The sequence below is a fragment of the Brevundimonas sp. genome, assembly GCF_003248455.1.
Classification (GTDB): domain Bacteria; phylum Pseudomonadota; class Alphaproteobacteria; order Caulobacterales; family Caulobacteraceae; genus Brevundimonas.
This window is the reverse complement of sequence record NZ_QFNM01000012.1, coordinates 1-57671: the sequence shown is the minus strand read 5'-3', so window position 1 is coordinate 57671 and position 57671 is coordinate 1. Positions and strand designations below refer to the sequence as shown.

General features: G+C 67.5%; 47 protein-coding genes, 1 tRNA gene, 1 pseudogene and 1 riboswitch (1 of these 50 running past the window's edge). Of the genes and pseudogenes, 27 read left to right on the top strand and 22 right to left on the bottom strand.

Annotated features, from left to right (window positions below; translation table 11 throughout):
• Nucleotides 1–2438, bottom strand: the 5' portion of a protein-coding gene (gene topA / locus DI624_RS06395; protein ID WP_291536782.1) for a type I DNA topoisomerase. It extends 181 nt beyond the left edge of the window; the window shows 2438 of its 2619 coding nt (coding positions 1–2438); its start codon is at nucleotides 2436–2438; its stop codon lies beyond the left edge, outside the window.
• A 137-nt stretch (nucleotides 2439–2575) separates the two neighbouring features.
• Here topA and DI624_RS06390 point away from each other — a divergent pair, with 137 nt between their 5' ends.
• Complete coding sequence (locus tag DI624_RS06390; protein ID WP_291536781.1) at nucleotides 2576–2773, top strand: hypothetical protein; 198 nt, start codon at nucleotides 2576–2578, stop codon at nucleotides 2771–2773.
• On the opposite strand, the gene dprA is transcribed toward DI624_RS06390, so the two are convergent.
• Both dprA and plsY read right to left on the bottom strand, forming a co-directional pair.
• On the bottom strand, nucleotides 2770–3840 hold the full coding sequence (gene dprA / locus DI624_RS06385) for a DNA-processing protein DprA (protein WP_291536780.1): 1071 nt from the start codon (nucleotides 3838–3840) through the stop codon (nucleotides 2770–2772). The genes DI624_RS06390 and dprA overlap by 4 nt on opposite strands.
• Nucleotides 3837–4475 carry a glycerol-3-phosphate 1-O-acyltransferase PlsY gene (plsY, locus tag DI624_RS06380; RefSeq protein ID WP_291536778.1) on the bottom strand — a complete coding sequence of 213 codons (639 nt, stop codon included), beginning with the start codon at nucleotides 4473–4475 and terminating at the stop codon, nucleotides 3837–3839. The genes dprA and plsY overlap by 4 nt, the downstream gene beginning before the upstream one ends.
• A gap of 126 nt (nucleotides 4476–4601) precedes the next feature.
• Between plsY and DI624_RS06375 the strand changes: the two genes are divergently transcribed.
• Complete coding sequence (locus tag DI624_RS06375) at nucleotides 4602–5534, top strand: glycerophosphodiester phosphodiesterase family protein (RefSeq protein WP_291536777.1); 933 nt, start codon at nucleotides 4602–4604, stop codon at nucleotides 5532–5534.
• Nucleotides 5535–5595: 61 nt separating this feature from the next.
• On the top strand, nucleotides 5596–6777 hold the full coding sequence (gene ubiM / locus DI624_RS06370) for a 5-demethoxyubiquinol-8 5-hydroxylase UbiM (protein WP_291536775.1): 1182 nt from the start codon (nucleotides 5596–5598) through the stop codon (nucleotides 6775–6777).
• 10 nt (nucleotides 6778–6787) lie between these two features.
• Here the strand turns inward: ubiM and pyrC are convergent, their stop codons facing one another.
• From pyrC to ruvX, 5 genes are all read right to left on the bottom strand, one after another.
• Complete coding sequence (gene pyrC / locus DI624_RS06365) at nucleotides 6788–8065, bottom strand: dihydroorotase (protein WP_291536773.1); 1278 nt, start codon at nucleotides 8063–8065, stop codon at nucleotides 6788–6790.
• A gap of 202 nt (nucleotides 8066–8267) precedes the next feature.
• Nucleotides 8268–9248: an aspartate carbamoyltransferase catalytic subunit gene (locus tag DI624_RS06360; RefSeq protein ID WP_291536771.1), complete on the bottom strand. Its 981-nt coding sequence runs from the start codon at nucleotides 9246–9248 to the stop codon at nucleotides 8268–8270.
• A gap of 167 nt (nucleotides 9249–9415) precedes the next feature.
• Nucleotides 9416–9997, bottom strand: a complete 582-nt coding sequence (locus DI624_RS06355; protein ID WP_291536769.1) for an AEC family transporter — start codon at nucleotides 9995–9997, stop codon at nucleotides 9416–9418.
• Between the two features lie 2 nt (nucleotides 9998–9999).
• The gene (locus DI624_RS06350) at nucleotides 10000–10221 is read right to left on the bottom strand and encodes an AEC family transporter (protein WP_291536767.1); all 222 of its coding nucleotides are present in this window, start codon (nucleotides 10219–10221) and stop codon (nucleotides 10000–10002) included.
• On the bottom strand, nucleotides 10218–10697 hold the full coding sequence (ruvX, locus tag DI624_RS06345; RefSeq protein WP_291536765.1) for a Holliday junction resolvase RuvX: 480 nt from the start codon (nucleotides 10695–10697) through the stop codon (nucleotides 10218–10220). The genes DI624_RS06350 and ruvX overlap by 4 nt, the downstream gene beginning before the upstream one ends.
• Nucleotides 10698–10810: 113 nt before the next feature.
• Between ruvX and gatC the strand changes: the two genes are divergently transcribed.
• The 5 genes from gatC (at nucleotide 10811) to adhP (ending at nucleotide 16477) form a co-directional block, all read left to right on the top strand.
• On the top strand, nucleotides 10811–11098 hold the full coding sequence (gene gatC / locus DI624_RS06340; protein WP_291536763.1) for an Asp-tRNA(Asn)/Glu-tRNA(Gln) amidotransferase subunit GatC: 288 nt from the start codon (nucleotides 10811–10813) through the stop codon (nucleotides 11096–11098).
• Nucleotides 11099–11100: 2 nt separating this feature from the next.
• Complete coding sequence (gene gatA / locus DI624_RS06335; RefSeq protein WP_291536762.1) at nucleotides 11101–12579, top strand: Asp-tRNA(Asn)/Glu-tRNA(Gln) amidotransferase subunit GatA; 1479 nt, start codon at nucleotides 11101–11103, stop codon at nucleotides 12577–12579.
• Between the two features lie 86 nt (nucleotides 12580–12665).
• Complete coding sequence (locus DI624_RS06330; RefSeq protein ID WP_291536760.1) at nucleotides 12666–13640, top strand: GAF domain-containing protein; 975 nt, start codon at nucleotides 12666–12668, stop codon at nucleotides 13638–13640.
• A gap of 138 nt (nucleotides 13641–13778) precedes the next feature.
• On the top strand, nucleotides 13779–15296 hold the full coding sequence (locus tag DI624_RS06325) for an aldehyde dehydrogenase family protein (protein ID WP_291536757.1): 1518 nt from the start codon (nucleotides 13779–13781) through the stop codon (nucleotides 15294–15296).
• A gap of 149 nt (nucleotides 15297–15445) precedes the next feature.
• Nucleotides 15446–16477, top strand: a complete 1032-nt coding sequence (adhP, locus tag DI624_RS06320) for an alcohol dehydrogenase AdhP (RefSeq protein ID WP_291536756.1) — start codon at nucleotides 15446–15448, stop codon at nucleotides 16475–16477.
• 68 nt (nucleotides 16478–16545) lie between these two features.
• Here the strand turns inward: adhP and DI624_RS06315 are convergent, their stop codons facing one another.
• Nucleotides 16546–16887: a hypothetical protein gene (locus DI624_RS06315; protein WP_291536755.1), complete on the bottom strand. Its 342-nt coding sequence runs from the start codon at nucleotides 16885–16887 to the stop codon at nucleotides 16546–16548.
• A gap of 96 nt (nucleotides 16888–16983) precedes the next feature.
• On the opposite strand from DI624_RS06315, the gene gatB reads away from it, so the two are divergent.
• The gene (gatB, locus tag DI624_RS06310; RefSeq protein ID WP_291536754.1) at nucleotides 16984–18486 is read left to right on the top strand and encodes an Asp-tRNA(Asn)/Glu-tRNA(Gln) amidotransferase subunit GatB; all 1503 of its coding nucleotides are present in this window, start codon (nucleotides 16984–16986) and stop codon (nucleotides 18484–18486) included.
• Nucleotides 18487–18620: 134 nt separating this feature from the next.
• On the opposite strand, the gene DI624_RS06305 is transcribed toward gatB, so the two are convergent.
• Together DI624_RS06305 and DI624_RS06300 are read right to left on the bottom strand one after the other, a co-directional pair.
• Complete coding sequence (locus DI624_RS06305; RefSeq protein WP_291536752.1) at nucleotides 18621–19634, bottom strand: RcnB family protein; 1014 nt, start codon at nucleotides 19632–19634, stop codon at nucleotides 18621–18623.
• A 159-nt stretch (nucleotides 19635–19793) separates the two neighbouring features.
• Nucleotides 19794–20369, bottom strand: a complete 576-nt coding sequence (locus DI624_RS06300) for an RcnB family protein (RefSeq protein WP_291536750.1) — start codon at nucleotides 20367–20369, stop codon at nucleotides 19794–19796.
• Between the two features lie 284 nt (nucleotides 20370–20653).
• On the opposite strand from DI624_RS06300, the gene DI624_RS06295 reads away from it, so the two are divergent.
• Complete coding sequence (locus tag DI624_RS06295) at nucleotides 20654–20959, top strand: sel1 repeat family protein (RefSeq protein ID WP_291536748.1); 306 nt, start codon at nucleotides 20654–20656, stop codon at nucleotides 20957–20959.
• Nucleotides 20960–20962: 3 nt separating this feature from the next.
• On the opposite strand, the gene DI624_RS06290 is transcribed toward DI624_RS06295, so the two are convergent.
• The gene (locus tag DI624_RS06290; RefSeq protein ID WP_291536746.1) at nucleotides 20963–21721 is read right to left on the bottom strand and encodes a polysaccharide biosynthesis/export family protein; all 759 of its coding nucleotides are present in this window, start codon (nucleotides 21719–21721) and stop codon (nucleotides 20963–20965) included.
• A 144-nt stretch (nucleotides 21722–21865) separates the two neighbouring features.
• On the opposite strand from DI624_RS06290, the gene DI624_RS06285 reads away from it, so the two are divergent.
• On the top strand, nucleotides 21866–23284 hold the full coding sequence (locus DI624_RS06285; protein WP_291536745.1) for a chain-length determining protein: 1419 nt from the start codon (nucleotides 21866–21868) through the stop codon (nucleotides 23282–23284).
• A gap of 47 nt (nucleotides 23285–23331) precedes the next feature.
• Nucleotides 23332–24033 (top strand): hfsB, encoded by a 702-nt coding sequence (locus DI624_RS06280; RefSeq protein ID WP_291536744.1) that lies wholly within the window; start codon nucleotides 23332–23334, stop codon nucleotides 24031–24033.
• A 6-nt stretch (nucleotides 24034–24039) separates the two neighbouring features.
• Here the strand turns inward: DI624_RS06280 and DI624_RS06275 are convergent, their stop codons facing one another.
• From DI624_RS06275 to DI624_RS06260, 4 genes are read right to left on the bottom strand one after another with little or no spacing between them, the layout of a single operon-like run.
• Nucleotides 24040–24969, bottom strand: a complete 930-nt coding sequence (locus DI624_RS06275) for a glycosyltransferase family 2 protein (protein ID WP_291536743.1) — start codon at nucleotides 24967–24969, stop codon at nucleotides 24040–24042.
• Nucleotides 24969–25901 (bottom strand): glycosyltransferase family 2 protein, encoded by a 933-nt coding sequence (locus DI624_RS06270; RefSeq protein WP_291536741.1) that lies wholly within the window; start codon nucleotides 25899–25901, stop codon nucleotides 24969–24971. Before DI624_RS06270 ends, DI624_RS06275 begins: the two co-directional genes overlap by 1 nt.
• Nucleotides 25898–27358, bottom strand: a complete 1461-nt coding sequence (locus DI624_RS06265) for a lipopolysaccharide biosynthesis protein (protein WP_367142092.1) — start codon at nucleotides 27356–27358, stop codon at nucleotides 25898–25900. Before DI624_RS06265 ends, DI624_RS06270 begins: the two co-directional genes overlap by 4 nt.
• Nucleotides 27355–28866: an exopolysaccharide biosynthesis polyprenyl glycosylphosphotransferase gene (locus DI624_RS06260; RefSeq protein ID WP_291536740.1), complete on the bottom strand. Its 1512-nt coding sequence runs from the start codon at nucleotides 28864–28866 to the stop codon at nucleotides 27355–27357. Before DI624_RS06260 ends, DI624_RS06265 begins: the two co-directional genes overlap by 4 nt.
• 125 nt (nucleotides 28867–28991) lie before the next feature.
• Between DI624_RS06260 and DI624_RS06255 the strand changes: the two genes are divergently transcribed.
• Nucleotides 28992–29083, top strand: a tRNA-Ser gene (locus DI624_RS06255).
• 377 nt (nucleotides 29084–29460) lie between these two features.
• Here the strand turns inward: DI624_RS06255 and DI624_RS06250 are convergent.
• Both DI624_RS06250 and DI624_RS06245 read right to left on the bottom strand, forming a co-directional pair.
• Nucleotides 29461–31077, bottom strand: a complete 1617-nt coding sequence (locus DI624_RS06250; RefSeq protein WP_291536792.1) for a recombinase family protein — start codon at nucleotides 31075–31077, stop codon at nucleotides 29461–29463.
• A pseudogene (locus DI624_RS06245) lies at nucleotides 31077–31220 on the bottom strand (DUF2924 domain-containing protein); the annotation flags it as partial. The gene DI624_RS06250 and the pseudogene DI624_RS06245, both read right to left, overlap by 1 nt.
• 49 nt (nucleotides 31221–31269) lie before the next feature.
• Here DI624_RS06245 and DI624_RS06240 point away from each other — a divergent pair.
• Nucleotides 31270–31977, top strand: coding sequence for an IS6 family transposase (locus DI624_RS06240; protein ID WP_291536739.1), 708 nt, complete (start codon nucleotides 31270–31272; stop codon nucleotides 31975–31977).
• Between the two features lie 198 nt (nucleotides 31978–32175).
• On the opposite strand, the gene DI624_RS06235 is transcribed toward DI624_RS06240, so the two are convergent.
• Nucleotides 32176–33558, bottom strand: a complete 1383-nt coding sequence (locus DI624_RS06235) for a sensor histidine kinase (RefSeq protein WP_291536738.1) — start codon at nucleotides 33556–33558, stop codon at nucleotides 32176–32178.
• Complete coding sequence (locus DI624_RS06230; RefSeq protein ID WP_291536737.1) at nucleotides 33555–34217, bottom strand: response regulator transcription factor; 663 nt, start codon at nucleotides 34215–34217, stop codon at nucleotides 33555–33557. Before DI624_RS06230 ends, DI624_RS06235 begins: the two co-directional genes overlap by 4 nt.
• A gap of 80 nt (nucleotides 34218–34297) precedes the next feature.
• Here DI624_RS06230 and DI624_RS06225 point away from each other — a divergent pair, with 80 nt between their 5' ends.
• From DI624_RS06225 to DI624_RS06190, 8 genes are all read left to right on the top strand, one after another.
• The gene (locus DI624_RS06225) at nucleotides 34298–35362 is read left to right on the top strand and encodes an ABC transporter substrate-binding protein (RefSeq protein WP_291536736.1); all 1065 of its coding nucleotides are present in this window, start codon (nucleotides 34298–34300) and stop codon (nucleotides 35360–35362) included.
• A gap of 209 nt (nucleotides 35363–35571) precedes the next feature.
• A riboswitch (glycine riboswitch) is annotated at nucleotides 35572–35660 on the top strand.
• Between the two features lie 309 nt (nucleotides 35661–35969).
• A complete protein-coding gene (locus DI624_RS06220) occupies nucleotides 35970–38543 on the top strand; it encodes a TonB-dependent receptor (RefSeq protein ID WP_291536735.1) in 2574 nt (857 codons plus the stop codon).
• A 92-nt stretch (nucleotides 38544–38635) separates the two neighbouring features.
• On the top strand, nucleotides 38636–40588 hold the full coding sequence (locus DI624_RS06215; RefSeq protein WP_291536733.1) for a prolyl oligopeptidase family serine peptidase: 1953 nt from the start codon (nucleotides 38636–38638) through the stop codon (nucleotides 40586–40588).
• A 51-nt stretch (nucleotides 40589–40639) separates the two neighbouring features.
• Complete coding sequence (locus DI624_RS06210; RefSeq protein WP_291536731.1) at nucleotides 40640–41653, top strand: amidohydrolase family protein; 1014 nt, start codon at nucleotides 40640–40642, stop codon at nucleotides 41651–41653.
• Nucleotides 41654–42118: 465 nt separating this feature from the next.
• On the top strand, nucleotides 42119–42703 hold the full coding sequence (locus DI624_RS06205; RefSeq protein WP_291536729.1) for an RNA polymerase sigma factor: 585 nt from the start codon (nucleotides 42119–42121) through the stop codon (nucleotides 42701–42703).
• A 56-nt stretch (nucleotides 42704–42759) separates the two neighbouring features.
• Entirely contained in the window at nucleotides 42760–43713 is a 954-nt protein-coding gene (locus DI624_RS06200) for a DUF4880 domain-containing protein (protein WP_291536728.1), read from the top strand.
• A gap of 91 nt (nucleotides 43714–43804) precedes the next feature.
• On the top strand, nucleotides 43805–46585 hold the full coding sequence (locus DI624_RS06195) for a TonB-dependent receptor (protein WP_291536726.1): 2781 nt from the start codon (nucleotides 43805–43807) through the stop codon (nucleotides 46583–46585).
• Nucleotides 46586–46603: 18 nt separating this feature from the next.
• Complete coding sequence (locus DI624_RS06190) at nucleotides 46604–47704, top strand: glycerophosphodiester phosphodiesterase family protein (protein ID WP_291536725.1); 1101 nt, start codon at nucleotides 46604–46606, stop codon at nucleotides 47702–47704.
• Nucleotides 47705–47864: 160 nt separating this feature from the next.
• Here the strand turns inward: DI624_RS06190 and DI624_RS06185 are convergent, their stop codons facing one another.
• Nucleotides 47865–48557 carry an IS6 family transposase gene (locus DI624_RS06185; protein ID WP_291536724.1) on the bottom strand — a complete coding sequence of 231 codons (693 nt, stop codon included), beginning with the start codon at nucleotides 48555–48557 and terminating at the stop codon, nucleotides 47865–47867.
• 328 nt (nucleotides 48558–48885) lie between these two features.
• On the opposite strand from DI624_RS06185, the gene DI624_RS06180 reads away from it, so the two are divergent.
• The 3 genes from DI624_RS06180 to DI624_RS06170 all read left to right on the top strand — a co-directional run bounded on the left by DI624_RS06180 (nucleotide 48886) and on the right by DI624_RS06170 (nucleotide 54065).
• Nucleotides 48886–49359 (top strand): hypothetical protein, encoded by a 474-nt coding sequence (locus DI624_RS06180; protein WP_291536722.1) that lies wholly within the window; start codon nucleotides 48886–48888, stop codon nucleotides 49357–49359.
• Between the two features lie 397 nt (nucleotides 49360–49756).
• Nucleotides 49757–52384: a TonB-dependent receptor gene (locus DI624_RS06175; RefSeq protein WP_291536721.1), complete on the top strand. Its 2628-nt coding sequence runs from the start codon at nucleotides 49757–49759 to the stop codon at nucleotides 52382–52384.
• Between the two features lie 10 nt (nucleotides 52385–52394).
• Nucleotides 52395–54065, top strand: coding sequence for an alkaline phosphatase D family protein (locus DI624_RS06170; protein ID WP_291536720.1), 1671 nt, complete (start codon nucleotides 52395–52397; stop codon nucleotides 54063–54065).
• Between the two features lie 80 nt (nucleotides 54066–54145).
• Here the strand turns inward: DI624_RS06170 and DI624_RS06165 are convergent, their stop codons facing one another.
• Nucleotides 54146–55498: an MFS transporter gene (locus DI624_RS06165; RefSeq protein WP_291536719.1), complete on the bottom strand. Its 1353-nt coding sequence runs from the start codon at nucleotides 55496–55498 to the stop codon at nucleotides 54146–54148.
• Nucleotides 55499–55708: 210 nt separating this feature from the next.
• Between DI624_RS06165 and cyoA the strand changes: the two genes are divergently transcribed.
• Together cyoA and DI624_RS06155 are read left to right on the top strand one after the other, a co-directional pair.
• Nucleotides 55709–56926 (top strand): ubiquinol oxidase subunit II, encoded by a 1218-nt coding sequence (cyoA, locus tag DI624_RS06160; protein ID WP_291536718.1) that lies wholly within the window; start codon nucleotides 55709–55711, stop codon nucleotides 56924–56926.
• Between the two features lie 13 nt (nucleotides 56927–56939).
• Nucleotides 56940–57671: cbb3-type cytochrome c oxidase subunit I (locus tag DI624_RS06155; protein WP_291536717.1), on the top strand; the 732-nt coding region annotated here is incomplete at its 3' end.

The window sequence follows — 57671 nt, the reverse complement described above, 5'->3', positions numbered from 1 at the left end:
GGCAGGGTGGCGTTGATCTTGCCGGACTTGACGTAGGGGCCGAAGCGGCCGGCCATGACGTGGATCGGCTCGCCCGTTTCCGGGTGGGCGCCCAGGTCCTTCAGCGGGGCGGCCGCGGCGCCGCGACCGGGACGACCGGCGCGCTTCTCGGCCAGCAGGGCCACGGCGCGGTTCAGGCCGACCTCGAACACCTCGTCGATGTCGGAGACGTTCGCATAGGTGCCGGCGTGAAGGACGAAGGGTCCATAGCGGCCCAGGCCCGCCGTGATCGGCTTGCCGTCTTCGGGGTGGAGCCCCACCTCGCGCGGCAGGGCCAAAAGGCGCAGCGCCTGGTCCAGCGTCAGCGACGCCGGCGACCAGCCCTTGGGCAGGGACGAGCGTTTCGGCTTCTCCCCGTCGGGCGGCGCGATCTCGACATAGGGGCCGAAGCGGCCGATCTTCAACTGGACAGGCTGGCCGGTGGCCGGATCGATTCCCAGTTCGCGGTCGCCGCTCTCGGCCGACCCGTCCTCGGCCGAGGGGCTGGCGACGGGGCGGGTGTATTTGCAGTCGGGATAGCGCGAACAGCCGATGAAGGCGCCGAACCGGCTGGTCTTCAGGCTGAGCTGGCCCTGGTGGCACAGGGGGCATTCACGCGGATCGGACCCGTCGCCCTTGTCCGGGAAGATGTGGGCGCCCAGGCTTTCATTCAGGGCGTCCAGGATGGCCGTGGTGCGCAGTTCGCCGGCGGCCTGGGTCGCGGCGTGGAAGTCCTGCCAGAACTGGCGCAGCAGCACCTTCCAGTCCAACTGGCCGGCCGAAACCTCGTCCAGCTGGGTCTCCAGGGCGGCGGTGAAGTCGTATTCGACCCACTTCCTGAAGAACTGCTCCAGGAAAGCCGTGACCAGCCGCCCCTTGTCCTCGGGGTAGAAGCGGTTCTTGTCGACGCGGACATATTCGCGGTCGCGCAGGGTCGACAGGGTCGAGGCGTAGGTCGAGGGGCGGCCGATGCCCAGTTCCTCCAGCTTCTTGACCAGTGTGGCTTCCGAATAGCGCGGGGGCGGTTCGGTGAAATGCTGGTCGGCGCGCACGGCGTCGACCTTGGCCTTGGCGCCTTCCTTCAGGACGGGCAGGCGGCTCGTATCGTCGTCGCCCTCTTCGCCTTCGGCGCCCTTCTGCCTTTCGTCGCGGCCCTCTTCATAGACGGCCAGGAAGCCGTCGAAGGTGACGACCTGGCCGGTGGCGCGCAGGCCGGTCTGGCCGTCGGGCGTCTCGATCTCGACCGTGGTGCGGTCCAGACGCGCAGCCTCCATCTGGGAGGCGACCATCCGTTTCCAGATCAGTTCGTACAGCCGCTGGAGGTCGCTATCCAGGCGCACGCTGTCGGGATGGCGGGCGATGTTGGTCGGCCGGATCGCTTCGTGCGCTTCCTGAGCGTTCTTGGCCTTCACCTTGTAAAAGCGAGGTTCCGAAGGGACGTAGGCCGGGCCGTATTCCTTGCCGATGACCTCGCGGGCCTGGGCCAGGCCCTCGGGGCTGACCGAGACGCCGTCGGTCCGCATATAGGTGATCAGGCCGCCGGTCTCGTCGACGCCCTCGTACAGTTTCTGCGCCGCCTGCATCGTGCGCTGGGCGGTGAAGCCCAGTTTGCGCGCCGCCTCCTGCTGTAGGGTCGAGGTGGTGAAGGGCGGGGCGGGATTGCGGCGGACCGGCTTCTTCTCGACCGAGCGGATGGTGAAGTCGCCGGCCTGGATGGCGGCGCGGGCCGCCGAGGCGGTGGCCTCGTCCTTGATGTCCAGGCGCTGGACCCGCTTGCCCGCGTGCTTGACCAGGCGGGCGGTGAAGGGGGGGCTGTCTGCCGTCAGGTCGGCCTCGATGGACCAATACTCCTGGGGTCTGAACTTCTCGATCTCCATCTCGCGATCAACGACGATGCGCAGGGCGACCGACTGGACGCGCCCGGCCGAACGCGCGCCCGGCAGCTTGCGCCACAGGACCGGGGACAGGGTGAAGCCGACCAGATAGTCAAGGGCGCGGCGGGCCAGATAGGCCTCGACCAACTCCATATCCAGCTGGCGCGGATTGGCCATGGCCTCCAGCACGGCGGACCTGGTGATGGCGTTGAAGGTGACGCGCTGGACATCCTTGTCCTTCAGCGCCTTCTTCTTGTTCAGCACTTCCAGCACGTGCCAGCTGATCGCTTCCCCTTCGCGGTCGGGGTCGGTGGCCAGGATGACGCGGTCGGCGCGCTTGGCGGCCTCGGCGATTTCCGACAGGCGTTTGGCGCCCTTGGCGTCGGCCTCCCAGTGCATGGAGAAGTCGTCGTCGGGCAGGACCGAGCCGTCCTTGGACGGCAGGTCGCGGACGTGGCCGTAGGAGGCCAGGACCTCGTAGTCCGAGCCGAGATATTTGTTGATGGTCTTGGCCTTTGCGGGGCTCTCGACGATGACGAGGTTCATATCGGTCCGGTCTCGGGAAGGGGCGCGAACGTGGTTGGAGCGGAGCCGGGAGTCAATCGGGCCCGTCGTCTTACAGCCATAGGTAGTTGTATTTCACCGAAACGCGGCTAGATTGCGCGGCGACAACGGAGACGATCATGGCCAGCTCAAGGACACCGGCGGCCGCGTCGGACCATCAGGACGACATCGAGGCGGAGGACTTTCCGACGCGGGAGTATATCGGTGCGATGGCGCTGGAAATGGCGCGGATGGCGCGCGAGGGGGGCGATGGCCGGTTGGCCGGGCTGCTGGAGGACGCGGCCAGGGCGGCGGCCCTGGACCGGCCGGACGACTAAAGCGACGCCAGTCCGCCGGGTAGGAGTTCGGCGCGGCCGGTCAGGCTGAGCTCCAGCAGGGCGGCGGCGACCTGGGCGACCGGAACGTTCAGCGCACGGGCGATCTCGTCGCGCGGCGCGGGCGTCGGCGACAGCAGGGCGGCGACCCGGTCCAGGAAGGCGTCGTCCAGATCGTCGTCGAAGCGCAGCGGCGCCGACGGCGGCTCGCGCAGGGTGCGCAGGCCGTCGAAGGCGCGTTCGATGTCCTCGATTCCCTCGCACAGGACGGCGCCCTGGCGCAGCAGTTCGTTGGGACCGCGCGCCCGGGGGTCCAGCGGCGAGCCGGGCACGGCGAAGACGTCGCGGCCCTGTTCGGCGGCGAGGCGGGCGGTGATCAGAGAGCCGGAGCGAATCTCGGCCTCGACCACCACGACGCCCCGCGACAGCCCCGAGATGATGCGGTTGCGGCGGGGAAAGTCGCGCGCCTGGGCGCGGGCGCCGACCGGGCTTTCGGAGACCACGCAGCCCTGGTCCACCAGCCGGGCGTAGAGGCCGGCGTGTTCGGGCGGATAGATGTCGTCGACCCCGCCGCCCAGGACGGCGACGGTTCCGGTCTCCAGGGCGCCTTCGTGGGCGGCGGCGTCGATGCCGCGCGCCATGCCGGAGACGACGACATGGCCCGCCTGGCCCAGTTGTCCGGCTAGGCCACGCGCGATCCGCTGACCGCCCGCAGACGCGATGCGGGCGCCGACGATGGCGACGGACGGGCGGTTCAACAGGCCGATGTCGCCGCGCGCCCACAGGATCGGCGGCGGGGGATCCAGCGCGGCCAGCATTTGCGGATAGTCGGGATCGCCCAGCACCAAGAGGCGCGCGCCGAAAGCGTCGCCGGCGGCCTGTTCGCGCTCGACTGCTTCGACGGACGGGGGCGGGGCGGCGGCGGACTTGCGGACCAGGCCGTGCAGGGCCTCCAGAGCGGCGACGGCCGAGCCGTAGCGGGTCACAAGCTGGGCGAAGGCCACGGGGCCGATGCGGTCGATGCGGGCCAGCCGCAGCCGGGCGAACCGTTCGGCCGGGGCCAGGCTCACGCCTTCTTGGCCCCGATACGCGGCTCCTCGCCCTTGAGCAGGCGGGCGATGTTCTGATGGTGGCGCACCCAGATCAGCACGGCGGCGAAGACGGTCAGGATCAGGATCGGCGCGCCGACCGGCAGGCCCAAGGCCGCCAGGGGCGCCAGCGCCAGGAGCGGCGCCGTCGCCGACGAGATCAGGGCCGCCAGCGACGAATAGCGGAACAGGAAGGCTGACAGCAGCCAGACGCCCGCCGCCATCAGGCCCAGCGGCCAGGCGGCCGCGAGGAGCAGGCCGTAGAAGGTGGCCACCCCCTTGCCGCCCTTGAAGCCCAGCCAGACGGGGAACAGATGGCCCAGGAAGGCCGCGCCGCCGGCGATGGCGCCGGCGGTCTCGCCGCCGAACAGATGGCGCGCGATCAACAGGGCGGCCGCGCCCTTGCCCGCGTCCAGCAACAGGGTGGCCAGTGCCAAGTCCTTGCGTCCGGTGCGCAGCACATTGGTCGCGCCGATATTGCCCGAACCGATGTTGCGCACGTCGCCGGCGCCCGCCGCGCGGGTGATGACCACGCCGAACGGAATCGAACCGAGCAGATAGCCGCCGAGCGCGACCAGCGCCAAGGTCCCGATCGCGGGGCCTGTCAGATCCTGCACCTTGATTCGCTCCCCGCGTGTCGTTGCGGCAAAATGCGTCGGCGGAGGACCGGGAGCAAGGGCGATCCGACCTCTTGACCCAGCGATCCGCGCGGCGTCTGGTCCGGCCGCCTGCCGGAGAGAACGATGAGCCCAAGTCCTACTGTCGCCGCCATCGCCCTGATGTTGTCCACGGCCGCCTGCGTGGGCGCGCCGGCGCCCGCCGCGCCGCCCGCCGGCGGACCGGCGATGGCCGCCTATTTCGACTGCGTGCGCGACGGCGGCGTGGCCGTTTCGGCGCACCGGGCGGTGTCGGCGCCGGACCAGCCGGAAAACTCCATCGCCGCCATCGAGGCGACGGGTCGGGCCATCCCCGACGCCATCGTGGAGCTGGATGCGGCGCTGACCCGCGACGGCCATCTGGTGCTGATGCATGACGAGACGATGGACCGAACCACGACGGGCCGTGGGCGGGTCGCGGACCTGACCCTGGCCCAGGTGAAGCGGGCGCGGCTGAAGGCGTCGAACGGCGGCCTGACGCGCGCGGCGCCGCCGACCCTGGGCGAGGCCCTGGACGCCGCCGGGCGGGTGGGGGCCATCGCCAGCATCGACCTGAAGCCCGCCGAGGGAGAGACGACCGTCGACCTGGCGCGAGCGGTGATCGATCAGGTGCGACGGGCTGGCGCCGGCGACCGGGTGATCCTGATCACCTATGACGACGCCGATGCGCGGGCGGTGGCGGCGATGGCGCCCGAGATGATGATTTCGGCCGGATTGGGCGGCACGGACGATCTGCGGGGACTGAACGCGCCGCAAATCCTGGCCTGGACCGGAACGCGCGAGGAGCGACCGGCGCTGTGGCGGGCGCTGCGCCAGGCGGGGGTGGAGGTGCAATTCGGCACGCTGGGCGCGCAAGGGGTGCGCCGTGACGACCGCTACGCGGCCGACGGGGACGTGTCGGAATACCGCGACCTGGTCCGCCAGGGGGTGACGGTGATCGCCACCGATACGCCGCTGGCCGTCAAGTCGGTGCTGGGCGCCGAGGTGGCCAAGGCGGCGGCCTGTCCTCGCCCGCGTTGATCGCCCCGCCGATTTGCGCTCGATCAAGGGCGGCGGCGCTCGACTGGGGCAGAAACCGGCCATGAGCCAGAATTCGGACTTCGATATCGCCGTAGTCGGCGCCGGGCCGGCGGGCCTGGCCTTCGTCCGGTCGCTGGCGGGCGCGGGATTGTCGGTCGCCGTGATCGAGGGACAGGACGAGGCGGCGCTGCGCGCGCCGGCCTTCGACGGGCGGGAGATCGCCCTGACCCATCATTCGATGCGTCTGTTGAAGACGATGGGCGTTTGGGACCGGATCCCGGCGGACGACATCTCCGACCTTCGCCAGGCGCGGGTGCTAGACGGCGGCTCGCCCTTCGCCCTGACATTCGGCGCGGCGGACGCGGACCGACTGGGCGTGCTGATCCCCAACCACCTGATCCGGCGCGCCCTGTTCGAAATCGTCGAGAGCCAAGCGGGCGTGACTCTGATGGCGGGTCGGCGGGTGGCGGCCTGCCGCATCCAGACCGCCGCTCCACGCGGGCGGTTGACGCTGGACGACGGGACGACCATCCGCGCCAGCCTGGTGGTCGCGGCGGATTCGCGCTTTTCCTTCATGCGCGACCAGTTGGGCGTGGGGGCCGAGATCAACCGGCTGGGCCGGTCGATGATGGTGTGCCGGATGCGACACGACCAGGCGCACGGCCATGTGGCGACCGAATGGTTCGACCACGGTCAGACCGTCGCCCTGCTGCCGGTCGCTGACCCGGATCAAAGGCTGTCGTCGGTGGTCCTGACCCTGGCGACGCCGGCCATAGACGACCTGACGGCCCTGAGGCCCGAGGCCTTCGCGGTCGCGATGGAACGGCGGCTGAAGGGGCGGCTGAGCGGGCTGGAACTGGTCGGGACGCGTCACGCCTACCCGCTGGCCACGACCTGGAGCCATCGGTTCGCGGGCCAGGGGTTCGCCCTGATCGGCGACGCGGCGGTGGGAATGCACCCCGTGACGGCCCACGGCTTCAACCTGGGTCTGCGGGGGCAGGAGACCCTGGCCAAGGTCGTGCGGTCGGCGCGCGGCGGCGACGTCGGCGCGGAGCGGCTTCTGGCCCGCTATCAGCACGAACACCGGCTGGCCAGCTGGCCCCTGTATCAGGGGACCAACGCCCTGGTGCGTCTGTTCACCGAAGAGACGCCGCCCGCTCGGCTGGCGCGCGGCATGGCGCTCAGGGCCGGGCAGGCGACGGCGCCGTTCAAGGCGGCGGTGAAACGGATGCTGACGGCATAGGCCGCCGTTCTCAGTGAACCTTCCGTCCGCCCACCCAGGTTGCGACCGCCTTGCCCTGAAGCCGGCGGCCGTCGAAGGGCGAGTTCTTGGATTTGGAATGCAGGGCGTCGGCGTCCACGACGATCGGGGCGCCGGGGTCGAACAGGATCAGATCGGCGGGCGCGCCCTCGGCCAGGACGCCGGCGTCGAGGCCCAGCAGGGCGGCGGGGCCGTGGGTTAGGGGGCGCAGGACGTCCAGCAGGTCCAGGCCGTCCTCGTGGTGCAGCGTCAGGGCGGCGGGCAGCAGGGTCTCCAGGCCGACGGCGCCAGGGGCGGCTTCGCTGAACGGGCGGCGCTTGTCTTCGGCCGGGGCGGGGGCGTGGGCGGAGGTGATCACGTCGATCAGGCCGTCGCGCACGGCCTCGATCAACGCCTGGCGATCCGCCTGGGAGCGCAGGGGCGGGTCCAGCCGGTAGAAGGTGCGGTAGTCGCCGATGTCCACCTCGTTGAAGCACAGGTGGTTGATCGAGACGCTGACGGCGACCTCCAGCCCCCTGGCGCGAGCGCGGGCCAGGGTCTCCAGCGCGCCCTCGGTCGAGATCTGGTCGACCAGGAAACGGGCGCCGGTCTGTTCGACCAGGGCCAGATCGCGCTCCAGACCGATCCGTTCGGCGATGGCGGGACTGCCCGACAGGCCCAGGCGCGTGGCCAGTTCGCCGGAGGCGGCGACCGACCCTTCCGTCAACCAGGGATCGGACGGGCGGCAGGCGATCAGGGCGTTGAAGGCGGCGGCGTAGCTCATCACCCGTTGCAGGGTGCGGCTGTTGACGATGACCTTGTCGCCGTCGGTGAAGTATAGCGCGCCGGCTTCGTCCATCAGGCCGATCTCGGCCATGCGTTCGCCGCCCAGGGTCTTGGTCGCGGCGCCGGCCGCGCGGACATTGACCAGGTTCAGGGCCGCGCCGCGACGTTGGATGAAGTCGATCATCGCCGGGTCGTCGACGGCGGGGTCGGTGTCGGGCTGGACGACGATGGTGGTCACGCCCCCGGCCGCGGCGGCCAGGCTGGCGGACTTCAGCGTCTCCTTGGGCTCGGCGCCCGGTTCGCCGGTCTTGACCCGGATGTCGATCAGGCCGGGCGCGAGGCACAGGCCGTCGGCGTCGACGGTCTCTATGTCGGCTAGGAAGTCCGCTGTTGAGCCTCTGATGACTTCGACAATTTTTCCGTCATGAACGAGCACGCCGCCAGGACCATCATAGTCGCTCGCGGGGTCGAGCAGCCTGGCATTGAGGATGGCGAAACGAGTCATCGAAAATCCTCCACCGTGAAGCGAAGCGGAACGGGGGAGGGGGACCGCGAAGCGGTGGAGGGGGCGAAGGCGCGTGTGGTGTCGAACGGTTGTGATAGATCGGAAGACTGGCGGCAGATGCGGAGTCCGCTTTCGCCCCCTCCACCACGCTGCGCGCGGTCCCCCTCCCCCGCGATGCGGGGGAGGATCTGAAGCGTTGTCATCATTTGTCTCCCCAACGGGCGGAGAGGGAGGCCAGGACGGCCATGCGGGCGGCGACGCCCATCTCGACCTGATCCTGGATCAGGGAGACGTCCAGATCGTCGGCCACGTCGGAATCGATCTCGACGCCGCGGTTCATCGGGCCGGGGTGCATGACCTTGGCGCCCGGCTTGGCCCAGGCCAGCTTCTCGCGGTCCAGGCCCCAGAAGCGGAAGTATTCGCGGGTGGAAGGCACCAGGGCGCCGGCCATCCGCTCCAACTGGAGGCGCAGCATCATCACCACGTCGCAGCCCTGCAAGCCTTCGCGCATGTCGTGGAAGACCTCGCAGCCCCAGCGATCCGCGTCGCCGGGCACCAGGGTCGGCGGCCCGATCAGGCGCACGCGCGTGCCCATCATCTGCAACAGGGCGACGTTGGAGCGAGCGACGCGGCTGTGGGTGATGTCGCCGCAGATGGCGACGGTCAGGCTGGTCACGTCGCCGAAGGCGCGGTGCAGGGACAGAAGGTCCAAGAGGGCCTGTGTCGGGTGTTCGTGGCGGCCGTCCCCGGCGTTGACCACGGCGCAGCCGACCTTCTGGCTGAGCAGCTCGGCGGCGCCCGAGGCCGAGTGGCGCACGACCAGGATGTCGGGCTTCATGGCGTTCAGGGTGACGGCCGTGTCGATCAGGGTCTCGCCCTTCTTCACCGAGGAGGCGGCGACCGGCATGGTCACGACGTCGGCGCCCAGCCGTTTGGCGGCGATCTCGAACGAGGAGGCGGTGCGGGTCGAGTTCTCGAAGAACAGGTTCACGACCGTCCGGCCATGCAGCACGTCCAGCGCCTTGGACGACTGGCGATTGAAGTCCACGAAGGCGTCGCCCAGGTCCAGCAGTTGCGGGACGACGAACGGATTCAGGTCCGACGCGGCCAGGAAATGCGGCCTTGGAAAGGGAACCAGCCGCTGCTGGATGGTCTGATCGGTGACTTGAACGGGCTGGGTCATCGAGACGCCGCTATAGGCGCGACTCGGGCCTAACGCCAGTCAGGTGAAGTGGAACAGGGTCAGCAGGACGGGAATGACCAGGGCGCTGCCCGCGGTGGTCAGGGCGATGACGCCGGCGATCAGGGGCGCGTCGCCGCCCATCTGGCGCGCCAGCATATAGGAGGCGGCTAGGAGGCGGCCGAGCCGGGGGCCGCGCCGCAGATCAGGGCGACTCCCTGGGCCAGGGCGTCGCCGCCCAGCGCCCAGGCGACGAACCACATCAGCGGCGGCATGACGCCCAGCTTGACCAGGGCGACGGCGGCGATGGTCGTGCGGCGGCGCTTGACCTCGGCGAAGGACAGACCCGCCCCGGCGACAATCAGGCCCAGCGGCAGGGCGGCGGCGCCCAGCAGGTCCATCGCATCCGACAGGCCGGGGATCAGGGGCGCGCGCAGAAGGTTCAGCGCCAGGCCGATCAGGCAGGCCAGCAGAATGGGGTTGGCCAGCATGGACTTGACCAGGCCGACGACCGACGGCTCGCGATGCAGCGACCCCCATCTGGCCAGCACGGCGACGCAGGCGATGTTGGTGACGGGGATGATGAAGGCGATGGCCACGGCGGCCAGAGCGGTGCCTTCCGAACCGTAGACCGACTGGATCACCGGCACGAAGACGAAGCTGTTCCAGCGGATCACGCCCTGGAAGACGCTTGTGTAGGCCGGGCCGTCCAGGGTGATCAGGGGCCTGGCCGCAAAGGTTCCCGCCGCCACGATCAGGGCGCCGCGACCGCCGCGGCCCCCACCACCGTCGCCCCGCCGCCCGCAAGGTCTGCATGCCAGATCGCGGGAATCAGAAAGCTGGGATAGAAGATGTTGATCGACAGCTTCTCGATCGGCCGCCAGGCCGCGTCCGGCAGGAAGCCGGATTTCCTCAGGCCATAGCCCAGGGCGATCATCAGGAAGACCGGCAGGACGCCGGCGATCAGGGCCGTCAAATCCAGTTGGCCTGGTCGCGCACCCGATCCAGCGCCCCTTGCAGGATCCAGGCGGCGGCGGTGCGGTCGACGACCTGGGCGCGGCGCTTGCGGTTCAGGTCCAGGTCCTCGATCAGGAAACGTTCGACGGCGCTGGTGGACAGCCGCTCGTCCCAGAAGGCGACGTTGACGGGGCGCAGCCGCTCCAGATTACGGGCGAAGGCGCGGCATGACTGGGCGCGCGGCCCCTCCGAGCCGTCCATGTTGACCGGCAGGCCGACGATCAGGGCCGAGACCTGGCGATGGGCCATCAGCTTGAACAGCTGTTCGGCCTCATGCGTGAACTTGGACTTGCGGATCAGCTCAAGCGGCGAGGCGATCAGGCGGGTGGCGTCCGACACCGCGACGCCGATGGTCTTCTCGCCCAGGTCCAGCCCCATCCACGGCGTGTCGGGCGGGCAGGCGGCAGGCAGGTCGAGGAGGTCGAGGACGGGCACGGCCGGGCGGTAGGCCGCAAACCGCAGGAAGTCAAAGGCGTCGCCTTGTGAATCCGGGGTCGGAAGGCTAATCCCGCCGATACAGTCCCTATCGACGTGCATTGGAGGGCCGCATGGCCATCGACGCTGCGACGGTGCGCAAGGTCGCGCATCTCGCCCGCATCAAGACCCCCGAGGATCGGCTGGAGCCGCTGGCCCAGGAGCTGAACGGCATCCTGGCCTGGATCGAGCAGCTGGATCAGGTGGATGTCGACGGCGTCGAGCCCATGACATCGAACGTGGCCCAGCCCCTGCGCCTGCGCGAGGATGTGGTGACGGACGGCGACCGGATCGCCGACGTCCTGTCCAACGCCCCGAAATCGGCCGACGGTTTCTTCGTCGTGCCCAAGGTGGTCGACTGATCATGAGCGACCTGACCAAACTGACCCTGAAGGCGGCCGTCAACGGGCTGAAGGCCAAGGAATTCTCGTCCGCCGAAATCACCCAGGCCTTCTTGACCAATATCGGAGCCTCGAACCCGACGCTGAACGCCTATGTGGAAGTGACGACGGACAAGGCGCTGGAGATGGCCAAGGCGTCCGACGCCCGTCTGGCGGCAGGCGCGGGCGGCGTGTTGGAAGGCGCGCCCCTGGGCATCAAGGACCTGTTCTGCACCGAGGGGGTGCAGACGACGGCCGGATCGAACATGCTGCGCGGCTTCGTCCCGCCCTATGAATCGACCGTGACCGCCAATCTGTGGCGCGACGGGGCGGTCATGCTGGGCAAGCTGAACATGGACGAGTTCGCCATGGGCTCTTCCAATGAGACCTCGGCCTTCGGTCCGGTCAAGAACCCGTGGAAGTCGACCGACTCGAACGCCGAGCTGACGCCGGGCGGTTCGTCGGGCGGTTCGGCTTCGGCCGTGGCGGCGGACCTGTGCCTGGCCGCCACCGCATCGGACACCGGCGGCTCGATACGTCAGCCCGCCGCCTTCACCGGCACGGTCGGGATCAAGCCGACCTATGGCCGCGCCAGCCGTTTCGGCATGGTGGCCTTCGCCAGTTCGCTGGACCAGGCCGGACCGATCACCAAGACGGTCGAGGACGCGGCCCTTTTGCTGCGCTCCATGTGCTCGTTTGACGCCAAGGATTCGACCAGCCTGGACATCGAGACGCCCGACTGGACGAAATCGGTGGGTCAGTCGGTCAAGGGACTGCGGATCGGCGTGCCGCGCGAATATGTCGTGGACGGCATGCCTGCCGAGATCCAGGCCCTATGGGATCGGGGCGTGGCTTGGCTGAAGGACGCGGGTTGCGAGATCGTCGAGATCAGCCTGCCGCACACCAAATACGCTCTGCCGACCTATTATATCGTGGCGCCGGCCGAGGCCTCGTCCAACCTGGCCCGCTATGACGGGATGCGGTTCGGGCACCGTGCGGAGACGTTCACGTCGCTGGACGACCTGTACGCCGCCTCTCGCGCGGAAGGGTTCGGCAAGGAGGTCCAGCGTCGCCTGACCATCGGCGCCTATGTGCTGTCGGCCGGTTTCTACGACGCCTATTACGTCAAGGCGCTGAAGGTGCGTCGTCGCATCGCCGAGGACTTCGACAATGTCTGGGGTCAGGTGGACGCCATTCTGACGCCGTCGACGCCTTCGGCCGCCTTCGCGCTGGGCGACAAGCAGATCGACCCGCTGACCATGTATCTGAACGACGTTTTCACGGTGACGACCAATCTGGCCGGCCTTCCGGGCATTTCGGTGCCGGCGGGCGTGGATTCCGGCGGCCTGCCGCTGGGTCTTCAGGTCATCGGCAAGGCGCTGGACGAGGCGACGGTGTTCCAGGTCGGCGCGGCCCTGGAGCGCGCCGCAGGATTTACGGCCAAGCCGGGCAAATGGTGGTAGGCCGCCCCGTCGCGTAGGAAGGTCGCATTGACGCCTGCCCCTGGCGGGCGTCTGATGGCCCCAGTTGCAAGACCTGGGAGCCAACCATGGGCGCGCGAACGGGAAACGACCACGGCAGCCTGATCAAACAGGCGCTGGACGACGGAACGGGGCCGGCGCGATCGGCGCTGGCCGCGTCGTGGCGCCGGTCGATGATGCTGTACGGCCTGGACCCCGAAAGCCGGGACCAGGTCGCCACCCTGACCGAGAGCCAGCTTCGGGCCGCGCGCGAGGCGATGGAGCCGGTGACGCAGGCGGCGCAAGGCGTGCTGGACCGGCTGTTCCTGGCCGTCGGGGACGCAGGCTGTTGCGTCCTGTTGTCCGACGCCTCGGGCGTGCCGGTCGAGCGACGCGGCATGGCCAGCGACGACGAGATCTTCCACCGCTGGGGCCTGTGGCCCGGCGCCGTGTGGTCCGAGGCGGTGGAGGGCACCAATGGCATCGGCACGGCCCTGGCCGAAAAGCGGCCCGTGACGATCCACCGCGACCAGCATTTCCATGCGCGCAACATCGGCCTGAGTTGCTCCAGCCATCCGATCTACGATCACCTGGGGCGGCTGGCGGGGGCGCTGGACGTGTCGTCGTGCCGGGCGGACCAGACCGAAGCCATGCTGGGGCTGATCAACGCGGCCGTGGCCGATGCCGCGCGGGCCATCGAGGCCCAGGCCTTTCGTCAGGCGTTCTCGACCGCGCGGATCGTGCTGGCGGGCGATGCGGTCGAGCGCAACGCGGCGGCGCTGCTGGCGGTGGATCGCGACGACCTGGTGGTCGGGGCGACGCGGGCGGCGCGGCTGGCCCTGTCGATCACCGACGAGCGGATCGCGGGACAATTGGCGGCGGCCGAGGTGCTGGGCGGCGGCTCCATCGAGGCGGACCTGCTGGAGGCCGAGCGCGGGGCGGTCCGGCGCGCGCTGGCGCTGAACAACGGCAATGTGTCGGCGGCGGCGCGGGTGCTGGGCGTCAGCCGCGCCACCCTGCATAGGAAGCTGCATCGGCTGGGCCTGGCCGGGGCGCCCCACTGATCCGACCTGTCGCAAACCTGCGACAGGTTTGCAGCGCACCATGAGCCGCCGGTCTGGCGCGCGCGCCGGCTGAAGACGAGCTTCCGGTCCCAACGACGTCGATAAGCGACGCCCGAGGAACACGTCAGGAGGCCATGCATGACCAAACCCGAATTCGTCCGCGCCGCGACCCCCAAGTTCAAGGCGCGCTATGACAACTTCATCGGCGGACAGTGGGTCCCGCCGGTCAACGGCCGCTATTTCGAGAACACCTCCCCGGTGAACGGCCGCGTCCTGTGCGAGGTGGCTCGCTCGGACGCGGCCGACGTCGAAAAGGCGCTGGACGCCGCCCATGCCGCCAAGGACGCCTGGGGCCAGACCAGCGTGGCGGAACGCGCCCTGCTGCTGAACCGGATCGCCGATCGCATCGAGCAGAACCTGCAAGCCGTCGCCGAGGCCGAGACCTGGGACAACGGCAAGCCGGTGCGTGAGACCCTGGCGGCCGACATCCCGCTGGCCATCGACCACTTCCGCTATTTCGCCGGCTGCATCCGCGCGCAGGAAGGCGGGATTTCGGAACTGGACCACAATACGGTCGCCTATCATTTCCACGAACCGCTGGGTGTGGTCGGTCAGATCATCCCCTGGAACTTCCCGATCCTGATGGCCGCCTGGAAGATCGCCCCGGCCCTGGCGGCGGGCAACTGCATCGTGCTGAAGCCGGCGGAACAGACGCCGGCGTCCATCCTGGTGGTGATCGAACTGATCCAGGACCTGCTGCCGGCCGGCGTGCTGAACATCGTGTCGGGCACCGGCGTCGAGGTCGGCGAGCCCCTGGCCACCAATCCGCGCATCGCTAAGATCGCCTTCACCGGCTCGACCGCCGTAGGCCAGAAGATCATGGAATATGCGACCAAGAACATCATTCCGGTGACGCTGGAGCTGGGCGGCAAGTCGCCCAACATCTTCTTCAAGGATGTGATGGATCACGACGACGCCTTCCTGGACAAGGCGCTGGAAGGGTTCGCCATGTTCGCCCTGAACCAGGGCGAGGTCTGCACCTGCCCCAGCCGGGCGCTGGTCCATGAAGACATCTACGACGCCTTCATCGAGAAGGCGATCGCCCGGGTGAAGGCGATCAAACAGGGCGATCCGCTGGACCCCGAAACCCAGGTCGGCGCTCAGGCGTCGGACCAGCAACTGAAGAAGATCCTGGGCTATCTGAAGATCGGCGCGGACGAAGGCGCCGAGGTCCTGACCGGCGGTCATCAGGCGGTGCTGAAGGACGATCTGTCCGGCGGCTTCTATGTCGAGCCGACCGTGTTCAAGGGCGCCAACAACATGCGGATCTTCCAGGAGGAGATCTTTGGTCCCGTCCTGGCCGTGACCACTTTCAAGACGCTGGAGGAGGCCATCGCCATCGCCAACGACACCGAATACGGCCTGGGCGCCGGGGTGTGGTCGCGCGACATGAACACCGCCTATCGCGCCGGACGGGCCATCCAGGCCGGCCGGGTCTGGACCAACTGCTATCACCAGTATCCGGCCCATGCGGCGTTCGGCGGCTACAAGAAGTCGGGCATCGGGCGTGAGAACCACCGGATGATGCTGGACCACTATCAGCAGACCAAGAACCTGCTGGTCAGCTACAGTCCCGACAAACTGGGCTTCTTCTGACCTAGATCAAGGATGGCCGGTCGTCGGCCGGCCATCCTGCGACTGCGCGCCGAAACCACTCCCACAGCGCGCGAGACTGAGCGGCGGACAGGCCGATTTCCTGCTTTCGATCTGTCCGCCGCCTTCCCCAGAACCGAGGAGGACGTCCGATGCCCAAGACCATGAAGGCCGCCGTCGTGCGCGAATTCGGCAAGCCGCTGACCATCGAGGAAGTCGCCGTGCCCGAGCCCGGACCCGGCCAGGTTCAGGTCAAGATCGAGGCCTCCGGCGTCTGTCACACCGACCTGCACGCCGCCGAGGGCGACTGGCCCGTAAAGCCCAACCCGCCCTTCATTCCGGGCCACGAAGGCGTCGGCTATGTCTCGGCGGTGGGCGCCGGGGTCAAGCTGGTCAAAGAAGGGGATCGCGTCGGCATCCCCTGGCTGTATTCGTCCTGTGGCCACTGCAAACATTGTCTGGGCGGTTGGGAGACCCTGTGCCACGAGCAGGAGAACACTGGCTATTCGGTCAATGGCGGCTTCGCCGAATACGCCATCGCCGATCCGAACTATGTCGGCCATCTGCCGGCCAACGTCAGCTTCAACGACATCGCCCCGATCCTGTGCGCGGGGGTGACGGTCTACAAGGGGCTAAAGATGACCGAGACCAAGCCCGGCGACTGGGTGGTGATCTCGGGCATCGGCGGCCTGGGCCATGTGGCGGTGCAATACGCCAAGGCCATGGGGATGAATGTCGCCGCCGTGGACGTGGACGACGCCAAGCTGGACCTGGCCCGGCGGCTGGGCGCGACCGTGACGGTCAACGCCAAGACCTCCAATGACCCCGCCGCCGAAATCAAGGCCCAGACGGACGGCGGCGCGCAAGGGGTTCTGGTCACGGCTGTTTCGCCCAAGGCGTTCGAACAGGCGGTCAACATGACGGCGCGCGGGGCGACCGTCGCCCTGAACGGCCTGCCGCCCGGCGACTTCCCGCTGTCGATCTTCGACATGGTCCTTAACGGAACGACGGTGCGCGGCTCCATCGTCGGCACGCGGCTGGATCTGCAGGAGGCGCTGCAGTTCGCCGCCGACGAGAAGGTACGGGCGACCGTCTCGGTCGAGCCGCTGGAGAACATCAACGACATCTTTCAGCGGATGCACAAGGGTCAGATCGAGGGCCGGATCGTGATGAACATCAACTGATCGACGCCCGGCGATGAGAGGGGGCGGCCGGGTGATCAGGCCGCCCCTTTCCCCTGTCCGATGCGGGATCAGGCGGCCGGTATGGCCTTCAGGTCGGTGTCGATGGCGGCGATCTTGGCGTCGGTGATGTGGCCCTGAGAAAAGGGGGCGACCTGACGCAGGGTCATGCCCTTAAACTGGGCGTAGGCGGGGTGACGGTCGAGGCCGGGCAGGTGCTTGTCCAGCACCGCCTTGGTCGCGGGATCGGCAACCAGCGCCTCGATGGTGCTGTCGATCGTCGGGCGGGCGTCGTGATGGGCGTGGTCAGGCGCGGGAGCCTGAGTCGGGGCGGGGGCCGGCGCGGTCTGGGCCGAGGCGACGCCGGCCAACAGCAGGGAGGCCGCAGCGGCGGCGAACAGGGTCTTGGTCATCGAAATCTCCATTGGGAAGCGCAAGTTGAGCGGCTTTCGCGACATCATCAAGACAGCCCCCTTTCTCGCCGCCGACGAGGGCGCTAGGACGGGCGCATGACCGACACTGTTTCGAACGCCAAAACGATCAAGGGCCGCACCGGCGATTGGGAAATCGTCATGGGGCTGGAAATCCACGCCCAGGTGGCTTCCAAGGCCAAGCTGTTTTCCGGGGCCGCCGTCGGCTTCGGCGCGGGGCCGAACGAGCAGGTGTCGCTGGTGGATGCGGGCTTCCCCGGCATGTTGCCGACGCTGAACAAGCATTGCGTCGAACAGGCGGTGAAGACGGGCCTGGGACTGCGCGCGCAGATCAACCGCCGCAGCCAGTTCGACCGCAAGAATTACTTCTATCCGGACCTGCCGACCGGCTATCAGATCAGCCAGCTCTACTACCCCATCGTGGGCGAGGGCGTGGTCGAGGTGGAGGCCGACGACGGCGGGTTCTTCAACGTGGGCATCGAGCGGCTGCACCTGGAACAGGATGCGGGCAAGCTGATCCACGACCTGTCGCCGACGGAGTCCTATGTCGATCTGAACCGGGCTGGCACGGCGCTGATGGAGATCGTCTCGCGCCCCGACCTTCGCACCCCGGAAGAGGCGGTGGCCTATGTGAAGAAGATCAGGACCATCCTGATCTATCTGGGCACCTGCGACGGCGACATGGAGAAGGGCAATCTGCGCGCCGATGTGAACGTGTCGGTCTGCCGCGCCGGGAACTACGACAAGTTCAAGCAGTCGGGCGACTTCGGCTATCTGGGCACGCGCTGCGAGATCAAGAACGTCAACAGCTTCCGCTTCATTTCTCAAGCGATCCAGTATGAGGCGCGCCGCCAGATCGAGATTCTGGAGGACGGCGGTTCGATCGTGCAGGAGACCCGCCTGTTCGATCCGACCAAAGGCGAGACGCGCTCGATGCGCTCCAAGGAAGAGGCGCAAGACTATCGCTACTTCCCCGACCCCGACCTACTGCCGCTGGACCTGGAAGAGGCCTGGATCGCCGAGATCAGGGCGTCTCTGCCTGAACTGCCGGACGACAAGCGCAAGCGGCTGATGGCCGACTATGGCCTGTCGCAATACGACGCCATCGTGCTGATCTCCGAACAAGCAAAGGCGGACTATTTCGAGGCGGCCGCGAAGGGCCGGGACGCCAAGCTGGTGTCGAACTGGGTCACGAACGAGGTTTCCGCCCGTCTGGCTGCGGATCACAAGGACTTCAGCGAGAACCCGCTGCCCGCCGCCCATCTGGCGCAGCTGGTCGAACTGATCGAGACGAACGTCATCTCGTCCAAGATCGCCAAGCAAGTGTTCGATCATGTCTGGAACGGCGAAGGATCGCCGGCCGAAGTGGTCGAGAAGCACGGCCTGAAACAGGTCACGGACACCGGCGCCATCGAGAAGGCGGTGGACGAGATCATCGCCGCCAACCCGGACAAGGCCGCTGCGGTCGCCGAAAAGCCCCAGGCCATCGGCTGGTTCGTCGGCCAGGTCATGAAGGCCACGGGCGGCAAGGCCAATCCCGCCGCCGTCAACGACATTCTGAGATCAAAGCTGGGGCTTTGATCTCAGGCTTGCACTTGGGCCGCGGCCCCCGGCGGGGTCGCTAACGCTCGCGACGCGGTCGCTCGCTGCTTGAGCGACACGTCTCAATGAACAAAGGCCCCGGAGAGCGTTCTCCGGGACCTTCGCGTTCTTGGCTACCAGCGCCAGGCGTCGCGGACGACATCGATGATATAGCCGTCGTATTCGTCGATCAGATAGAGGTTGTTGTCGACCGACACCCAGCGCGTGCCCTCAGGCGGATAGCCCAGGCCATAGGTGCGCCAGTCGTTCAGCTGATAACGCCAGAAGACGTCGGGCAGATACTGGCCGACCGACCAGGTGCGGCCCCAGTAGGAGCGGGGGACGCTATAGTAGCCCCAGCCCGGCGCGAAGTAGAAGCCGATGCGGACGCCGGAATAGCCCCGGAAGCGATTGTCGTTCCTCCACCAGTCGGCGCGGTGGCTGCGATAGAAGTCGCGCCGCCATTGGTCGGCGTTGAAGCGCCGGCGGAACTCCTGCCGCTGCCGATCGCGGTCGCGGCCGTTGTTCCACCCCGAACCGGGACGATCCGGGCGATTCCAACCACTGCCGGGGCGGTCGGGTCTCTGGCCGCCGGCGCCAGGCCGGTCTGGACGGTTCCAGCTATTGCCGGGACGGTCGGGCCGTTGGCCGCCGTCGGGGCGGTCCGGGCGGTTCCAGCCGGCGCCGGGGCGGTCGGGTCTCTGGCCGCCGGCGTCCGGTCGGTCGGGGCGGTTCCAGCTATTGCCGGGCCGGTCGGGCCGTTGGCCGCCGTTGGGGCGGTCCGGGCGGTTCCAGCCGCCTTCCGGCCGGTCCGGTCGCTGGCCGGCGTTCGGACGGTCGGGCCGGTTCGATCCGCCTTCGGGCCGCTGGGGACGCGGGCCGTCCGCCCCGGGCTGGTCGGGCCGGCTCCAGCCGCCGGATGGACGTTCGGGGCGTTGCGCGCCGCCGTCCGGTCGGGCGGGGCGTTCGAAGCGAGGCTGGGTGTCGCGCGTCATGGCCGGACGTTCAGGACGGTCGGCGCCGCGGGACGGCCGCTCGCGACGCGGGGCGGGCTGTTCCGCCGCGTCCTGAGCCAGGGCTTGCAGCGGGGCGGCCAGGGGGGCGGATAGGGCGGCGATGGCGGTGAAAGCCGTCAAAAGGCGTTTCATGTCTTACGGTTCCTGCACGCCGGTTCTCCGGCGGCTTGAGACGACGATGCGTTCGTGGCGATGAACCCAGGCTGAACATCGTTTTCAATCAAGAGCCTGCGCAAAACGACACGACCCCGCAGGCGAAGCTGCGGAGTCGGCGAGCGCGATTCCTGCGACTCAATAGACGCCGGAAAGCACGCTGGCGATGAGGCCGGTGGCGACCGCGATCAGCAGGATATCGCCGCCGGCGTGGACGTAGCGATAGCCGCGCGGGGCGGGGCGCAGGCCGTACACATAGGGGTCGCGCACATAGTAGCTGCGATACTGGCTCGGCAGATAGCCGCCGGTCCGCCAGCGATAGCCGGCGTAGCGCGGCTCCACGCGATAGTAGCCATAGCTGGGCGCGTACCAGTAGCCGGCGCGCGGTCCGTTGTAGCCACGGAAGTCCGCCCGCCCACGCCACCAGTCGCGATTGCTGCGGTCCCAGCGATAGTCGCGGCGGTCATCCCGGCGCTCGGCGCGGAAATCGCGGCGGTCGTCGCGGCGATCCTGACGATAGCTCTGACGATCGTCATAGCGGCCGTTGCGCCAGTCGGTGCGATCATCCCGACGCTCCTGACGGAAGTCGCGGCGATCGTCGCGACGATCTTGGCGGTATTCGCGACGGTCGCGATCCTGGGCCTGGGCGAACATCGGCGCAGCCGTGGTCGACAGGGCGAGGGCGACGACGGCGGCCTTGGCGAGGCGGTTCATCTTCGTGCTCCATTCATGGGCGGCCGACGAGGCGCCGGATCGACCCGTTAATGACGATCACGTTCAGTCCCAGCGGCTGAACGCCCGCTGAATGGCGCCGTCAGGATTTCACAAAGCCCTGCGGGCGGGTTTCCAGAAGGTGAATCGCGCCCGCAGTATTCATTTTCGCTTTACTGAAAACACCGCCGATCGCCGTTCGACGTTAACTCTAACTTCAAACCGCCGGTATTTGATGTCGTCTCGCAAGGCGGGCCCAGAAGGGCGCCCGTTCAGGAGATACGGTGATGAACGCGCAAGAAATGGCGCAAGATCTGCAGGCCCAGGACAAGGGGCTGCCGCTGCCGACGCCGGACATGTCCGGCGACGACCTGTTCAAACTGGGCATGATGTATTCGGCCGGATCGGGCGGTTGTCCGATGGACCGGGTGTCGGCCCATATGATCTTCAACCTGGCGGCCATGAAGGGTTCCATCGAAGCGCGCGTCTATCGCCGCGAGATGAGCATGGAGATGGAGCGCGAGGAGATCGCCGAGGCCCAGAAGGCCGCGCGCCGCTACATCGACCAGGGCGTGGTCCAGCTGGTCGCCTGACCCTCAGAACTGGGCGTAGCCGTTTCCGTTCGATCCGTTGATCGAATAGCTGAAGCCGATGGGCATGGCGGCGCGGACCTGGGTGAAGAAGGCCGCCAGTTCGCCCAGCGTCGAGCGTGGGACGAACAGGATGTCGCCCCGCCGCAGAGCCACCACCTCGCCTCGGCGCGGCCGGAGGTCGACGACGCGCATCATGCGCGATCCGCCCGGCCCGCGTCGGATCAGGGCCACGCTGTCCGGCCTGGATGTCGGGGCGAAACCGCCCGCCTGGATGATCGCCTGATAGGCGTCCAGATCGCCGACCATTTCGAACACGCCGGGGGTGCGGACCTCGCCGTCCACCCAGACGCGGATCGGTCCGGCTTGGCGCAGCGTCACCTCGACGACTGGCCGGATCAGCTGGGAGGCGTAGGCTGCGGCGAGATCCTGCTGCAACTGGGGCAGGGTCCGGTCCGCCGCCATGACCGAGCCGATCAGGGGCAGGGCGATGCGGCCGTCTGGGCCGATCCTGACCGTCCGCGTCAATTCCGCCGCTGTCGGCGTGGCGACCTCGATCTCGTCGCTCGGGTAAAGCAGATATTCCGGCTGCCGGTCCGTCCAGTCGGCGAAGCCGATGCCGGGAAAACCGCCCTGGATCGTATGCGGGCCGCCGGCGATCCCGCCGGGAGCGCGCATGGCGCCGGCGCCGCCGCAGCCCGACAGCGAAGCCGCGAGGGAGGCCGAGCCCAGGCCGAGAAGAAACAGGCGGCGATCGGACAGCATGGGAATCGGTCGGCCCTCGGATATCGGTCGATCGAAACTGGCCGATTATGGGTAATCATCGGTTAACGCCGGTGGGCGAAGGGTGACGACAACACGCCTTTCCAAGGGATTCGGCCCGCTTCCATGCGTCCTTCGGCCTATGTCATGACCCGACCGCGCTACGGCGTGCTGGACGTCATCGGCCTGTTGCTGCGCGAGCTGCTGCTGATGGTCCTGGTGTTCGCGGTCATCCTGGCGATCGGCGTGGCGGCGGCCATGACCCTGAAGAAGAGCTACACCGCCACGGGTTCGGTCTTCGCCGGCGTGGGCCAGGAATATGTCTATCAGCCGCGCGTCGGCACGGCCGAGCGGGGACAGGCCCCCCAGGGCGACGAGGTCGCAAACTCCGAAGCCGCGATCCTGGGATCGGGCGCCGTGCGCCAGAAGGTGGTCGAGGCCTTGGGGCCCGCCGCCATCCTGGGCGAGGCGCCCAAGGGCGGTCCCGAAAAGGCCGAGGCGTCGGCGCGGCGTGTGATCGGGACCAGTCTGACCGTGGCCACCGCGCCCGGCAGCGCCGTCATCCATCTCAGCTACAAGGCCGACGATCCGGAACGGGCGGCGCGCGTGCTGAACGCCGTGATCGAACAGTATCTGGCCTATCGCCGCGAGGTTTTCCGCGACAAGACGCCCGCCATCGCCAGCCAGCGCGTCGCCTTCGAGGACGAGCTGGGCGATGCGGACCGGGCCTACGAGACCTTTCTGGCGTCCAACCAGATCGGCGACTTCGCCGCCGCCAAGGCCACCCTGGCGGCGACCTATCAGAGCGTCTTCGCCGACCGGATGTCGACCCAGAGCCAGTTGAACCAGACCAGCCAGCGGCTGAACACCCTGACGGCGCAGCAGGCGGGCACGCCGGCCGAAGTGGCGCTGCAGCAGGATCTGAATATTTCGGCCCAGGACCAGGTGCTGCAACTGCGCACCGAGCGCGAGCAACTGCTGTCACGCTATCAGCCTGACGCCCAGCCGGTGAAGGACATAGAGGCGCGGATCAACCAGCTTCAAGCCTATGTCGCGACCGGGACGGCGGTGGGGGCCAAGGAGGTGCGCACCGGTCCGAACCCCGTCTGGACCGAGCTGGAGACCAACCGCATCAACACCCGGGCCGAACGCGATTCGCTGGCGGCGCGGCTGGCGGTGCTGGATCGCCAACTGGGGGACATCCGCGCGCGCCAGGCTCGGCTGACGGCGCTGGAATCCGAAAACACCACCCTGGCCGGCAATCGCGAGGTGCTGAGCGCCTCGATCCGCGAATTTCAGCAACGCGAGACCCAGAGCCGGGCCGACAACGCCTTGGTCGCCGCCGGGGCCGACAATGTCACCGTCATCGAGCGCGCCCAGCCGCCGTCGACGGGCAAGAGCCTGAAGATCCCGCTGCTGGCGGCCGTCTTCCTGTTCGCGGCCTTCACCGCCCTGTGCGTGGGTCTTTTGCGGGTGTTCACGCGGCGGGGCTTTTCCACCCCGGCCTCGGTCGGCCGGACGCTGGACATGCCGGTTCTCGCGGTCGCGCCAGCCAAGCCGGGATAGGGACAGTCGTGCTAGATTGAGACCTTAGGGAGCGCCTTGGCGATTCGATGGTCGATCTGACTTCTGAAATGGCGGGTCTGTGGGCCGCGTTGGGGCTGGCGCCGGCGCACCGCGCACGCGTCGTCCAGTTCGCCGCCGCCGCGACCGGAGAGGGGGCCTCCACCGTCGCGCGCGAGTTCGCACGGCTGGCCGCCGTGCGGGCGCGCAAGCCCGTCTGGCTGATCGACGGCGACCTGGCCCAGCAGGGGCAGCTCGAGGCCGTCGCGGCCGAGCCGGATCGTTTCGGACAGATCGGCAAGGCGGCCCAGGCGTCGCCCGACGGGTCCAGCTTCTACGCCGTGACGCCGCGCGTGACCGGCCGCGACGGCAAGCCCGTGCCCGATTCGCGCCTCCTGACCGCGCGGCCCTGCCTGGGCGGGCGTCTGTGGGTGACGCATTTCCACATGGAGGCGCTGCGGTCCGGCCACCGGGTCGAGGCGCTGGGCGATGCCCGCTACTGGGAGGCGTTGCGGCCCCATGCCGACACCATCGTCATCGACGCGCCCGCCGCAGATCGCAACGACATGGCCATCACCCTGGCCCCCTTCGTCGACACCACGGTCCTGGTGGTGGCCGCAGAAAGCACGGCCGCCAGCGCGCCGGTCATCCTGCGCGACGAGATCGAGGCGGTGGGCGGCAGGATCGCCGGCGTGGTGATGAACCGCTCGACCTATCGCGCGCCTGGCTTCCTGCAGCGGTTGACGGGCTGAGGCGCTTCAGCCGCCGCGCGACAGCATCGCCGCCCCATAAAGTTTCGGCTCGAAGCGGCGGGTCCAGAGCAGCTTGCCCAGACCGCGCGCGCAACGGTCATAGACTTGGGCGCGGCCGGGATGGCGCAGCATGGCGAACACCAGAGACGCCGCACCCCAGATTGCAGCCTGCGCCGCGCCGACCAACATCCATTTGATCACCCCCGGCCAGTCGCCCCGGTCGGCGGCCATCTGGCTGGGGCTCTGCCCATAGGCGAAGGCGCGGGTCAGGGCGTAGGCCAGGGTGGCGCGGTGGGGCGGAGCGAACTCGTCCACCCAGGCGTCGGCGGCCCAGCCGAACCGGCCGCCGCGCTTCATCAGGGCGGTGAACAGGCGATCGTCCTCGCCCCCAGTCTCGTTCATGGCCACGTCGAACGGGGCCGGGCCGGGCAGGGCGGTTTGACGCACCATGAGGGTGTTGCCGCAGCCGTGAAGGTCGTCGGTCAGGCCGTTCCGAAGCGGCCCTTGGCGGCCGAAGAACCGCTCAAGATAGGCGGTGGTCCAGCCGGCGTCATCCGGCACGCGGCCGCGAATGGGACCGAACAGGACGTCGGCGCCGGTCTGGACCTGGGCCTCCAGCAGGGCGGCGAGCCAGCGGGGCGAGGCGGCCTCGTCGTCGTCGAGGAAGGCGATCAGGGGGGCGTCGGTCGCGGCCAGGCCGGCGTTTCGCGCGGTGGCCACGCCGGGTATCGGGGCGTGGACATAGGCCAGGGGGACGGGCCCCTGGGATCGCAGCCGCTCCGCCAGAGGCGCGGCCGAGCCGTCCGGGTCGTTGTCGACGACGACGACGGCGGCGATCCGCTCCAGCGCCTCGGCCTGGGCGAAGACCGAACGCACGGCGCGCTCCAGCCCCTCGGGCCGCCGCAGGGTGGGGATGACGACGGCGACGTCGCGCATCAGATCGCATCCGCATAGACGGCCGCGCGATAAAGACGCAGGGCGAAGGCGCGCGCCTTGACCGGCAGGAACGTGACGCTCGCCGCCCGTCGCATGGCCCGGCGGGCCAGGGGCAGGAAGGGCAGGCGTTTCAGCGCGCGCGCGGCGCGATAGCTGGGATAGGTCTGGACGATATCGGGGTGCAGGGCCACGACCCGGGCGAAGTTGGCCGCGCCCTGGTCGAACTTGCGCGCCAGATCCTGGACGGTGTCCAGCCCCATGTGGGTGGCGGGATTGTCGACATGGATGACGGGAAAGCGGCGGGACACGCGCATGGCCCATTCCACGTCCTCCCAGCCCCAGCCGGTGAAGCCGGGATCGAAGGACTCGGCGGCGAAGACGTCGCGCCGCACCAGCAGGTTGGAGGTGTAGACGTATTTCTCGGGCGTCAGGGCGCGGGTCGCGGCCGGCATGCATTCGGACGCGGACGACAGGGCGCGGTGGACGGCGAAGCGCGCCTCGGCCGGGGCCTGATCCAGCGAAAAGCCGCCGAAGGCCGCAGCCGGGGCGGTCTCTGCGACCAGATCGCGCCAGGTCTGCAGGAAGTGCGGCGTATCGGGCCGCATGTCGCTGTCCAGAAACAGGTAGGTGTCGCCTCGCGCGGCGGTCGTGAGGCGGTTTCGGCCCTTGGCGCGCCCCTCGTTGGCCGACAGGGTGATCAGGCGGGCCGGCAGTTTCAAGCCATCCGCCGCCGCCCGGAGCCGGGTCGTCAAGTCGGCGTCGCCCGTACCGTCGTCCAGCAGGATCAACTCGACCGCGCCTCCGAGGGCCTCCGCTTCCCTGTCCAGCATCGTCATCAGCATTTCGGGATCATCGCGCAGGAAGGGCGTCAGAACCGAAATCCGGGGCGCGGCCCTAGCCCAGGCCGCATTGTCGTGAATCTGGGCGGTCATGCGATGGCGCCCCGTCTCGCGCGGATCAGGCGCATGGTTACGTCCCGCACCCCGGCGGCGTTCAGGATCAGGGCGGCGGCGGCGTAGACCAGGCCGCCGATCCCGGCGTCCATGACCAGTTCGGGCAATCCGCCGATCGACGGCAGGAACCAGACCGCCGCGGCCATTACGGCGGACGCCAGACCGCAGCGGACCAGCGCTTCCCACGGCACCGGCAGGGCGATGGCGCGGCGGCTGAGCGCCAGGCAGGCGATCAGGCCGATGGCGAAGCTGGCGGCTGTGGAGACGGCGGCCCCGACCACGCCCAGGCGCGGAATCAGCAACAGGTTCAGCCCGATGTTGCTAAGGGCCGGGATCGCCATCGTCACGAGCAACAGCCCGGTCCTGCGCCCCAGGGTGAAGCCAAAGCCGAAGTAATAGGCGATCATGCCCGACAGGAAGGACGAGGCCGCGATCCACGGCGTGACGAGGGCGGCGGCGTCCCTAAGCTCGCGCCCGATCATCAGCTCCGCCATCGGCCGCGCGACCAGCGACAGGCCCACCGCCGCGGGCAGGCCGATCAGGATCAGGGTCGAGCCCTGTTCGAGCGCCGTCCGGCGCAGGGCCTCGCGCCCGCCACGTTCCAGCGCCATGACCATGGCCGGCGCGCCCGCCGCCCCCAGCCAGATAAAGATGACGTCCAGCGTCCGGTTCGCCAGGCTGTAGCTGGCGTGATAGGCGCCGACCGCCGCCGCATCCATGAAGGCCGCCAGCAGGAACCGATCCGTGGAGGCCAGAACCAGGGCCAGGGTCAGGGACGCCGCGATCGGATAGCCATAGGCCGCATAGGCCCGCAGCCGCGCCCGATCCACCGTCCCGCCGGTCGTCTGGCGAAGCTCTCCCGGCAGGATGAAGGGCAGGGCGAACAAGGGCGCGATGGCCAGGCCCAGCAGGGGAGAGGCCGCGCCCGCGCCCGCCACGGCGAAGCCGGCGCCGACCAGGAAGCCCAGTATGGCCACGAAGATGTCCAGGCCGGCGGCCTTGGACACCTCGCCGGCCGCGCGGAACCGCTCCTGCGCCAGCTTGGCCAGGTTGCGCACCGGCGCGCCCGCCAGGCCGAAGGCGACGGCGACCTTGAAGGCCGGCGTCAGCGGCGCCAGCCAAACCGCCACGGCGGCGACCGGGATGAAGACGGCGATGATGGTGAATGATGTGCGATACAGGCTGGCGAAATGGGCGGCCAGGCCGTCCGGCGTGCGCTCCGCCGCCCAGAAGCGCGCCATCGACGCCTCCAGCCAGCTGAAGGTCACGGTATGGGCCAGGGTCGTCACCGAGAACGCCAGGGCGTAATGGCCGAAATCGGTCGGGCTGAGCAGGCGCGTGAAGACATAGATGGTCAGGAAGCCGACCACGCCCTGGACGATCTGGGCCGGCAGATAACCCCAGACGCCGCGCCAGAACATACGCTGTTCGCTCAACGCACGGCCGCCCGGTCGCCCAGCAGAACGGGCACGGTGATCAGCATGATCCACAGGTCCAGCCAGAAGGATTGGCGCTCGACATATTCGATATCCAGCTGAACCCGCTTGCGCACCTGGGCCTCTGTGTCGACGGGGCCGCGCGAGCCCTTGACGGCGGCCCAGCCGGTCATGCCAGGCTTGATGCGGCAGCGATGGGCGTATTCGGCGACCAGCAGGGCGGATTCCGTCTCGCCCGTCTTCATGCCGATGGCGTGGGGGCGGGGCCCGACTAGGGACATCTCGCCCGACAGGACGTTGAAGAGCTGGGGCAGTTCGTCCAGGCTGGTGGCGCGGATGAAGCGGCCGACGCGGGTGACGCGGTCGTCGCCGGGACAGACCTGGCGAGAGGCGGTCGCATCGGCGGCCTCTTGGCGCATGGACCGGAACTTCCACACTACGATGGTCTCGTGATTGAAGCCGTGACGGCGCTGGCGAAAGAAGACGGGACCGGGGCTGTCCAGACGAACGGCCAGGGCGATCAGCGCCATGATCGGCGCCGCGACGGCCAGGAGCAGGGCCCCGATCAACAGATCCTGCAACCGCTTGTTGAAGGCGCGGCGATCCGGGTCGGCCGGACCGTCCAGTGCGGCCAGGGGCGCATTGGCCAAGCGGTTCAGCACGCCGTCGCCGCCCAGTTCCGAATCGACCAGCACCGTCAGCGGATTGGGCAGGGTCTGCAGCCGCTGGGTCAGATCGCGCACCCGCTGGCCTGCCTCCGGGTCGATGGCCAGGACGATCCGGTCGACATAGGGCATGATCCGATGGGTCATCAGGGCGCTGGCGTCGCCCAGCACCGGCACGCCGGCGACGCTTTGCGGGGCGCGGGCCAGCCGGTCGTCGAACACGCCCAGCACATTCATGTCGCGTCGATCCAGCGCCTGTTCGATCAGGGTCTGGGCGTGCCGGGTCGCGCCCACCACCACGATATTGGGCGACAGGGCGCCCTGTCGCCGCCAGCGCGCGATCAGGCCCAGCCAGGCGCCATGCAGGCCCAAAAGGCACGCGCCGTTCGCCGCAGTCCAAAGGCCGACGCGGCCCGGGGCTTCGGCGCCCAGGGCGAGGGCCGCCAGCAGCGCGGCGCCGCCGGCGACGAGACCGCACGCCGCGACCCCGGCCAGATGCAGGGGCCAGAAGGTGTCGCGCGCAAAGCGATAGAGTTGGAACCCGCGCAGCAGCGTCAGCGCCGATAGGGCGCCCGCCGCCAGGGGCGCGGCCTCGGCCGCCGTCAGACCGTGAGAGGCCTCGCCAGACCGAAGCCCGAACATGACCGCCAGGGCGACGCCGATCACCGCCAGCACGTCGACCAGCCGGAAATAATGCGCCGACAGCCGCACCGACGAGCGCTGGCGCGCGTTCAGCCAGACCTCGGGCCGGAACGGACCCCGCGCGGCGCGCGGCCTGCCCGGCGCGGCGCCGCCGCCCTGGCCCTGCGCGCGGGCGGCGAGACTGTCGGGACGGTCGAGCATCGGGGTCCGAGGGCGGTTGACGAAACGCCATTCTGCGGGTTCGGCCTCTATGTCGCGTTAACATGGCCGCTTTCACGCGAACCCGATTGCGCGACGCATCAGCCTCCGCTATCGACGCCCTCGCAGGAGACGTGGCCGAGTGGCTGAAGGCAACGGTTTGCTAAATCGTCGTACCGGGTAACCGGTACCGAGGGTTCGAATCCCTCCGTCTCCGCCACCCCGTCCTCCGCTAACCGACAAGTCTGCGAGAGCAGGGAAATACCCCCGACATTACGGCGCGTTACCGCTTGGGCTTCGTCCAGAGCGCGTCTCTGCGCGCCCGACCGCCGTCCACCAACCGCATCATTCCTGCGCCAGTCTCCCGTTTCGAGAGGCCGGTCCAGTTTCGGCTGTTGCCTGTTTACAGGGAAAAACAGGGAAATCGGGGTCGGAATTGCTTGTTTCACCCGCGCCCCATAATGGCCAGAAGCCCGGCACACCGGGCTTCTGGAGATGCGACCAGGAGCAAAATCCCGCTCAAATAACAGGGAAAATTATCCAGCCGAACAGGGAGCCGATCTACAGGATCAGGGAATTAAATCGGCGGCATCAGGCTCAGGCGGCGAACATCGCCCGCTGGTCGTTCCAGTCGAGGGGCAGGCCGCGATGCATGATGGCGTAGAGCGAAAGCCCTTCAGGCGCCGCGCCATCCAGGATCGCCTGTTTCAGGTCCGGCGCGAGGAACGCGACCCGGAGCATGCGCGAGGCGTAGGACTGGTTGAGGTTCTCCTCGGCGGCGATGGTCTCGAGCGTGACGCCCTCGCCAGCCAGGAGTCGTCGTTTCCAAGCTTCCGCGCGCACCAAGGCGGAACTCAGCGCCGGATCGATGGACTGCCGGGTGATCGCCGGACCTCCGCCGGGACCGACCATGGCGATCCCGCCGCTGCGATTGAAGCGCAGCGGCAGACGCACGATTGGAGCGGCTGCGTCGTGCTCCAACTGACCCAGCCGCAGCTTGCCCTGGGCGGTGACAACGTGTTCGCCGCAGCGAGCGGGATCCAGCCGCACGACCAGGTCATGGCGGTGGATCTCAACGCGATCGACCAAATCGCGAACCCGCAGCCAGTCGTCAGCCTCGGCAGGGCCAGACAGCAGCGGCACCACCGCTTCGCGCACCATCGTCTCTATGACGGGGGCGGGGACCCGCTTGTGAACGCCGGCTTCGTCAGGTCGACCGCGCTGAGCGACGCAGGACACGTAATAGCGATAGGTGGCGCCGCCCTTACGCGGCGCGCTGACCGGAGACATCAGGTGGCCAGCGCTGTCGTAGATGAGGCCGGTAAGGGGCGCGCCCCGATGCGGCGGTCGGGCCTTGCCCGGCTGGCGACGCCGCACGCTTTGATCCAACAGCGCTTGGGCGGCCTCGAACGTATCGCGGTCGATGATAGCAGGGTGTTGGCCAGGATAGATCGCCCCCTTGTGGGTGATCTCTCCGACGTAGATGCGGTTCCGCAGCATCTGGTAGAGCACCCCGCGAACGAGGGGCACGCCGCCCTGGGCTTCGCCGGCCTTGTTGATCCAGCGTTTGGAGACGACGCCGCGCGCCTTTAGTTCAGGGATCAGCCGGTTGACCGACTTGATCTCGAGGTAGCGGGCGAACATCCATCGCACCTGCTCGGCCTCTTCCGGGTTGATCGTCAGGGTGCGGCCGTCGGGGTCATAGCCAAACACCGGCCGCCCTCCCATCCAGAGGCCCTTCTTCTTCGACGCCGCGATCTTGTCGCGGATGCGCTCGCCGGTGACCTCGCGCTCGAACTGGGCGAAGGACAGGAGGACGTTCAGCGTCAGCCGACCCATGGAGGTGGTGGTGTTGAAGGCCTGGGTGACGCTGACGAAGCTGGAGCCTGTCCGATCCAAGACATCGACGATCTTGGAGAAGTCGGCCAGGGATCGGGTCAGCCGATCGACCTTATAGACCACGACGACGTCGATCTTCTTGGCTTCAATGTCGGCGATCAGGCGCTGAAGCGCCGGGCGATCCAGATTGCCGCCGGAATAGCCGCCGTCGTCATAGATCTCCGGCAGCAGCGTCCAGCCTTCGCCTGCCTGGGACATCACATAGGCGGCGCAGGCGTCGCGCTGGGCATGCAGCGAGTTGTAGTCCTGCTCCAGACCTTCCTCGGTGCTCTTCCGGGTATAGATGGCGCAACGGATCGTCCGGTTCGGCTGCATCAAGTGACCTCGTCACGCAGGCCGAAGAAGCGCGGGCCGTTCCACCGTGAGCCGGTGATCTGGCGGGCGATCGGCGACAGGCTGGTGAAGGTCTGGCCGTTCCAGACGTAGCCGCCATCGATCACATCGACCTGGTGGGTCTTGTCAGCCCAAACGGCTTGCGCCCGTGATTGGGTCGGATAGCGTGGTCATATGGCCAAATCCGATAACCCGTTTCGATGGTTCGACAGCTCGCCCGAGGTGATCCGGACCGTCGTCATGATGTACGTCCGGTTCCCGCTGTCGCTGCGTCAGGTCGAAGACCTCCTGGCCGAACGCGGCATCGACATCTGCCACGAAACGGTACGGCTCTGGTGGAACCGGTTCGGCCCAATGTTCGCCGGCGAGATCCGCCGTAAGCGGGTTCAGGGCATGCGCCAATTAACCCACTGGCGCTGGCACCTCGACGAGGTCTTCGTGAAGATCAACGGCGAGCGCCACTACCTCTGGCGGGCCGTCGATCATGAGGGTGAGATCCTGGAAACCTTCGTCACAAGGACGCGGGACAAGGCTTCGGCACTGAACTTCCTGAAGAAAGCCATGCGCCGCCATGGATCACCGAAGGTCATCGTTACGGATGGCCTGAAATCCTACAGGGCTGCGCTCAAGGACCTGAAGGCGGTTAGAAAGCAGGAGATGGGCCGCTGGCTGAACAACCGCGTCGAGAACTCACACCTCCCGTTCCGACGACGGGAACGGGCCATGCAGCGGTTCCGACAGATGAAGACGTTACAGAAATTCAGCGCTGTCCACGCCGCCTTCTACAACCACTTCAACCAGGATCGCCATCTCATCAGCAGAGCAGACTACAAAACCCTACGCTCTGCCGCCCTGGCCGAGTGGAAAGCGCTCGCCGCCTGACGAGCGCCTCTCCTGTCCTGAGTCCGTTCACTGGAGACAAGTTGTCGTTGGACTGACAGCACCCGCCGTTACTCCCGCCGCAGGGCCTCTATAGGCGAAAGCTTCGAGGTCCGGAATGCCGGCCATGCGCCGAAGGTGACGCTGATCGCCGCCGAGAAGCCGATCGCCCCCAGCGCCATGCGCAGATGGGGCATCCGCCTACGATGGACGGAACACGAGATGACCGATCAGCCCCCGACTGCGCGTTCGGTTGGAGACGGTGAAGTCCGCCGCTTGCGCGATCGCAAGCGCCTGAACGATCGATAACCCGAGCCCGGAGCCAGAATTGCGCGTCGCCTGCGGTCGGTAAAAGCGCTCAGTCAGGCGAGGCAAGAGCGCGTCATCGACGCCCTGGCCATGGTCCCAGACCGTGACAGACTGGATGACTCCTCGGCTCGACACATGAACGAACACGGGCGCAGCGCCGTGGTGGAACGCATTGTCGATCAGGTTGAAGACCTGCTCGGCGATCAGTTCCTCCGCGCCATGAACCATGGCGGGTTCGCTCGGAACTCGAATGCGGAGCGCATCCGTCGGGAAGGCGCGGCGCTCTTGCGCCATCTGGCAGCCTCTTCGGACAGCGCGCCCGAGATCGGCGGAGGACTGGACTCGGGCGGCGTCGGCGCGGGCCGTGGACAGCAACTGGCCCACCAGACGCGTCATATCGGCGACTGCGTTTCGGGAATCCGCCAGCAGCCGGCGTTCCTGTGCCGTCCTGGGGCGGTCGGAAGTGTCGAGGAGGGTGAGGTTTGCAGCCACCACGGTAAGGGGCGTCCGGAGTTGGTGTGAGGCGTCCGCCGCGAAGCGCTGGATGTTCGCGTTGGAAGCCTCCAGGCCCGACAACAGATGATTGAAAGCGGTAAGAACGGGGCGGAACTCGCGCGGAGCGAGGTCGATGTCGGCGGGCGAGAAGTCGGCCGCAGCGGCACCCCGCCGCCCCAGATCATCAATCAGCCTGCTGAGCGACCGGGTGCCCCACTGCAACGCCGGCCAGATCAGCAGAGCGGCCAGGATCACCAGCAGGCTGGGGAGCAGGAGCATGCTGCGGTACAGGTCCCGCAAGCTTGCGCGTCTTGAGTCCAGGCTCTGCGCGACGGACACGGTGATCGGCGCCGGTCGTCCGGGGACTGCCAGTTCCTGTTGCGCCATCCGAACGGGCACGCCGCGGACTGACAGGTTCGCAAACACGGGGCTCTGTGTCGTCGCCTGCGCAAGTCGAGGGAGCTCGGCGTATCCGGTGACCAGCCTTTCACCCTCCCGCACGCTGTAGAAGACGGCGTCGCGCTCGGGCCCGTCAAGCAGCGCCAGCGCCCAGGGGGCGACCTCCACTGTCACTTCCGCGTTATTGACCGACACTGTCTCGCGGATGGTCTGCAGCGCGCCGGCGAGCAGCCGGTCCGCGTTGTCCGCGACCACGCGATTGGCTGTCCAGGCGCCGACAGCCAGCAACACGACCGCGAACAGCGCGAGGGGCGCCACTTGGGCGATCAGAAGGCGAATGACCAGGCTGTGGGAGCGGGCGGGCCGCGCGGTCCCGCTCATGGATCGAGACGATAGCCGCGGCCCCGGATGTTCGTGACCGCAGGGCCGTCGGGCTGCAGCTTACGGCGCAGACGGCCCACGTGAATTTCCAGCGCGTTCAGCGAAGGAGCCTCGTCCTCCGGAAAAACCTCTGCGGCCAGCAGGTCCCGGTCGACGACCTGGCCGGCTCTCGAAGCCAGGACGCGCAGAGCGGCCCACTCACGGGGACGCAGCGAGAGTTCGCGATCGTTGACGGTCACTCGGCCGGCACCCCAGTCGCAGATCAGCGCGCCGATCACTACGGCGCCGGCCGCCTGACCTTGGCGACGCCGCACGACGGCGCGCAGACGTGCGATTAACTCAATCGGCGCGAACGGCTTTATCAGATAATCATCCGCCCCGAAATCGAGCCCCGCCACACGATCACCCAAGGCGTCGCGCGCGGTCAGCATCAGGATCGGCGTCGTGGACCCGCGGCGTCGCAGTGTCCGCAGCACCTCGAAGCCGTCGACGTCCGGCAGGCCGACGTCCAGGATCGCCGCGTCGAAGGCATTGGTCTGCTCCAGGTCGAGCGCGTCCTGGCCGCTGCCCGTGCACCGGGCCTCGAAGCCTGACGCGTGAAGGCTTGCTTCAAGCGAATGCTGCAGCGCCTTGTCATCTTCGACGACGAGTATTCTCATAATGTCGGGGGGCGTAGAACCATGGGCGGGACAATAGCGGGAAACCCTCGGCGGTGAAGGCGGATCGACGACATCTGCTGATGGGTCTCGTGGGCGCCGGCGTGGCCGCCTGCACGAGCGAGATGAACGGGCCGGGCACTTCGCCGAGGATTCGCTGGTCGGCGGAGCGCGAGGCGGCCCTACACATCTACACTAACACCAGCCTGCTCGGGCCGGTGCTGCAGGCTTTCACACGACGCTGGCCGGAAATCGTCGTGAGCCTGGAGGACATGAACTCCACGCGGATGGCGAGCCAGGTCCAGAGCCTAGCTGACGAAGGCCAGCCGGGGCCGGACTTCGTCTGGAGCACAGCCATGGACGTGCAGGTCAAGCTGATTAACGACGGCTATGCCCAGGCCTATCGATCGCCGCATCGCGCGGCGATGCCGAGCGGCTCAGTCTGGCGCGACCAGGGGTTCGGACTGACGGCGGAGCCGATTGTCTTCGCCTACAATCGTCGGCTCCTCCCAGCCGAAGCCGTGCCGACAAGTCACGCCGAACTCCTAGACCGCCTTGAGGCCCACCCGGAGATCTTTGACCGCCGCCTGACCCTATATGACGCCGAGCGCAGCGGCGTGGCCCTGATGCAGCTATCCGCCGACGTGCAGATTTTTCCCGACGCCTGGCGTCTGATCGATGCGCTTGGGGCTTGCCGGCCCCGCATTGATACATCGGGCCAACGGATGATGGGACAGATCGCGGACGGGCGGATGCTGTTCGCATACAATATGAACCAGTCTTATGGCGCGTCTTGGCTGGAACGCGCGCCCGATGTCGGCCTGATTACGCCCAGCGACTATCACCTTTCGGTGTCGCGGGTGGCATTCATCCCCCGCAACGCCGCGCATCCGAACGCCGCCCGGCTCTTCCTCGACTTTCTGTTATCGCGGGAGGGGCAACGCATCATCGCGTCTCTCGGCGTTCGACCCGTGCGTGACGACGTTCAAGAGGTGCGCCGTCCCTCCGCGCCCGGCGTGCGCCCGATCAGGGTCGGCCCGGCGCTTCTAGCTAATCTCGACCAGGCGCGTCGGGCTGGTTTATTGGATCGCTGGCGCCTCGCGATGCGCGATGCCGTCAGGGCGCCTGCCGACCCGGCGGCGCCGTAAGGCTTTCTTGTGGATAACTTCCGATCCATCTGGAGGCTGTCTTTCTGTCATTTCGCCGTCACGGAGGCGCGCCGCCTGCGTCAGACCTTCGCTACGAAGAACGAAGCTCGTTGAGAAGTGCAAGAACGTTCTCGTTTTAGCTTTCCACGCGAAAGAACGTTGCAAAACGGGTGCGTTTGACAGGCGTATGCAGGTGCATCTTACTGCATTCCAGCAACGCGGGAGAGATCGGCTCCCGCCGACGCCGAAGGCGCAACCGCCCCGGAAACGCTCAGGCAAAATGGACCGCGTTGCTGGATGAACGCTGGAGAGCAGGCCGGATCCGGGGGATGCGGTCTCGCCGAAGGAGCAAGGGCCGGCGACGGCTCGAAACTCTCAGGCTCAATGACAGCGGGGGCGAAAGGACGCCGAAGAGCGTCGCTCGCATCTGACCTCCTTGGGGAGGGACGTCGTCGTCCATGAGGAATTCGCCTTGTCTCGATTCAATCGCCATTTGACCAGCTACTGCAGCGCCATGGCCTTGCTGGCCTGCGCCGGCGCCGCCGCCGCCCAATCGCAGGAAGCGGGTTCCGCTTCTCAGGATGCCTCCTCAGTCGAGGACATTGTCGTGACCGCATCCCGTATCGACCGCGCGGGTTTCGAGGCGCCGACGCCCACAGTTCGTCTGACCGCCGAGGATCTCTCGGTGGGCGCGCGGCCCAACATCGCCGCCGCCCTGAACGACATGCCCCAGTTCCGCGCGACCACCTCGCCGCAGACGACCGGGACCAATACCGGCGCGGGCGTCGCGCCGGTCGATCTGCGCGGCCTGGGTGTCAGCCGCACCCTGGTGCTGATCGACGGCCGTCGGGTGTCGAGCGACAACGACCTGAACAGCATTCCCTCCGTCCTGGTGAAGAGCGCGGACGTGGTGACGGGCGGCGCCTCGGCCGCCTGGGGTTCCGGCGCGGTCGCGGGCGTCGTGAACATCGGCCTGGATCGGTATTTCACCGGCGGCAAGCTCGGCGCGGAGTACGGCATCTCATCCTATGACGACGCCGAGCAGGCGCGTTTCGAAGGCGCCTGGGGCACGTCGTTCGCCGACGGCCGCGGCCACTTCGTCATCGGCGGCGAATATCTGGACAACGAAGGCGTCGTGCCGAAGGCCTCGCGCCCTAATATCGGCCGCTGGGCGACCGTCAATATCGGCGGCGAGACGCGCCTCACCCCGGACGTGGGCTTCGCCAACGCGGCCTATGGCGGTCTGATCATGTCGGGCGTCAATAACGGCATGGCGTTCAATAGCGACGGAAGTCTGCGCAGCTTCGACTGCGGTACGCTGGCGGGCACGAACTGCGTGGGCGGCGAGGGGCCGTCCAACGACGATCTCAGCCCGCTCGTAACGCCGCAGCAACGCTACGCCGCGCTGGCCAGCGTGACCTACGACATCGCCGACAATCTGCAATTCACGGCCGATGTGCGTCATTCGCGGATGTGGAACAACTACATCTGGTTCGGCGACCATGATCGGGGCGACCTGACGATCGGCATCGACAACGCGTTCCTGTCCGACGACATCAGGGCGCAGATGCTGTCGGCGGGCGAGACCTCCTTCAGGTTCGGCCGCTTCAACTCGGACCTGTCCTATTCGACCATCGACTTCGAGCGGGTGACGACCCAGGCGACGCTGGCGCTTGACGGCGAGTTCGGCGGCGGCAAGTGGCGCTGGAGTGCCTATTACAGTCATGGCGAATATGAGAACAACATCGACACGCCGGGCTTCCTGCTAGGAACCGAGTTCGCCCAGGCTGTGGATTCAGTCACGGATCCCGTGACGGGCGATCCGATCTGCCGCGTGGCGCTGACCGATCCGACCTCCACCTGCGTGCCGATCAACCTGTTTGGTTTCGGCGCGCCGTCGCAGGAGGCGATCGACTATGTCACCGGCACGCCCAGTCAGCGCGCGACGACCAAGCTCGATGTCGGCGGGGTCAGCGTGCGCGGCGAGCCCTTCAGCCTGCCGGCGGGCGAGGTGTCCGTCGCCTTTGGCGTAGAGGCGCGCAAGGAGTCGGTCGATCAGGTCGCCGGCGAACTGGACCGGGCTGGAGCATTCAAGACGTTCCAGTTCTCCTCGATGGCCGGCGAGTACTCGGTCAAGGAAGCGTTCGCCGAGGTGCTGGTCCCGGTCGTCCGCGACCTACCCGTCCTCAATGACCTGCAGTTCAATGCAGCGGCGCGCATCTCGGACTACGACACCACCGGCTCGATATGGTCGTGGAAGGTCGGGGCGACGAACGAATTCTTTCCCGGGTTCCGCGGGCGGATCACCCAGTCGCGCGACATTCGCTCGGCCGGCCTGTCCGAAATGTTCACCACCACCACGACGGGGTGGAACACCATCAACGACCCCGCCAACGGAGGACAAAGCTTTTATGTGCTGAACAACGGCGGCGGAAATCCGGACCTGACGCCGGAGACGGCCGACACCTTCACCGCCGGCTTCACCTATGCGCCGCCTTCGATCCCGGGGCTGAACCTGTCGATCGATTACTACAACATCAAGATCGACGACGTGATCACCACCATCGCGCCGCAGGATCTGGTGACGCGCTGCTACAACGGCAACGCGGCCCTGTGCGACAAGGTCGACCGTGACGCCGATGGGTTCCTGGTCCGCACCCGGTCCACCTACGTGAACCTGGCCGAATACCAAACGGACGGCGTAGACGCCGAGGTGTCCTATTCCTCTCCCGCAGACCTCTGGGTCCCCGGCGCGACCGGGCGGTTGAACCTGCACCTGGTCGGCACCTGGGTGAACAGCCTGACCACCGACGACGGCGTGACCGAGATCGAATACGTCAAGTCGCAGGGCTATTCCTTCGGCCTGGGCGTGCCCGAGCTGCGCGTCAACGCCAGCCTCGACTGGAAGGGTGAAGTGTTCGGGGCGAACGTCCGCGCTCGCTACATCTCGGCGGGCGACTACAACTCCACGATCGCCATCGCGAACAACCACATCGACGCCTTCACCTATGTCGATCTCGGGCTGACGGCGGACCTAACGACCTATGGCGCCGACGGGGTGGAGCTCTATGCCAATGCGACCAACCTGTTCGACAAGGACCCGCCGGTCGGCTCGCTCTATTCGCCCTACTACGACGTGATCGGCCGCTACGTCACGGTTGGAGCGCGGTACCGCTTCTAGTTCTGGTCCCGCCTCCTGTCGCCGGCCCCCGGCCTTCCCTCCGAATGTGGGCCGGCGACCTCCCTTTTCTGCGATACTTCAAGGCTTCGCCCATGATCTCCCGCCTTTCGCTGGCCGCCGTTCTTGCCTTGGCCTCGGCGCCCGTCGCTTGGACCGCCGCCTTGGCCGAGGTTCCCAAGCCCGCCGCCATCGTCGCCGACGGCCTGCCGGCCGTACCGGACGAATTGGCCGACGCGACGCGTCCCTATCTGCAGGCGCGCAGGGCCGCCTTCATGGGCTGGAACGCCGCTGATCGCTCCATGCTGGTGAAGACCCGTTTCGGCGCCACTGACCAACTTCACGTCGTCGGCGCGCCTGACGGCGCCCGGACTCAGATCAGCTTCGAGGACGAGCCGATCCTGACGGGGCTTCTCTCACCAAGCGGGGACGTTCTTCTGATTCAGAAGGACGACGGGGGAGATGAATTCTACCAGCTCTACACACTAAAGGATGGTCGGCTGAGCCGGGTCACCGACGGCGAAAGCCGCAACTGGTTCGGCGCCTGGAGCCCCGACGGCCGGTGGGTGGGCTACGCCTCTTCGCGGCGCAACGGGACGGACATGGACCTGTATGTCGTGGACCCGCGCGACCCATCGACGGACCGGTTGGTGGCACAGGTCTCGGGCGGCGGCTGGAACATCGCCGACTTCTCGGCGGACGGGACGAAGGCGCTGGTGCTTAACCGCATGTCGATCAATCACGCCCAGGTCTATGAACTGGACCTGGCCAGCGGACGCATGACGGCCCTGACCGACCCGGACGCGCAGGTTTCCTATGTCGATCCGCAATACGGGCCGGATGGCGCGATCTGGGCGACATCCAACAAGGACGAGGATTTCCTTCGCCTGGGCCGGATCGAGCACGGCGGCTTCGCGCCTGTCAGCCAGGAAGCGAAATGGGACGTCAGCGATTACGCCATCGCGCCTGACGGCGCTTTCATCGCCTATGCCGTCAACGAGGCTGGCGTGTCGCGCCTGCGGGTGATGGATGCGGCCAGCGGCCGGACGCGCACGGTCGACGGCCTGCCGGGCGGGGTCATTCCCTACAGCATCGGCCCGGCGATCCAGATTGCGCCGTGGGGCGCCATCGGCCTGTCCATGTCCTCAGCGCGCACGCCGGGCGACGCCTTCTCGGTCGATCCCGGCAGCCTGGCGGTCACCCGGTGGACCCACAGCGAGACCGGCGGCCTCGACCCTTCAGTCAACATCGAGCCGACCCTGGTAGAGATCCCGAGCTTCGACGGCGAAGCCATTTCCGGCTTCCTCTATCAGCCCGACCCGGCGAAATTCCCCGGCAAGCGACCGCTCATCATCGACATCCATGGCGGCCCCGAGGGGCAGACCCGACCCGACTTCCTGGGACCGCAGAATTATCTGCTGAACGAACTCGGCGTGGCCCTGTTCTTCCCGAACGTCCGGGGTTCGTCGGGCTACGGCACTCGGTTCGTGAACCTGGACAACGGGCCGTTCCAGCGTGAAAATTCGGTCAAGGATATCGGTGCCTTCCTCGAGGCCCTGAAGCGCAGTCCTGCCCTGGACGCTGACCGGTTCGCCGTCACCGGCGTCTCCTACGGCGGCTACATGTGCTACGCCAGCGCGGTGCACTACGGCGACCAGCTGAAGGGCGCTAGTTGCTATGTCGGCATCTCCAACTTCGTCACCTTCCTGCAGAACACCCAGTCTTATCGCCGAGACCTGCGGCGGGTGGAGTATGGCGACGAGCGCGACCCGGCCCAGCGCGCCCAGCTGGAAGCGATCTCGCCCCTGAACGCAGTCGACCGGATCACCGTGCCTCTGCTGGTCGCCACCGGGGGCAACGATCCGCGCGTGCCGGCTTCCGAGGCCGACCAGATCATCGAGGGGGTGCGCGCCAGCGGCGGCCAGGCCTGGCACCTGCTGGCGCAGAACGAGGGCCACGGTTTCCACAAGAAGGAGAACGAGGACTACTACTTCTGGACCAACCTTCTGTTCTGGAAGCAGACCCTGCTGGACGACGCTGCCCGCTGACTCTTCCGCCCGGCCGTCCGAGCGGCGGCCCGGGGCTTGCGAGAATTCCCCATGTCCCACCGAACTGCCGCGCTGCTGGGCGCGGCCCTGCTAGCGTTCGCTAGCCCTCCTGCCTCTCACGCTTCCGAGCCGGTGCGCACGGATCATCACGTCCATGTCCATTCGCCGGAAATCCTGGCCTTCCTGCCGGCCTATTGCGCCAGTCCGGGCCGCATCGGCGCCTGCGCCCCGACCTTCGTCGAGCCCCTGACGGTCACCGACCTGCTGGAAGACATGGACGAAGCCGGAATCGGCACGGCCTGGATGATGTCCACCGGCTATCTGGCCGAAAGTCCGATGATGGTTCCGCCACTGGCCGACGCGCCGGCCCTGGTCCATGCCGCCAACGCCTTCACGGTGGGGCAGGCGCGCTCGCATCCTGACCGGCTGGTCGCCTTCATCGGCGTCAACCCTCTGACGCCAACGGCCTTGGATGAGATCGCGGCCTGGAAGGATGACCCGTTCGCGACGGGCGTGAAGATCCACCTGACCAACTCTGACGTCGATCTGCGCGACCCGAACCAGGTCTTCCGACTGGCGACGGTCTTCGATGCGGCGTCCGCCGCCGGCATGACCATCATGATCCACATGCGCACCCGGGCCGAGGACTATGGCGCGCGCGATGTACGGATATTCGTCGAGCAGGTCCTGCCGCGCGCCGGAAACACTCCCGTGGTCATCGCCCACTCGGGCGGCTGGGGCGGTCTGGACGCCAACACCTGGAATGCGATGGACGGCTTCCGCCAGGTGCTGGCGGAACGGCCGGAGCTGAAGGCCAACCTATATTTCGATCTGGCGCAGGTCTTCGATGCCGACACGCCGCAAGCCGACCTGGCGCGCCTGGCCCGGGTGATGCGCGCAATCGACGTAGACCGCTTCGTTCCCGGTTCGGATTGGCCATTCTCCGGGCCGTTAGACAAATATCTCAATGAAGCGATGGCGCGTCTTCCGCTAGATCCCGATGAGACGTGGCTTCTGCAGACGCGCCAAGTCGCTGGAAGCGCACGCCCCAACAGCCCAGGATAGGGCCGAGCCGATTCAATGACAAACGTCTCGTCTCCGGGGAGGCGGTTGGGCTCGCGCATCTTCGGAACTGACTTTCGTCCCATCGGACCAGCTTGAGGGTTCGCGCTCAGGCCCGCAATGAGACGGGTGCCGCCGGAGGCTACCGCCCGGGAAAAGCGGACCTCCAAATCCGCGCTGAATGTCGTGTTTGCGGCCGATAGTGAATGACCGGTTTTGGCGCCTTCCAGATCTGAGAGGGCAGGGCGCTTTTCGCCTAAGCGGCATTCGCTGAAGCCGGACATCGGGTAGATATCCGGCCTGCTCCGGCCCGGTTCTCGGTCGAACCCGGACGGCCCGGAGTGCGCTAGCTCTGACGCGGACGGCGACTGAGATGTCGGGAATATTTCGCGCTGCTGTCGGGCGTTCGTCATCATACAGCGCTTCATCCTCCAACCCGCCGCCTACCGGCGAGGTCGAGGGACGCACGTGTTCGGACTAAGGGACGTCGATCGATGGTTCATCGATGAGATCCTGACGCATGAGGATCGCTTCCTCGCCGCCGCGCGACGTTTCTGCACAGGCGGCAACGCCGGGCGCGACGAAGCGGCCGATCTGGTCCATGACGTCTATGCCCGGATTCTATCGGGGGAGGGCTGGCGGGTGATGGAAGACCCCCGCGCCTATGTTCTGACCATGATCCGCAACCTCGGGATTCAGCGGCTGCGGCGGGCCCGCATCGTGCACATCGAAAGCCTGTTCGCCCGAGAGGCTCGAGACCCTGTGAGCCCCGAACCGGACGCATTCGATCAGACGGCGGGACGTGAACGTCTGAAGCGGGCGCTCCAGGCACTCCTGGCCTTGCCGCCGCGATGCCGCGAGGTCGTCGAACTGCGCCGCCTTCATGATCTATCGACACGGGACATCGCCAAGCGGCTCGGGCTCAGCCTGTCGACGGTCGAAAAGCGGCTGGCGCGCGGCATGGTCCTGATGACCCTGGCGATGGAGACGGTGGAGCCCGCCGCGCGCACGCCGTCGGAACCGCTCGCCGGCGCGATCCGCCAGAGATCGTAGAAAAATCCCTTTCGACTTGGAGGCGCGGGCGATCTCGCGCGTCTATGAACGGAATGATGCGCGATCCGCCCAATCCTGAATCCGATTCCACGCGGGCTGGCGCCGCGAGCCGCGCCGAGGCCATGGAAGCGGCGGCGCTTTGGCACGCGCGCCTGGACTCGGGATCGGCCGACCTTGAGGCGTTCGAGCGCTGGCGCGCGGCCGATCCTTCGCACGCCATCGCGTTCGCCCGCACCGTGGCGACCTGGGAGGCGCTTCCCTCAGGCCTAGCCGCGCATCCCCGCCCAGCCGCTCGGTCGCGCAGAGCGGTGTTTCTGGCGCTCGGCGCCCTGAGCCTGACGGTCGCCGGGGTGGGCGTGTCGGGCCGGGTGTGGGCGCGGGAACACGCATCCACGAAGGTCGGCGAGCGGCGCACCGTGCGCTTGAGCGCCGACGCACACGCAGATCTCAACACCGACACCCGGCTGTCGTGGCGAAGCCGGGGAGATCAACTGACGCTCTGGCTGGATCGCGGCGAGGTCGCCGTGGCGGCGCGGCCGGAGGCCGGCTCCGTCTTGCTTCACGCCGGCGGCGTCGTCTGCGCTCTGTCGCCGGGCCGCTACAACGCCCGGCTGGAGGCGGGGAGGGTGGACGTCACCCCCCTGGACGGCGTCGTCGTCGGACGGACGCCGGCAGGGGCGCCGATACGGGCGGTCCGCGGACAGCGCCTCTTGGCAAGGGATGGCGAGATCGCGGCCGGCGCCGCGCCTCCCGAGGAGCTGGACCGGATCGCGGCTTGGCCCGAAGGCGAGGTGGTGTTCAACGGGACGCCGTTGAGCGAGGCGGTCGCGGAGTACAATCGCTATCTCGACCGAAAGCTGGTGATCGAAGATCAAAGGCTTGGCCGGTTGACCATAGGCGGGCGGTTCACCTCGACGGACCCGTCGGACTTCCTGTCGGCGCTTCAGGCCATCATGCCCCTCAGGATTCTTCGCACCCCGGATACGGTGATCCTGGCGACCGCCGAATAATTCTTGGCGGACTTGGCGGTTTGCGCCGGTCAAAGCGTCCACCCCTCGAAGGCGTCGCCCAATGCGGCGCTCCAGTTCCAAGGCGGGGGCCATGACGTCCATCTCAACCTTCAACGCCCTTTTCGTCGCGGCGGCGGCGGCCATCGTCACGCCTTCGGCGCACGCCCAGGACGCCGCCAGGACGTTCGACATTCCGTCCCAGGCGCTGGGGCCCGCGCTCAACGCCTGGTCGGAGCAGGCCCGGGTCCAGGTTCTCTATACGGGGGAGGCCGTCGCCGGACGGACAGCACCGGCGGTTCGCGGCCAGATGGCGCCTCGGGAAGCCCTGGCCCGGTTGATTGCCGGCAGCGGCTTGACCATCACGCGCGACGATGGGCGTGTCGTCGCCCTTCAGGCCGCCGATCGGGAGGCCGCGTCCGAACTCGGCGAGATCATCGTCACCGCCCAGCGGCGCGAACAGGCGGCGACCGAGGTGCCCTTCGCCCTGACGGCGCTGACAGGCGACGTCCTGCGCGAACGGGGCGTATCGACCTTGCGCGACCTGTCGCTCTACACGCCCGGGCTTGTGGTCGAGGACCAGTCGCCGAACAATCCGATCTTCGTCATGCGCGGGATCAACTCCTCGGGCGGCGACTCCTTCAGCGAGCCCCGCGTCTCGGTGTTCCAGGACGGCGTGCCGATCTCCAAGTCGCGCGGCTCCTTCGTCGAACTGTTCGACATCGCCCGGGTCGAGGTGGCCAAGGGGCCGCAGTCGACCCTGTTCGGGCGCGGCGCCCTGATCGGCGGGATCAACGTCATCCAGAACCACGCGCGGCCCGATCTGGACTGGTCGGCCTCGGTCGAGGGCGGCAACCAGGGCCAGGCCATGGTCGAGGGCATGGTCAACCTGCCCGTCAACGATGTGCTGGCGGTCCGCTTGTCCGGCCGCCACCGCGAGCGTGACGGTTCCTTGGAAAACCTGGCGCCCGACTCCGGGGACGGATTGAACGCCCTGCGCCTGGACGCCGTGCGAGCCTCGGTCGCCTTCAAGCCGACGGACCGCTTCTCCGCAGACCTGATCTTCAACTTCCAGCAGGAAGAGACCGATGGCACGGGCTTCAAGTCCATGTACCTGTCGCCGACCGACCCCGAAACCGGCCGGGTCCTGGCCGGTACGGCGACGAATGATCCGGTCTGGCTGTCGGTTCCGGCCGATTTCGCCGGCGGGCGCGGCCTGGGAGTCGATCAGCAGTACGCCGGCGTCACCGGCCTGATGCGCTACCACCTGACCGACGCCCTGACGCTGAACGCCGTCTCCGGCTATCGCGACGTGGATTCCATAGAGGTCTATGACGCCGACGGGACCTCCCTGCCGGTCTTCACGACCATGGAAGACAACGGCGGCCGGTTCTTCAACCAGGAACTCCGCCTGAACTACGACGGCGGCGGACGGCTGAGCGGGTTCGTCGGCGCCAACTATTATCGGGAACGGGCCCGGTCCCAGGTCGATGTCCGGTTCGACGAGCGCATCCTGCTGGCCCAGGTCTCGGGGATGCTGAACGGCGGCCCGTTCACCGGTTTGCCCGCGAACAATCCCGCACCCCTTGGCCTTTTCGTCAACACCGCCTTCACCGGCGCGCTCGTCCAGGGCGTGGTGGCGCAGTCCAGCGGCGGCAACATCCTGCTGAGCGGAGCCGAGGCGGCCGCGCTCGCGGCGCGCCTCGACCCGGCGCATGTGGAGACCTCCAACAATACGGCGGACCTGGATTCGATCGACCTGTTCGCAGACGCCACTTTCCGCGCCACCGATCGCTGGGAGATCAGCGCGGGCCTGCGCTACACCTCCGACGACAAGACCACCCGCTGGGGCAGTTCGGTCGCCGGCCGCAGCATCCTGGGCGGGATCGTCGGCGCCTCGGGCCTGGCCGCGACCGGAAATCCCGTCGGCGTCGCCACCGGACGAGCGCTGCTGCAGGGGCTGACGGCCTATGGAACGAATCTGTCGGTCACGGCCCTTCCGGCGTTCGGCATCAACGCCCAGCCGACCGCCGGCAACGGCGGCGTGGAGAGCGGCGATCTCGACGACGACGGCTTCACCTGGCGGCTGACCAGCCGTTACGACCTAACCGGGGCGACCAATCTCTACGGCAGCTATTCGCGCGGCCGGCGCGCCGCCGTGCTGTCGGCGGCGGCGCCGTCCGGCCCGGGCGCGCCGGCCCAGTTCACCATCTCGCCGGCGGAGACGGTCGACGCCTTCGAGATCGGCCTGAAGACTTACCTGCGCGAGCAGCGGGCGCGCTTCGACGCCTCGGTCTACTATTACGACTACGAGAATTTCCAGACCCGGGAACTGGTCGGCAGCGGCTTCATCACCTCGAACGCCGGAGAGGCCCGGGCTTACGGCGTCGAACTTCAGGGTGACTGGCAGGCGACCGATGCGCTGTCGCTGTTCGGAACATATGCCTACAGTCATGCGCGGTTCGGCTCGGGCGCCTATGAGGGCAACCGCTTCGCCCGGTCCCCGGACCACAGCCTGTCGGTGGGCGCCTCCCTCAAGGTCGCCGCGCCGGGCGGGACGCTGGACATCCGCCCCAGCTATGCATGGCGCAGCAAGATATTCTTCTCGGACGACAACGACCGGCCCGAACTGCAGACCGGCCGCATCGTCGCCGACCTGCTGCAGGACGAATACCAGGACGCCTATGGCCTGCTGAACCTGCGGATCGCCTATACGCCGGACGCCGCCAACTGGGAGGTCGAGGCCTTCGCCAGCAATCTGGCCGACGAGGTCTATCGTAAGGGCGCCGGCAGCGCCGGGGAGTCGATCGGCATGCCGACCAACGTCCTGGGCGAACCGCGCCTGTACGGCGTGCGCCTGACCTTCCGCCGCTAAGCCAATCAAGGAACAGCCATGCTCCGTCGTCTCACCGGCCTGATGGCCCTCGCCCTGACCCTGTCCGGCCCGGCCATCGCCGTCGCCCAGACCTTCCCATCGCCGATCGTCATCGCCCACAGGGGCTCGAGCGGCCATCGCCCCGAGCACACCGAGGCGGCCTATCGCCTGGCGGTGGCCCAGGGCGCCGACTACATCGAGGCGGACCTGGTCATGACCAGGGACGGCGTCCTGGTCTCGCGCCACGAGAACGAGATCGGCCGCACCACCGATGTCGCCGCCCATCCCGAGTTCGCCGACCGTCGCGTGACAAGGACCATCGACGGCGAGTCCTTCACCGGCTGGTTCGTCGAGGACTTTACCCTGGCCGAACTGAAGACCCTGGGCGCGCGAGAGCGCAATCCGGAACAGCGCCGGGAAAGCGCCGCCCATGACGGGGAACAGCCCGTGCTGTCCCTGGCGGAGATCATCGCCATCGCCAAGGAGGAGAGCCGACGGCGCGACCGGCCCGTCGGCCTTTACATCGAACTGAAGAACCCCGGCTATCACGCCTCCATCGGGCTGCCGATGGAGCGGGCGCTGGTGGATGTTCTCGAGCGGGAAGGCCTGAACGATCGCGACGCGCCGGTCATCATCCAGTCCTTCTGGCCCCAGGCCTTGATCGCCCTGCGGCCGATCACGCCGGTCCGGCTGATGTTCTTGATCAACAGCGTCGCCCCGCCCGAGGAACTCCTGCGCGCCAACGACATCCGCGCCTGGTCGGACGTCTACTCGGCCGACGGGCTGAAGATGATCGCGGGCTTCGCCGACATCGTCGGGCCGGAGACCGAGCTGATCTTTCCCCGCGACGCCGAGGGCCGGTCTCTTTCGGTGACCGCCTTGGTCGCCGACGCTCACGCGGCGGGCCTTCAGGTTCATGTCTGGAGCGTGAACGCCGAAAACCTCTACCTGCCGCTCGAGCTGCGCCGGGGCGACCCGGCCGAACCAGGCTACGATGGCCGACTGGGCGACGCCGCGACCCTGGTTCGCGCCCTGGCCGCTGCAGGGGTCGACGGCATGTTCACCGATCAGCCTGACATCGCCCTTGCGGCGCTGGGGCGGCGCACATCCACGCCATGATCGCGTGGGGTCTTGTCAGGCCAAACGGGTTGCGCCCCTGATCGGGTCGGATAACGAGCCGTATGGCCAAGTCCTGCAACCCATTTAGATGGTTCGATAGCTCGCCGGGGTGCTGTCAGGTTAATCGCCAGCGGATGAAGTTTGCCCGACCTGCTCCGATTTAGGCGACCGCCGCCGCCCATGCGAGGTCCGCCTCGGCGCGAAAACGGCGAAGGGTAGGGCGGCTGATCAAGTGACGCTGGATGTAGAAGGTGTTGTAGATCGCGGCGTGGGTAGTGAGGAATCGCTGGGCTGAGGGCTGAGATTTGAAGCCCTGCTGCTGGCGTTCTCGTCGTCGGATCGGCAGATGTGAGTTCTCGATCCGATTGTTTTCCCTGAGGCGGCCCGGTCGGTGAATTTGAGCCAGACCAAGTTCTCGAAGCGCCGCGCCGTAGGACAGCAGGCCATCTGTCGTGATCCGTTTCGGCTTGACGGGTTGGTTGCGCAGTAGGCGCTTTAGCAGCTTCAAGGCCGCTTCCGTATCCCGCCGACGCTGAACGACGAGATCGAGCACCTCCCCTTCATCATCGACCGCGCGCCACAGATACATCCTTCGGCCCCCGATCCGGCAGACCGTTTCGTCCAGATGCCAGCGTGGCGATGGGACCGGCCGGCGCTTCTTCAGCCGCCTGGCGATCAGCGGTCCGAACTTCTTCGTCCAACAGCGGATAGTCTCGTAGCTGACCTCGATGCCGCGCTGAGCCAGCAATTCCTCGACGTCCCGCATGCTCAGGCTGAAACGGAAATATAGCCAGACCGCATGGCGGATCACCTCCGCAGGGTAGCGGTGGCGTTTGAACGACAGCGGCTTCATGAAAATCGTCTCCGGTCAGTCAACTGCGACGACCCTCAGTGGAGACAAGTTAGCGTTAGACTGACAGCACCGCCACCTACCTTCAATGAAATCAGTGACTTAAGCCTGTTTGGGCCGAGTGTGCCAAGAATAGTGTGCCAAATGGCCCGGTTTTGGCACGCTTGGCACACTTTTTCGGGGTGTTCGGCAGTGTGCCGCCGAGTGTGCCAAGTCGATTTTCGTAAACGAAATCAAACTCCCGGCACACTTGGCACACTTTTCAGATGGCCGTCTGGCACACTTGCTGACGCTTAGCGCAAGTATCGACTTCAAAAACGGGCCTGACCGCATGGATGAGTTCGATTTACCCAATGAGATTGAGCCGCTGCTGGCTGCGCGTGACGCTTTGCGGCAACGCTACGCTTCATCGGGATTGAGCTTTACGCTCGACGGGAATCTGGTGGGAGACATCGGCGAGGCCATAGCCGCCGAGCTTTACGGCCTTCAGTTAAGCGCGCGATGTGGCGAGGGCATCGACGGCATGTCGCCGGGTCCGAACCCGAAAACGGTTCAGGTGAAAGCGAGCGGGACCGGGCGCGGCCCTGCCTTTCGCATGGTCGAAACGAGGGCCGAGCATCTGCTCTTCTTCCACCTGGATTTCACGACGAGGAAGGGCAGGACCATCTTCAATGGTCCCGAGGCCATCGCTTTAGAGGGGAGCCCGGCAGTCTGGACAGGTCAGAGGATGCTTCCGCTAGGACGCCTCAAGGCCGCGAATGCGCGCGTGGCCGACGCTGACCGGCTACCGTTACTTCGTGGCTAGGACTTGGTCAGGGCCTCAGCGACCATAAGGGCGACCTTCTTACCCTCAGCCGTCAGGCGAAGAGACTTCCGGCGACGGTCGTCCAGATCGGGTTCGACGGTCAGCCAACGCCTGAGCCGCCGTTGGAGAAGCCACCCCATCGTCGCCATTCGTTCGAGAGTTAAATCGGAGGGCTATGGCTTAGATAGGTCCCTGTTCGTCGTTCTCGGCGCCATCGGCGGAACTGCCGGAACTGGATAACGACGACGCGCTGAATATGAGCGTCGTCTTGTTGGTAGGCGGAGCAAATGTCGCGGGTCTGTCGCCGCGGCGTTATCAAGGCGACGCGCCAGCGTCGTTCAGCCGACATCGCCAGAGCGTAGGCACGGCCCCAGCTTAGCCGAATCCGGGGGATCCGATGTTCAAGACCACGCTGAAGGCGCGCCTGCTGGCCGCCGCGACCCTGACGGGCGCCATGATGGGCGGGAGCGCCGCCTGGGCGCAGGAGGCCCAGCCGGTCAGCAGCGTGGACGACGTGATCGTCACCGCCCAGTTGCGCGAGCAGAAGGCCATCGACGTGCCCTTCGCCCTGACCGCCTATTCCGGGCAGTTCCTGCAAGACCTGGGCATTCAAGAGTTCGATCAGCTGTCGGCCTTCGTGCCCGGCTTCCTGGTGCAGAACCAGTCGCCGAACAACGCCGGCTTCGTGATGCGCGGCATCACCTCCGACTCGGGCGAGGCCACCACCGAGCCCCGCGTGTCGGTGTTCCAGGACGGCGTGTCGATCTCCAAGTCGCGGGGTTCGTATGTCGAGCTGTTCGACATGGAGCGGATCGAGGTCGCCAAGGGGCCGCAGTCGACCCTGTACGGCCGCGGCGCCCTGATCGGCGCCGTCAATCTGGTCCAGAACCGCGCTCGACCCGGCCAGACCGACGCCTACGCCCAGATCGAAGCCGGCGACGAGGGCTATGTCTCGGTCGAGGGCGCCGTAAACCTGCCGGTGGGCGAGACCGCCGGCCTGCGTCTGGCCACGCGGATGAAGACCCGCGACGGCTATGTCGAGAACCTGTTGGGCGGCGAGGACTACAACTCCATCGAGACCAACGCCTTCCGCCTGTCCGGCGCCTGGACGCCGAACGACGCCATGCGGTTCGACGTCATCGCCAACTATCAGACCGACGAAGCTTCGGGCACGTCGTTCAAGTCGATCGCCTATGAGCCGGCCGATCCGAACACCGGCGCCGTCCTGGGGTCGAAGGCGCCGTGGGAAGGCGCGGCCCTGACGCCGGGCGGCGAGTTCGACGGCGGCAAGGACCTGGGGCTGGACCGCAAGGTCTGGGGCGTGACCGGCCTGGCCCGGATCGACCTGACGCCGTCGTGGACGCTGAACTCGACCACCGCCTATCGCCAGTTCGAAAGCTATGAGACCTTCGACGCCGACGGCGTCTCCCTGCCGATCCTGACGGCGGCCGAAGACGCTTATGGCGAACAGTGGAGCCAGGATCTGCGCCTGTCGTTCGACAACGGCGGCCGTCTCAGCGGCTTCGTCGGCGCCGGCTGGTTCCACGAGGAGGGTTATCAGCGTGCGCCGCTGCAGTTCAACGAACGGGTCGCTCTGCCGCAACTGGTCGGGCTGCTGGACGGCGCTCCGGGCGTGGTCGGCGACAACACCCTGCCGCTGGGCGCCTATCCGGCGGTCGTCACGAGCGCCCTGATCGCCCCCGCCTCGATGGGCGGCTTCGGCCTGCCCGCGCCGGTGGCGGCTGCCTTGGTCGCCAATATGAAAGCGGCGCACATCGAGGAAAGCACCAACCATGGCGAGCTGACCTCCTATGACGTCTTCGGCGACCTGACCTTCCAGTTGACCGACCGGCTCGAGATCAGCGGCGGCCTGCGCTACACCCAGGACGACAAGACGAGCGGCTTCTCCAGCCGCCTAGTCAACGGCCGTTCGGTCGGCGGCGGCCTGCTGGCCCTGCAATCGGTCCAGGCCAACATCGCCCGCCTGATTGCGGCCGGCACCCCTGCCTCGCTGGCCCAGGCCGCGCAGCTGGGCGCCTTCGCCAACAGCCTGATCGCCGGCCTCGCCACGCCCGGCATGGCCAACGCCCCTGCGTCGCCGACCTTCCCGCTGTTCGGCCTGACCATCCAGCCGACCGTCAACAACGGCGACACCGTCTATCGCGACCTGGACGACGACGGCCTGACCTGGCGTCTGACGGCCCGCTACGCCGTGACCGGCGACGCCAATGTCTACGCCAACTATGCGCGCGGCCGCCGTCCCAAGGTGCTCTCGGCCTCGTCGCCCAGCCATCCGGTCGGCCTGCTGCTCGCCGGCGAAGCGGCCCGGATCGGGCAGCCGAACTTCTCGGAAGTCGATGCGGAACAGGTCGACAGCTACGAGGTCGGCGCCAAGGCCGCCCTGATGGATCGTCGCCTGCGTCTGGACGGCGCAGTCTATTACTACAGCTACGAAAACTTCCAGACGACGGTGCAGCAGGGCGCCGAATTCGTCACGACGAACGCCGGCGAGGCCAAGGCCTACGGCTTCGAAGGCCAGATGAACTTCGCCCTGACCTCGAACTTCGACCTGTTCGCCACCTACGGCTACAACCACTCGCGGTTCGACAACGGCGTGTTCGACGGCAACCGCTTCCGCCTTTCGCCGGACCACCGGGCCTCGATCGGCGCCCTGTGGAGCCTGCCGGTCAGCGGCGGGGCGATCGAATTGCAGCCGACCTATACCTGGCAGTCGGAAATGTTCTTCGACAACGACAACGATCGCCCCGACCTGCAGACCGTCGCCCGCGGCGCCATCGTCGCCGATCTGATCCAGGACGAGGTCCAGGAGTCCTACGGCCTGCTGAACATGCGCGTCCGCTATGTGCCGGATTCGGCGAACTGGGCGGTCGAGGCCTTCGGCGAGAACATCCTCGACGAGGAATATATCAAGGACGCAGGCAACTCCGGCGATAGCCTGGGGATGCCGACCTTCATCGCGGGACGCCCGGCCTCTTACGGCCTGGTGTTCAAGTTGAAGCTGTAAGGACCGGACCATGAAACTGGATCGCCGCAGCCTGCTGGGCCTGATGGGGGCGGGGGCCGCGACGCCCGCCCTGGCGCAGGGCGCCGCCGCCGGGCGGGTCGCCTTTCTGCATGGGGTCGCCAGCGGCGATCCCGACACCCGCTCGGCCGTGTTCTGGACGCGCGTCACCCCGGCCGAAGGGTCGTCCGGCGATGTGGCGGTGGCGCTGGAGGTCGCGCGCGACGCAGACTTTCGCGACATCGTGCGCCGCGTCGACGGTCTCGGCGCGCGGGCCGAGCGGGACTTCACCGTCAAACATGATCTGGACGGGCAGGGGCTGGAGCCCGGGCGGGACTATTTCTACCGATTCATCGCCGGGGAGGCGATTTCGCCGGTCGGTCGGGTGCGGACCCTGCCGGAAGGGGCGACCCGGGACGTGACGCTTGGGGTGGTGTCGTGCCAGCTTTATCCGGGCGGCCTGTTCAACGCCTATGACGCCCTGTCCAAGCTTGAGCGGCTGGATGCGGTCGTGCACCTGGGCGACTACATCTATGAATACGGGGCGGCCGCCGACGACTATGGCATGACCTCCGGCGCGGCCCTGGGCCGGGCGCCGCTGCCCCCGCACGAGATCGTGACCCTGGCCGACTACCGGACCCGCCACGCTCAGTACAAGACCGATCCCGACCTGCAGGCCGCCCACGCCCGCGCGCCCTTCATCTGCGTGTGGGACGACCACGAGGTGGCCAACGACACGTGGATGACCGGGGCGGAAAACCACCAGTCGGCGACAGAAGGCGACTTCGCTGCGCGCAAGGCCGCGGCCCTTCGGGCCTATTACGAATGGATGCCGATCCGCGAACCCAAGGCGGGCGCGCTGAAGGAGGCGATCAACCGCAGCTTCGACTTCGGCGATCTGGCCACCCTGACGATGGTGGAGACGCGGCTGCTGGCGCGGGGCGAGCAGATGACCTTCGCCGACATTCCAAAGACGCCGGACGGCCAGCCGGACGTGGCGGCGTTCGAGGCCGCGCGTCAGGCGCCGGATCGCGACCTGCTGGGCGATGCGCAGCGCCGGTGGGTCGGCGAGACGTTGAGCCGATCCAAGGCGGCCGGCCGCCCATGGCAGATCATCGGCAACCAGGTGGTGATGGCGCGGGTCAAGGGACCGGACATCTCGCGCATGATGCCGGCCGAACAGGTGCAGCAGATGATCGCCAGTCTGCCGGCCGACGTGCGGCCCCAGGTAGAGGCGGCGATCCAGCTGTTCAAACTGGGCCTGCCGTTCAATCTGGACAGCTGGGACGGCTATCCGGCGGGGCGGGAGCGTCTGTACGAGACGTTTGCGGCGGCGGGGGTTTCGCCGGTCGTGCTGGCGGGCGACAGCCACGCCTTCTGGGTCAATGAACTGCATGACAAGGCCGGCGCGCGCCGGGCGGTGGAGTTCGGCACGTCCTCGATCTCCAGCCCCTCGCCGGGCGACCATGTCGGCGGCCTGCCGCTGGGCGCGGCCCTGTCGGCGGCCAACCCGGAGGTCAAGTTCTGCGACCAGACGGCCAAGGGCTATGTGCTGCTGAAGGTGACGCGCGAGACGCTGACCGGCGAGTTGTGGGCCGTGTCCACCATCATGGCGAAACCGTATGAACCGAAGCGGCTGAAAACCTTCGTCGTCACGCCGGACGGCGCGCTGACCGAAATCTGATCCATCAGGCGAAGCCGAAACGAAAACAGGGCCCGCAGTCGCTGCGGGCCCTGTTCTTTTGGTCGCTTGTCAACCGAAGGTCAGGCCGATCTCGCCCGGGTCTTGTCGGACGAGCTGCGGGCCAGTTCGCGGTTCAGCCACAGGGCGATCAGGGTGCAGACCGCGCCGGACAGCAGATAGGCGCCGGCCGCGATCAGGCCGAACTGGCTGGAGATCCACAGGGCCGCCAGCGGGGCGAAGCCGGCGCCGAACAGCCAGGCCAGGTCCGACGTCAGGGCCGAGGAGGTGTAGCGGTTCGTCAGGCTGAAGCTGGAGGCCACCGGACCCGACGCCTGGCCGAACGACAGGCCGAGCAGGATGAAGCCCGAGATCATGAAGGTCAGCTCGCCCGCCGCGCCGCCGTTCAGCAGCTGGGGCGCGAAGCCCGAGAAGGCGGCGATGCCCGCGGCGGTGACGGCCAGAACGGTGCGACGGCCGTAGCGGTCGGCCAGCACGCCAGATGCAAGAATGGCGATCAGGCCGAAGACGGCGCCCACCATCTCGATCAGCAGGAAGCGAACCGGCGTCTCGTTGGTGAACAGGAAAATCCACGACAGCGGGAAGACCGTCACCATGTGGAACATGGCGAAGCTGGCCAGGGGGGCGAAGGCGCCGATGGCGATCTTGGGGCCTTCGACGCGGATGGCCTGGCTGACCGGCGTCGGCTGAAGCTCGCGCGTTTCGAACAGGTTCTGGAAGGCGGGCGTCACCACGATGCGCAGTCGCGCGAACAGGGCCACGACATTGATGGCGAAGGCCACGAAGAACGGATAGCGCCAGCCCCAGTCCAGGAAGTCGGGGGCCGACAGCGTGTTCAGGAAGAAGGCGAACAGGGCCGAGGCGACCAGAAGGCCGATGGGGGCGCCCAGTTGCGGGATCATGGCGTACCAGCCGCGCTTCTTCTCGGGCGCGTTCAGGGCCAGCAGCGAGGCCAGGCCGTCCCAGGTGCCGCCCAGGGCAACGCCCTGGCCGATGCGGGTCAGGGCCAGAAGGACCGGCGCCCACATGCCGATGCTCTCGTAGCTGGGGATGAAGGCCACCGACACGGTCGAGGTGCCCAGCAGCAGCAGAGCGGTGGTGAGCTTGGCGCCGCGGCCGAACTTCCGGTCGATGGCGATGAACAGCACCGTACCCAACGGCCGGAACAGGAAGGCCAGGGCGAAGACGGCGAAAGACAGAAGGGTGCCGCCCACCGCGCCCGCATAGGGGAAGATGAGTTGCGGGAAAACGACCACCGAAGCGATGGCGTAAACAAAGAAGTCGAAAAACTCGGACGTTCGGCCGATAATGACGCCGATGGCGATCTCGCCGGCGTCAACCTTGCCATGCCCCTTGTGAAGGGTTGCGGCGTCGCGTTCCAGCGACTCGGACGAAGGGGTCGTCGAGGCGGACATGGGCTTGGTCGCTCCGTGTGAGACAGTAATCTTAGGCGTACGGCGGATCGCCGCATTATGACCGGGCGCCCTTTGCGATGAAAGCGGCCTCAAGAGGATAGGACAGATTGTCCAATGTCGTTGCAGATCGAAGCTGACTATCGGGCGCAGTTCGAACGCCAACCGTCGCGGCGCCTCCCCCTTGCCCGACGCTTTCCGATTGGATCCGCCTTGCGCCGTCTGCGCCTACTTTTGCTCGCGCCCGTCGTGGCCCTGCTGTCGGCCTGTGACCTAGTCGTCCTTAAGCCCGCCGGCGATGTCGCGTCCCAGCAGGGCGACCTGCTGATGATCTCGACGCTGCTGATGCTGATCATCATCCTGCCGGTGATGGCGCTGACCGTCTTCTTCGCCTGGAAGTATCGGGCGTCGAACAAGGAGGCCGAGTATCAGCCGGACTGGGACCACTCGACCTCGCTGGAACTGGTCATCTGGGCCGCGCCGCTGCTGATCATCATCTGCCTGGGCGCCCTGACCTGGGCCGGCACCCATCTGCTGGACCCCTATCGCCCGATCGACCGGATCAAGCCCGGCCAGGCCGTCGCCGAGAACGTCGAGCCGCTGCAGGTCAATGTCGTGGCCTTGGACTGGAAGTGGATGTTCATCTATCCGCAGTACGGCGTCGCCACGGTCAACGAGCTGGCGGCGCCGGTGGATCGGCCGATCCGCTTCCATATCACCTCGTCCTCGGTGATGAACAGCTTCTACATTCCCGCCCTGGCCGGCCAGATCTACGCCATGCCGGGCATGGAGACGAAGCTGCACGCGGTGATCAACCGCCCCGGCGAATACGAAGGCTTCTCGGCCAACTATTCCGGCGACGGCTTCTCGCACATGCGCTTCGCCTTCCACGGCCTGGACCAGGCCGGCTTCGACCGATGGATCGCCGGCGTGCGCCAGTCCGACCAGCCGCTGGATCGCGACCGTTATCTGGAGCTGGAAAAGCCCAGCGAGAAGGTTCCGGCCATGCACTTCTCCAGCGTGGACGGAATGCTGTGGGATGCGATCCTGAACATGTGCGTCGAGCCGGGCAAGATGTGCATGGGCGAGATGATGGCCATCGACAGACAGGGCGGCCTGAGCATGGCGTCGCTGCGCAACACCATGCCGCTGGTCTATGACAAATACGCCGGGCGCGGTAAGTCGCCGGCCTATTTCGGATCGAACGACAGCTATGTCATGACCATCTGCACGCCGTTGCAGGCCGAAGCCGCCGCCGCGGACCGAATGCGCCGCGCCGCGCTGGACGCCGTCGTCGCCCCCAACAGCCTGGACCGCCTGGCCGGGCAGGGGCTGTCGCCGAAGCGGGCCTCGCTGGCGGCCCTGACCAATGTGGCGCCCGGCGCCTTCGCTGCGGAGCCGACCGGCGTCCGCTCCGCACCCAACGCCTGAGCGATCGAGTTCGATGAACGCTGACCAAATCCTTCCGCTGATCTTCGGGCGACTGACGCTTGAGGCTCTGCCGCTGCACGAGCCGATCCTGGTCGTGACCATGATCGTCGTGGCCCTGGGCGGCGTCGCCCTGTTGGGCGCCCTGACCTATTTCAAGCTGTGGGGCTATCTCTGGAAAGAGTGGTTCACCACGGTCGATCACAAGAAGATCGGGATCATGTACATGATCCTGGGCCTGATCATGTTCGTGCGCGGCTTCGCCGACGCCATCATGATGCGTCTTCAGCAGGCGATGGCCTTCGGCGGGTCCGAGGGCTATCTGAACGCCCACCACTACGATCAGGTCTTCACCGCCCACGGCGTGATCATGATCTTCTTCGTGGCGATGCCGCTGGTGACGGGCATCATGAACTATGTCGTGCCGCTGCAGATCGGCGCGCGCGACGTGTCCTTCCCTTTCCTGAACAATTTCAGCTTCTGGATGACGACGGCCGGGGCGATCATCGTCATGGCCTCGCTGTTCGTGGGCGAGTTCGCGCGCACCGGCTGGCTGGCCTATCCGCCGCTGTCGGGCATCGGCTACAGCCCCGGCGTCGGGGTCGACTACTACATATGGGCCCTGCAGATCGCGGGGGTGGGGACGACGCTGTCCGGCATCAACCTGATCGCGACCATCGTGAAGATGCGCGCGCCCGGCATGGGCATGATGAAGATGCCGGTCTTCACCTGGACCTCGCTGTGCACC

What these genes read in the sequence shown, in the direction of transcription:
- DI624_RS06225 (WP_291536736.1), top strand. Translation starts at nt 34,298, where the DNA reads ATGGGTCTCGTGGGCGCCGGCGTGGCCGCCTGCACGAGCGAGATGAAC.
- DI624_RS06275 (WP_291536743.1), bottom strand. Translation starts at nt 24,969, where the DNA reads ATGCGCGACGTCGCCGTCGTCATCCCCACCCTGCGGCGGCCCGAGGGG.
- ubiM (WP_291536775.1), top strand. Translation starts at nt 5,596, where the DNA reads ATGAGCCAGAATTCGGACTTCGATATCGCCGTAGTCGGCGCCGGGCCG.
- DI624_RS06175 (WP_291536721.1), top strand. Translation starts at nt 49,757, where the DNA reads ATGTTCAAGACCACGCTGAAGGCGCGCCTGCTGGCCGCCGCGACCCTG.
- DI624_RS06285 (WP_291536745.1), top strand. Translation starts at nt 21,866, where the DNA reads ATGACCCGACCGCGCTACGGCGTGCTGGACGTCATCGGCCTGTTGCTG.
- gatA (WP_291536762.1), top strand. Translation starts at nt 11,101, where the DNA reads ATGAGCGACCTGACCAAACTGACCCTGAAGGCGGCCGTCAACGGGCTG.
- DI624_RS06260 (WP_291536740.1), bottom strand. Translation starts at nt 28,866, where the DNA reads ATGCTCGACCGTCCCGACAGTCTCGCCGCCCGCGCGCAGGGCCAGGGC.
- DI624_RS06200 (WP_291536728.1), top strand. Translation starts at nt 42,760, where the DNA reads ATGCGCGATCCGCCCAATCCTGAATCCGATTCCACGCGGGCTGGCGCC.
- gatC (WP_291536763.1), top strand. Translation starts at nt 10,811, where the DNA reads ATGGCCATCGACGCTGCGACGGTGCGCAAGGTCGCGCATCTCGCCCGC.
- DI624_RS06185 (WP_291536724.1), bottom strand. Translation starts at nt 48,557, where the DNA reads ATGAAGCCGCTGTCGTTCAAACGCCACCGCTACCCTGCGGAGGTGATC.
- DI624_RS06165 (WP_291536719.1), bottom strand. Translation starts at nt 55,498, where the DNA reads ATGTCCGCCTCGACGACCCCTTCGTCCGAGTCGCTGGAACGCGACGCC.
- DI624_RS06300 (WP_291536750.1), bottom strand. Translation starts at nt 20,369, where the DNA reads ATGAACCGCCTCGCCAAGGCCGCCGTCGTCGCCCTCGCCCTGTCGACC.
- DI624_RS06180 (WP_291536722.1), top strand. Translation starts at nt 48,886, where the DNA reads ATGGATGAGTTCGATTTACCCAATGAGATTGAGCCGCTGCTGGCTGCG.
- DI624_RS06250 (WP_291536792.1), bottom strand. Translation starts at nt 31,077, where the DNA reads ATGCAGCCGAACCGGACGATCCGTTGCGCCATCTATACCCGGAAGAGC.
- DI624_RS06295 (WP_291536748.1), top strand. Translation starts at nt 20,654, where the DNA reads ATGAACGCGCAAGAAATGGCGCAAGATCTGCAGGCCCAGGACAAGGGG.
- DI624_RS06195 (WP_291536726.1), top strand. Translation starts at nt 43,805, where the DNA reads ATGACGTCCATCTCAACCTTCAACGCCCTTTTCGTCGCGGCGGCGGCG.
- DI624_RS06230 (WP_291536737.1), bottom strand. Translation starts at nt 34,217, where the DNA reads ATGAGAATACTCGTCGTCGAAGATGACAAGGCGCTGCAGCATTCGCTT.
- DI624_RS06235 (WP_291536738.1), bottom strand. Translation starts at nt 33,558, where the DNA reads ATGAGCGGGACCGCGCGGCCCGCCCGCTCCCACAGCCTGGTCATTCGC.
- adhP (WP_291536756.1), top strand. Translation starts at nt 15,446, where the DNA reads ATGCCCAAGACCATGAAGGCCGCCGTCGTGCGCGAATTCGGCAAGCCG.
- DI624_RS06360 (WP_291536771.1), bottom strand. Translation starts at nt 9,248, where the DNA reads ATGACCCAGCCCGTTCAAGTCACCGATCAGACCATCCAGCAGCGGCTG.
- DI624_RS06315 (WP_291536755.1), bottom strand. Translation starts at nt 16,887, where the DNA reads ATGACCAAGACCCTGTTCGCCGCCGCTGCGGCCTCCCTGCTGTTGGCC.
- DI624_RS06325 (WP_291536757.1), top strand. Translation starts at nt 13,779, where the DNA reads ATGACCAAACCCGAATTCGTCCGCGCCGCGACCCCCAAGTTCAAGGCG.
- DI624_RS06280 (WP_291536744.1), top strand. Translation starts at nt 23,332, where the DNA reads ATGGTCGATCTGACTTCTGAAATGGCGGGTCTGTGGGCCGCGTTGGGG.
- pyrC (WP_291536773.1), bottom strand. Translation starts at nt 8,065, where the DNA reads ATGACTCGTTTCGCCATCCTCAATGCCAGGCTGCTCGACCCCGCGAGC.
- DI624_RS06170 (WP_291536720.1), top strand. Translation starts at nt 52,395, where the DNA reads ATGAAACTGGATCGCCGCAGCCTGCTGGGCCTGATGGGGGCGGGGGCC.
- DI624_RS06240 (WP_291536739.1), top strand. Translation starts at nt 31,270, where the DNA reads ATGGCCAAATCCGATAACCCGTTTCGATGGTTCGACAGCTCGCCCGAG.
- DI624_RS06215 (WP_291536733.1), top strand. Translation starts at nt 38,636, where the DNA reads ATGATCTCCCGCCTTTCGCTGGCCGCCGTTCTTGCCTTGGCCTCGGCG.
- DI624_RS06290 (WP_291536746.1), bottom strand. Translation starts at nt 21,721, where the DNA reads ATGCTGTCCGATCGCCGCCTGTTTCTTCTCGGCCTGGGCTCGGCCTCC.
- DI624_RS06305 (WP_291536752.1), bottom strand. Translation starts at nt 19,634, where the DNA reads ATGAAACGCCTTTTGACGGCTTTCACCGCCATCGCCGCCCTATCCGCC.
- gatB (WP_291536754.1), top strand. Translation starts at nt 16,984, where the DNA reads ATGACCGACACTGTTTCGAACGCCAAAACGATCAAGGGCCGCACCGGC.
- DI624_RS06210 (WP_291536731.1), top strand. Translation starts at nt 40,640, where the DNA reads ATGTCCCACCGAACTGCCGCGCTGCTGGGCGCGGCCCTGCTAGCGTTC.
- DI624_RS06330 (WP_291536760.1), top strand. Translation starts at nt 12,666, where the DNA reads ATGGGCGCGCGAACGGGAAACGACCACGGCAGCCTGATCAAACAGGCG.
- DI624_RS06190 (WP_291536725.1), top strand. Translation starts at nt 46,604, where the DNA reads ATGCTCCGTCGTCTCACCGGCCTGATGGCCCTCGCCCTGACCCTGTCC.
- DI624_RS06390 (WP_291536781.1), top strand. Translation starts at nt 2,576, where the DNA reads ATGGCCAGCTCAAGGACACCGGCGGCCGCGTCGGACCATCAGGACGAC.
- DI624_RS06375 (WP_291536777.1), top strand. Translation starts at nt 4,602, where the DNA reads ATGAGCCCAAGTCCTACTGTCGCCGCCATCGCCCTGATGTTGTCCACG.
- DI624_RS06270 (WP_291536741.1), bottom strand. Translation starts at nt 25,901, where the DNA reads ATGACCGCCCAGATTCACGACAATGCGGCCTGGGCTAGGGCCGCGCCC.